Genomic DNA, 57671 nt, shown 5'->3' with positions numbered 1-57671 from the left:
AATTACCAGGAAAAACTGTTTTCAAAAAATTATCGAATCTATTACAAAAGCCTAATTAATTTAATGAATATCAATACTTGAAGAATGTTTCTTACGAGTACTGTAAAAAAATCAAAGATTTTATAACTTAAAATATGATAATTGTTTTTATTTTTTACAAAAAACAATACATTTGGCACTTAATAACAAATAAACCAATAAAATTATATGTCAATTTGGAGAGTTAAACCTATATCAGCCTTTGAGGCCGATATGAAAAAGAGTGATTTAAAGAGGGTCCTAGGAAAATGGAGTCTTACTGCCATTGGTGTTGGTGCCATTATCGGCGGTGGAATTTTTGTACTTACAGGTACTGGGGCTTATTATCATGCAGGTCCAGCATTAGCAATTTCGTTTATCATCGCAGGTATTGCTTGTGTTTTTGCGGCTCTTTGCTATTCTGAATTTGCTTCTATTTTACCTGTTGAGGGGTCTGCATATGCATACGCTTACGGTACAATTGGAGAAGTTTTTGCCTGGATTATTGGATGGGGATTAATTCTCGAATATGCAATGGGATCTATGACTGTAGCAGTTTCCTGGTCCGGCTACTTTAACAAACTGTTAAAATTATTTCATATAAAACTTCCTGATTGGCTTACTACAGATCCTGCAAGTTATACTGGAGAAGGTTTCTCTATGAATCTTCCTGCTTTCTTGATCGTTCTTTTAGTTATTTCATTGCTTATTAAAGGTACAAAAAGCGCTGCCAAAGCGAATAACGCAATTGTTATTCTTAAAGTGTCTGCTGTAATCTTTGTAATTATTGCTGGTCTTTTCTTTATTAATACAGCAAACTGGAGTCCGTTTATTCCTGAAGCAACTCAGATTATTGAAAAAGAAACTACTCACAATGCTTACGGAATTGGAGGTATCATCTCTGGAGCCGCAGCTATTTTCTTTGCTTATGTAGGTTTTGATGCCGTTTCTACACAAGCTGGAGAAGCTATTAATCCTAAAAAAGACGTTCCTTTTGCAATTATCGCTTCCTTATTAATTTGTACTACTCTATATATTCTTGTTTCTTTAGTATTAACAGGAATGATGAACTACCAAGATTTTAATCCGCTAGGAAAATACCCTGAAGCTATTAAAGCTCCTGTTGCTTATGCGTTTGATATTGCTGGACAAGGATGGGCTGGTTTCATAATTACAGTTGCTGCTACAATTGGTCTAGTTTCTGTATTAATGGTAATGATTATGGGACAATCTAGAATTTTCCTTGGAATGTCTAAAGATGGTTTAATTCCTTCTGTTTTCTCTAAAGTAAACCCAATTTCTGGAACTCCAAAAACAAACTTAATGATTCTTGGAATTATTATCGCAACTGTTGCTGCTTTTACACCAATCAACAAATTGGCTGACATGACAAGTTTTGGTACTTTGTTTGCCTTTACTATGGTTTGTATCGCTGTTTGGATTTTAAGAGTAAAACAACCTGGATTAACCAGAACATTCAAAGTTCCTGCTTTACCAGTTATTGCGGTATTAGGAATTGCAATCAATTCTTATTTAATTTTTAATTTAAGTAAAGATGCACAGTTATTATCTTTCGGATGGCTTATTCTTGGTATAATTGTATACTTTGGCTATAGCAAGAAAAGATCTAGACTTAATAATACAGATGCGGATATTGAATAATTTTCAATTCTAGTCATAAAAAAAGCTCCAAATTAAAATTTGGAGCTTTTTTTTATAAATCAAATACTGATGTTCTTTTTGAACGAATCAGATCTTTCAATCTAATCCAGAAAGCAAGGGTTAAATACATCCCAAATCCTAGACCTGCTGTAACAAAAGAAATATAGATAAAAAACAATCGAACACTTGTTACGCGCATTCCAAGTTTATCTGCTAATCTTGAAGAAACATGGAAACCATATTTTTCAAAAAAAAATTTAAGTTTTAAAATTGCCGACATCTCTATATTTTAGATTTATGACTTGAGAGTTTTTAGATTCCTGACTGCCCAGGATTACAAAAGTACAAATTATCTAATTATTTTTAAGCAATTCCAAACCAAGAGCACATTTTAAACATGCTTTACGCTCGCAATATTCATTTTTGAGCTCTAGCAATGACTGACTTACAAATGCAGATTGAGACTTTATTCCGAATGAATTAAACTTATCAATGATGGTATTTTTCTCGGAAGCAACTTCATTTATAAAATCAATTAAATCTTCGGCAATTGATTCGCCTCTAATATTAGAATAAGCAAATTGAAGCGGAATTATAGTATTGATAATCATTAAATCTATGAATGACTTAGAAAGTGTTTTAGATTTCTTTGGACTTTCTTTGTCAAATTGATAGTGATTTTGCCAATACGAACTTGCAGAAACACTCAATAGATGATATACTTCTTCAACAGATTTCAAATCAATTATTTTTGAAAATAGGTTTTGATGTTTATGATATAAGGATGCTAATTGAGAAAGCCTGATTGTTGGGAAATTATCTGGACGGAGTTTAAAAAATTGAAGAGGATCTACATAAGTTTTTTCTATTTGATATTTATGCAATAAATAGAAGTAGCGAAATTTTAAATCTTTATAATAAACATCCTCTTTCTCTGCTTCTAACAAACCTGAAGTTCCAAAAAGCAATGCTTCTAGATTTTCGACTTCAAAACTTTCTTTTCTAATCACTGAAAACGGAATTGCCTTCGATATCTGCAAAAAAGAATTTCCATTGGTATTTAAGCCAAAATTCTTCGCTAGAAGGCAAAATAAGACTGCTTCCCAATCTTGATTGGTTTCTTCCAATAATTGATAAATAAACTTGGATTTTCGCTCTAAACGCTCAAAAAATAGTCTTTCTTGCCAGTTCTTAAATATAAACTTGTCAATTTCTTTTAATTGTCTTTCGCAAGAAATCCATGTTTTTGGAGAAACTAATGCATTATAATTATCAATAGTTTCTTTAGAGACATAATCTTTAAGCACTAGAACAGATATTTCTGTATTGTTTTCTCTAAAAATGACTGTATCATTTTCCCAAACGACGTGAAGAATCACATTTTTATAAGCAGCATCCTTTTCATGATTGTGCAAATACCAGTCTGAAGATTTTAAATGAATCTCCACATTACCAGCCCATTTTTGGCCACCAATTTCAATATGGGCGTTAAAAAAATCAGGACCAGAAAGTTCTAAATAATCACCAGTTTTAATAATGGTAATTGGCTCATTATGAACAGATTTTAAATTCAAGCTATCAAACTTCTTGAATTTCCAGAGATAATGAAGGAAGTCTTCTTTCATTTTAGATTTTATAGTATAATTACAAAATCTAAAATTAAATAAATTTAATATTATTCTTACAAATTATTTGAATTATTTTAGCGAAGCATATATAATTTAGCGCAAGCTCGTGCATCTGACAATGCTTCATGGTGATTGAGCTGAATATCCATTTCGCGACAGCAATCACTTAATTTAGTTGGTTTTATCCCTTTTGCTTTGTAAATCTTTACTGTACATTCCCATTTTGTAGCGATATTCAAATCCTCATAATTTAAGCCGTGAAGCAACATAGTTTTCATCAAAACATTACGGTCAAAGCTTTCATTATGCGCTACAACAACTCTATTTTTTAGCCTCTTTTCAATCTCAGGATATATCTGAAAGAACGATTTTGCATTGACAGTGTCTTTTGGATAAATTCCGTGAACGCGAATCGTAAACGGATTGTACTCATTATTTGGTGGCTTAATTAAAGAAACATATTCGTCTACGATAATTCCGTTTTCGACTGTTACTATACCAACTGAACAGGGGTGATATCCCGTTGCAGTTTCAAAATCAATAGCAGTAAAATTCATATTCTGTTTTTAAAAGACAAATCCATAAACCTTATCGTAAAAACAATTAGGCTTATGGATTATTAATAATTTGCAAAGGCTTATTTTATTGAGCCGATGATATCATATTTAGTAATAATGTGATGGTGTCCATTTCCTAAATCTACCAAAACAGCATCGTTTTCTTTAGTAAAAAGTCGTGAAACTTCCTCAATTGGCGTTCCTAATTTTACAATCGGGAAAGGTTTCCCCATCACCTCTTTAATTGGTTTTTCGGCAACATTTTTATCAGCAACATAACTTCTAAATAAATCTGTTTCATCTACAGAGCCCACAAAACCATTGATATCAACAACTGGAATCTGCGAAATTTTGTATTTACGCATACGCTCAATTGCATGCGAAACCAATTCCTCAGTACGCACCACAATTAGTTCTTTATCGATATGATCTTTTATAACGTCTTCTGCTTTTGTTACATTTTCTTCAAGGAATCCTCGTTCACGCATCCAGTCATCATTAAACATTTTACCTACATATCTGCTTCCAGAATCGTGAAATAGTACCACAACAACATCATCCGGCTTAAAATGTTCTTTCAGCTGTAATAAGCCTTTTATACAAGCTCCTGCTGAATTTCCAACAAAAATACCTTCTTCAAGAGCAATCTTTCTAGTATAGACTGCAGCATCTTTGTCGGTTACTTTTGTAAAACCATCAATTAGAGAAAAATCAACATTTTTAGGCAAAATATCTTCTCCAATACCTTCTGTTATATAAGAGTAAATTTCGTTTTCGTCAAAAATTCCTGTTTCGTGGTATTTTTTAAAAACAGAACCATAAGTATCAATTCCCCAAATTTTGATGTTTGGGTTTTTCTCTTTTAGATATTTTCCAACTCCAGAGATTGTTCCTCCTGTTCCAACTCCTACAACAAAATGTGTTATTTTTCCATCTGTCTGTTTCCAGATTTCAGGTCCAGTCTGCTCATAATGTGCCAGAGAATTTGACATATTATCGTATTGATTTACATACCAAGAATTTGGTGTTTCTTCTGCTAAACGTTTTGAAACTGAATAATAAGAACGTGGATCTGTAGGCTCAACATCTGTAGGACAAACAACAACTTTTGCTCCAACAGCACGAAGAATATCCATTTTTTCTTTAGACTGTTTGTCTGAGATCACACAAATCAATTTGTATCCTTTTACTATTGCAACAAGTGCGAGTCCCATTCCTGTGTTTCCAGAAGTTCCTTCAATAATAGTTCCCCCAGGTTTTAGTCGACCATCTGCCTCTGCATCTTCAATCATTTTTACAGCCATTCTGTCTTTTACAGAATTACCAGGATTAAAGGTTTCGACTTTTGCCAATACTAACGCATCAATTTCAGCAACAATTTTGTTGAGTTTTACCAATGGTGTATTACCAATTGTTTCTAAAATGTTATTTGAAAAGTCCATTTTTATTTAAGTTTATTAAGTGGTTCTAAATAAAAAACTAGCCAGTTTTATTTGAAGAAATTCCAAACCAGACCAAAACGCAACACAAAATCACGATACGGATTATGAGGCGCTGCATAATAGTTGCTTTGTGAAAATAAAGCATTAAAATGTTCCGCTTTTAAATAAAAACGAGTCTGGCGTATTCTGGCATTTACAAAGAAATCGAATGTTGCAAAACCACCGATTTTTTTATCCTGCTGCACAAAAAATTCTGCAATAACAGGGTTATAATCATCTCCATAATATTTCGTCATATAATTAAACACAAGCCCTGTCTGCATAAACAATGCTTTTTTGAAGAAATGATTTGAATAATAAAATGTATTTCTAGTTACAAAATCAGGTACATTTAAAATTAAATCTGACTGATCTACTTTCTGATATAAAAGTGTATTATCTAGAGCAAAAGGTCCAAATTTAAACTCTCGGCTTGCCTTTATTTCTAAATAATTAATTGCATTTCCGTACTGCATTGGCTTAACAATCTGCTCGCTTGCTGCTTTTTCTGCATCTGTTGCCATATCCGTAAAATACAAATGATCTTTTAGCACTGTATACTGAACTTGTCCTGTTAACCAAGGAGTTGTAATCTCTGCACTTAACGAATTAATTTTTTCATTTTTAAAATCATTTGCCCAATTGTATGAAATCCAACTACTTTGGTACAAATTATAATTGTTGTTTGGCAATTTATTAATGTTGCGATATCTGAAATCAAATTTGATTTTTTCGTTCATATCATATCGCAGCTTAGCATCTAAATCTGAAAGCGATTCATTGGTAATTGATCTAGAATATAAAAATCGACCATTCCATTTATTTTTCTGATATTCATACTGAGCTCCGAAATTATTAAACTGCAAAAACAAATTGTCTGGAACTGCATTTCCATTGGCATCAATAATAACTCGGTTATACTTGTAATTTGATCTGTAATCATCTACAAAAAATATAAATTTACCTAAAAGCGAATTTTCATAAGCTGCACCAACTTTATTATAAAGCCTTTCATACTTTGTCTGATCATTAATAGTGTTTGCTACATACGAATCTCCAAATCGCTGTATGCGCGTGGTCGATCCGTCGTTTGCTGTTATGGTAGAGATTACTGTTGGCTGTTTATATTCATAATCTTTATATTCATAGTTAAACTGATGTGTTATATACAAATTGTTGCTTCCATCAGTTGGGTTAACTCTAAAAGCATGATCAAAAAACAACCTTCTTCCTTTTAAGAAAGACTCTGCATCAGTCAAATAAACCTGCAATCTTTGTCTGTTTTTATAATCTTTATTATCACTTTCAAAATCAGCATCATTTGTAATACCACCATTTTCCTCATTCATTATATCCTGATTCGTAAAATGTGCATTTATAGCATATCTTTTGTCAGTTGTAGCATAGCTGGTTGTAATTCTTAAATTTCCAGCACTAACCAATTGATTATTATAATCTCCCTCAGATCTCAGGCCTTTATAGGCAATAGAGAAATTTAGATTTTTGGAAACGTTTAATGTGATAAAAGAATCTACATTCTGTCCTTTTTTTATAGTTGTATTAAAAAACAACTCTGTAAAAGGTGTTGCAACAGAATAATATCTAATTTGATCTGCCTGCATATAAAGTGAATGTTTTCCGTTAAAACCAATTTCAGGATAAGGAGAAAAACTAGTCAAACTATATTGCAATGTATTTAATGGTTGACCAATATTTGATAACTCCTGAAGTCCGAAAAGATCTTTTCTAAGATGATTCTGTCTGTAGGCACTTTTAATCGTTAGCGAAGTATCTGCATAAATGGTATCGTGTTCTAAAGTCACTATTTTATACTGATCTATCGTCGCTATTTTTTGTTTTTTCTTTTTTACGGAATCCGTTATACTTGAATATTCCGTATTCATATCTAAATTATTTTTAGAAGCAGTTTTCTTTTCTTGCGAAAACAATAATGTTGGAACAACTAATAGATATAGAAAAATGAATATTCTCATTTGATGGCTTTATATAATATTATTTCGAAAAAATTTAGTGAAGCAAAGGTAAAAGATAAAAACATATAAATAAAAAAACATATATATAATATGAACCTAGAATTGTTTGGGTCTTTTGGAAACGAAAACCCCGTATACAAAAGTATACGGGGCTCTCAAAAAAAATCAAAATATTTATTTTTCTATTCCCAAACTGGGTATAATTTACTTTGAATCATCAACTTAATTGATGTAGATTATATTCTAAAGATTAGAATTTATCCCAGAACAATTTAGTGTTTAATAAATCTCCTCCAATATCAGCAGAAGCTTTAGTATAATTTGCTTTATTGATACTTGCTTCTACACCTGGATAAGTATATCTAACAGGTACAGTGAAAATAAGTTTGTTGATAGCTGCTTGAGGCGCTTTTAACACTGGGAAATCCAATCTTCTGTAAGATGTCCATGCTTCGTATCCTCTGTTGTAAAGAGCAAACCATGCTTGATTACCAATTTTTTCTTTATATGTTGCTCCACTTAACGGATTGTTATAATCCACTTTTGGGCTCGCAATATAAGCATCAATAGCAGTGGTATTAGTTACTCCCCAGTCTGCCATAGAAGCTCTAATACCAGCTTCGTAGTATACTTTTGCTTGAGCAGAACCACCTGGAATTAAGCTTTTCTCTGCAGCTTCTGCTAATAAGAAATTCAACTCAGCAAAATCGAAGATAGTTCCAGGGAAAGCTGGATTATTTAATGTAGATGATATTTGTGAGTAAGATGTATAAACATTTCCTGCACCATAAGTTCCTCCTACAAATGTTCTTCCTGCAGGAATAACTGGAGCTGGAGAAGTTAGGTTAGTAAAATATTTAGGCATCCTTGGGTCACCACCAGGAACAATAGCGTCCATAGCAGAAACAAAAGGCTCAGCAGGAATAAAATCAAATCTCTGGCTAGTTACTAAATCAGCATACAATGGATTTTGATTTCCTGATGTAGTTAAATAAGTTAATTTTGTATTATCATTATTATTAGCTAAAGCACCAGAAGCAAGAGCTGCCTGAACTTGAGTAGTTGCATACGCTGGATCAATATCAGACATATTAACTGCCATTCTAATTATTAATGAGTTAGCAAATTTTGCCCATTTTGCATTACTTGCAGCATTACCTGAATAAATAATATCTGCAGCACCAAAGTTAGCTACTGTACTATTCGCTTTTAAAACAGCAACATCTGCAGTTAATCTTTTAATAAGATCCTGATAGATAGTTTTTGCATCGTCATAAGCTGGTAAAGGATATTTGTTAATATCGATTGCCTGTGTGTAAGGAACGTTTCCAAATGTATCTACCAATACACTATAAGCGTAAGCTTCTAAAACATCTATAAGCGCTAATTTATTTTGCTTAATTGCTTCGTCTGCAGGAGTTGCAGGAGTTGTTGCTACAATCATAACTCTTGAATCATGAAAATCAGCTAGAACATCTCTGTACAAAACCAAAAAGTGCGTATCAGGAATTTTTCTGTTTGTAATGTTATACTGGCTTTCATCAGGATAAGTTGTCTCTGTCCATTGTTGTGCAAATAATCTAAAAACGTTATTATTCACACTAGTACTAACCATTTGATCGACTAATTTTTTCTCAGCATTTGTAAACAAATATTCCGCTTTGGTAGTTGTTGGTTTTTTCGGGTCAACATTCATATCTGTAATGTCTTGGCTGCACGAAACCATCATACCCACCACAGACATTAATAAAAGTACTTTTTTCATGATTTAAAATTTTAATGTTAGGTTACAACCAATATTTCTTGTTGTCGGAAGTGAACCTCCTGAATAACCTGATGATAAGTTACCTGAACTTATACCACTTTCTGGATCTGCATCTGGAAGATTTTTACTGATGATCCATAAGTTAGAACCTACTAAAGAAAGGCGTAAATCATTCAAACCTGCTTTAGCTATAAATTGTTTAGGGAAGCTATAAGTAATACTTACTTCTCTTAATTTTACATAACTTGCATCATAAACGAATGCTTTTTGTGGATTATTATTGTAACCATAGATACTTCCAGCTACCTCAGGACTTGGTGTTCTTGTAGTATTAGGAGTACCATCTTCATTAACTCCTGGTAAAATAACACCTCCACCATTAGCCAATGTATTTCTTACAGGGTTTCCAAGCTCGTTGTTTCCTGCTGTAGAAGTATACAAACCAGAGCTTTGTCCATAATATTGATCAAGAGAGAAAATATCTCCTCCTTTTTGAATATCAATTAAGAAACCTAGAGAAACTTGTTTGTAAGTAAATTTGTTACGGATACCACCAATCCAGTCGGGAGTAACATTACCAATTACATTATTAGTAGTTGCAGTTTGCAAATACACTCCATTTTTAGTTACTCTTTGTCCGTCTTTGTAGATATAATCTTTCCCAAGGATATCTCCATACGCATGCCCTTTTGTACCAACAATACTAACACCTCCTTGGAATGTACCAATTGTTAAAACATCCACACCTTCTGTTAAAGCTACAACTGTATTTTCATTTTTAGACCAGTTTAGGTTAATATCCCACTGAAAATCTTTTGTTCTAAAAGGGGTTGCATTGAATATTAACTCAACACCTTTATTTTCAACTGATCCCGCGTTTACGTATCTTGAAGAGTTACCAGTTGCAGTAGAATAATCTACCGCAAAAATTTGATCTGCACTTAAACTTTTATAAACAGCTACATCAAAACCTAATCTTCTGTCAAAGAATTGCATCTCTAAACCAAGTTCTTTAGATGTAGTTTTTACAGGGTGCAAATTTGGGTTATTAGCCGTGTTTGGTCTTGAATAAAGTTGGTTTGAGCCAAATGGGTTAAATTTAGTAAATACATCTTGCAATGCATAAGGATCAATACTTCCTTGTGGATTCTCAGCATAACTCGCTCTTAATTTACCAAAAGTTAACCATGGCGCATTAATATGTTTTGTAAAAACGTAACTTCCAGAAACTGAGTACGTGTTAACATCGTTATTATTTTGTGGCAACATCGAGAATGCATCATTACGTACAGTTCCTTCTAGATAAAGGAAATCTCTGAATCCTAGAGAAGCAGAAGCATAAACACTGTTCACAGCTGTATTATCCTCAGTCTCAATTGGGAATGGAGAAGGATTTACTGAATTTGATAATGAATAGATTCCAGGAATAATTAATCCTCCATCTGTAGAAGCCAATGTAGATGTACGTCTAGTTCTTAAAGCATTGTACCCAACCAAACCTGTCAATGTGAAATCTTCAGTAAGTTTTTTATTGAAGTTTAATGTAAGCTGATAGTTTTGCTCAGAAAACATACCTGTATATTTTTGGTATCCTGAACCAACAGCTAGACGGTTGATACCAAATGTACCTGCCAAAGATCCTACTGCTTTTCTCTCTTCACGCAATTCAGAATAACTATCTGTACTTATTTTTCCTGTAGCGTTTAACCAATCTGTAAATTTATAATCTAACTGACCATAACCGATAAAACGATTTCTTTCGTCTGTCTGGTAATTTTTATATCTTGTAAAATACGGGTTATCCCAATATTTAGGATTTGTATTTCCATTAGCAGGATCTGCCATGTTCCATGAAATATTTTGTCCACCAGAATTTTGGAAAACTTCTTTCTGAGATTGAATATCTACGTTAGTTCCCCACCATTGACGGAATAAACCTGCTACGTTATCACCACCGTAACCAGTAGCATTTCTACCTGTTGTAGTTTGAGCTAAATAATTTGCAAAAACACTTACAGATAATTTATCTGTCATTTTCTGATTGAATTTAATACTTGCATTATTTTTCTTCAATTCACTATTTGGCAAAATACCATTCTCTTTATAATTGTTGTAATTGATAACAAAGTTGCTTTTATCTGAACCACCTTCAAAAGAGATTGAGTTATTGAATGTTTGAGCTGTTTGAAAAAATGTAATTGGGCCATTTTTAGCAGCTACCCATGGAGATTTTTGTCCAAATTTTGAAGAATATGGAGTATAAGATTCCCAAGTATAAACAGAAAGATTCGGATCAAACGCAACACCATAAGAAGCATCATCTGTAGTACTTACCACTTGGTTACCATTTTTATCTATAACAAAAAACGCACCTGTTGGTCCAACTGGAGTACCTTTTGGATTTCCTGCAGCATCATAAGTTGGTCCATAACCTTGTCCATATTTGTTTTGGTAATCAGGGAAAGTTTTTTTATCTGCTGAACCAACTCCAAACTCACTAGATATGGTAATTCCCATACCTTTCTGAGCTTTCCCTTTTTTAGTAGTAATCATAATTACACCGTTACCAGCTTGAAACCCATATAATGCAGATGCTGCAGCACCTTTCAATATATTTAATGTTTCAATATCATCAGGGTTAATATCCATACCAGCATTACCATAATCATAAGTATTACGTGCTCCAGAAGTCTGTGCTCCATTACTTGAATTTATATTCGAGTTATTAACAGGCATACCATCAATTACAATAAGCATTTGGTTATTTCCTGTAAGGTTTTTAACACCTCTTGAAACTGCGTTTGTAGATCCTCCAAAGTTGGTGTTTCTTCTAATTTGCACCCCAGCAGATTTACCAGAAAGATCATTAATAAAGTTAGCACCTGTAGTACCACCCACTAAATCTTCTCCTTTTATTTCCTGTGTAGTATATCCAAGTGCTTTTTTCTCTCTCTTAATACCTAGAGCAGTAACAACAACACTTTCTAATTCTGTAGTATTACTAGTTAATTTTACATTTAATGCTGTAGAAGTAGCTGCAACCTCTTGCGTTTTCATTCCAATGTAAGTAAAAATCAAGACTTCGCTTGACGTTGCTTTGATAGAGAATTTTCCATCAAAATCTGTTTGCGTTCCGCTTTTAGTTCCTTTAACTAATACACTTACACCTGGAAGAGGCATTCCTGCATTATCGGAAACTATACCCGAAACAGTTCTTTCTTGCGCAAAGGTTAGTTGCGTAATCAGCGCCACCAGAAGCACTAAGAATCCATTTAACTTTAGTTTCATTTTTAAAAATTTTGAATTAGTATTCGACAAACATCTTAATATTTTCTTAAAACAACAATGCAGTAAACTGATACTATATAACTTTTTTTTAATATTATTTTAACACATGTTTATTTTGAAATATTTAATCAACGCAAAACTAGCACTATACAAAATTTTATACATAAAATACTGTAATTTTGTTAATCAATACATTAACATTTATTTAACATTTAAAGCAAGAATTACCTCAAAAAAAAGAGAAGAAAAAGCAAAATGCACCTAGGTATTATCTTACATATTGGTTAGATAAATAAAACATTCTGCATTGAAAATGTTTCATTTGACAAATTTTCAATTAATATTTCTTTATCAAATTGTAACAAATTGTAAATCAAGTCTTATAAATCTTAATTTTCGCCTTTTTTAATCAATTTTACAAAATCAACAATTAAATATTTTGCAAAAAAAATCATAAAATTCAATAGTTTCCTCCTTGTTTTACTGAAGATCGCAGACTTTTAATCAATCCGAAAAATCATGAAATTTGCATCAATTTTGGCTGTGACATGTCCATTTCAAAAAGTGCAAATATTCCCATTGTTCCTATTTGAATCTATTAATGATTTTCAGAAAAAAAAGCACCATATTTGCTTTTTTTAAAACCTAAAAAAATGCTCGAAAAAAATTTCTCAGGATTTGTTTTAGAAACTGGAACTGACGAAGCCGGAAGAGGATGTCTAGCTGGTCCAGTTACTGCCGCAGCTATAATTTTACCCGAACATTTTGAGAATAAAATCTTAAATGACAGTAAGCAATTATCAGAAAAAACAAGAGCGCTTTTAAGACCTATTCTTGAAAAAGAAGCTGTATGTTTTGCTGTTACACATTTATTCCCAGATGAAATTGATGAAATAAACATTCTAAATGCTTCAATGAAAGGAATGCAGGAATGTATTTTAAAATTGAAACATGTTCCCGAATATATTATTGTAGACGGAAACCGTTCCTTAAATGCTAAACTCGGACTTAAAAACACTTTTGGGAAACAGTTTTCTAAAGATGAAATTGCGCTTTTAAAGTCGATTCCGAACCAAAGTATTATAAAAGGTGATGGAAAATACTTAAGTATTGCTGCAGCATCCGTTTTAGCAAAAACGTATCGTGATGAATACATGGAAAAAATTCACGAAGAATTCCCAATGTATAACTGGAAACAAAATAAAGGATACCCAACAAAAGAGCATCGTGAAGCCATTAAAGAATTTGGAACTACAAAATATCACCGAATGAGTTTTAGGCTCTTGCCTGAGCAATTAGAACTCGATTTGTTTTAAAAAAAAACGACCTATTTCTAGGTCGTTTTTTTACTTTTTGCTTTTTAAAAACTCAGCAAATGTTCTTGTGTCATAATAGAAAGGCCTAACAGAAATAATTTTTCCATCTTTCAAATCAAAATGTTCTGAAATCGGAACTGACATTGTTTTACCTGATTTTTTAGATTTACAGTTTATTGTAAAATAAATGATTACTTCATTTTTAGAAGCATCGCTAAAATAAGTTGGTTCTTTTTCTATTTGAAGATCAAAAAACTCATTTGATTTTGCAAACATTTTTGTCCATTCACTAAAACCAATATAAGTTCCGCCATAAGGCAAACCAACAGCCTGATTGTAAATTGCACCATCTGCCACTACAGTAGCCAAAGCATCGAAATCTTTTGTTTTAAAAAGACTTTCGTAATATTTTGCTACCACTTTTAAATTATCAGTTTCTAGATTTTTCAAAATATCAGCTTCAGACAAAGTCGCTCCTTTATCCCAGAAACCAATAATTTTACTAACCTGGCCTTTTCCATTTAAACGTGCAAAATCACGTCCAGCCATTACAAGGTTATTTTTAGAATCAAGAACTTTCCATTCCCAGGTCACGTAATTGTCTTTTACAATTTTAGGCCCCGATGTTAACACAGCATCTGGGTTTTTCTTGTAAAATTCGTTAATTACATTATTAAAGGCCGTAATTCCTTTTATTGAAGCCGAGGGATCTTCAAAAGTACTGTCTTCTAACCAAATCGATTTGATCATCTTTAATCTGGTATCGCTGTTTTTTTCCTGCCACACTTTTTCATAAACTGCAACGGGATATAATTTATCTTTCTTTTGGGCAAAAAGACCATTAAGTACAAAAAGGAAACAGAATAAGTAGATTTTTCTCATAAGCAATCGGTAATAAAATGAAATTTAAATTTAATAGTACAAAACCAAATTTAGCATAAATAGCTAAGAGAATTACAAGAAGTCTAGAATTTGCCATCCCATCAAAATCTTAACTTTTATGGAATGGTTTTTCAGTTTTTTGAATATAAATTTAAGAAAAAAACGCTTTGTATTTAAAAAACAAACCTTGTTTCGTTGCTCAAGACCGAAATAATTATTTTAGAAAAACACATTTATTACACAAAATAAAAAACCCGTTTCAAATGGATACTTGAAACGGGTTAATTTTTATTAGCAATTGTTTTTAAACAAATTCAGCTTCGAATAGTTCGGTTAAATGTTTTATGATTTTAGATTTTATCTCTTCTTCATCTACTTTCTCTACGCCAAGTTCTACATTTAAAGAAGTAACACCTTTTCCGCGAATACCACACGGAATTATGTTGTCGAAATATCCTAAATCAACATTTGCGTTTAAGGCAAATCCATGCATGGTAACCCAACGTGAAGCGCGAACGCCCATTGCACAGATTTTACGCGCAAACGGAGTTCCTACGCCGAGCCAAACACCTGTTTCTCCTTCACTTCTACCCGACTCTAAACCATATTCTGCCAGTGTCAGAATAATTGATTCTTCTAATAGACGCAGGTATTTATGAATATCGGTAAAGAAATTTTCTAGATCTAAAATCGGATAACCTACAATCTGTCCCGGTCCGTGATACGTAATATCACCTCCACGGTTAATTTTATAAAAAGTCGCTCCTTTGGCTTCTAGCTGCTTTTCGTTTAATAATAAGTTTTCAAGATCACCGCTTTTCCCTAAAGTATAAACATGCGGATGCTCCACAAACAATAAATAATTTGGCGTTGGCAGATCAAGTTCTTCTCTTCTGTTTTTGATTTTTAAATCGACTATATCTTTAAAGATTTCTTCTTGATATTCCCAAGTCGATTTATAGTCTCTTTTGCCCAGATCCTGAAGTTGGATTTTTTTATTCATTTTAATTATTTTTCAAACTCAACATCAAAGTTCAGTTTGTCAGGATTCTCCATATAATCCGTAAAAGAGTATTGAATTGTAATTGATTTTCTATCGTCGCTAAATAAAGCACTTGGATTAGAGACTGTTTTAATCTTTTTTGGAAAATGATATTTTACAATATAACTAGACGAAGCAAACATCATTTTAGTCATATCTGCAGCTGTATCTTTTGCTTTTGCTGCTTGCAGTTTTTGCTGATCTACTACTGCTTTTCTTGTAAATTTCTTTCCGTCATAAGTATAGTTTAATTTACTATTGTTATCTCCAAAACCATTTCCAAGCGGACTAGCGTTAGCTCCGCCTTCTAATTTTTGGAATGTGCTTAAGGTCTGTAAAATATCCTGAAGTTCATTAACATTTTTAAAATCAGTTCCCAAAGTCATTAGAAACTGTTTTTTCTCTGAACTCATTTTGGTTGACACAACGAAATTTTCTAGTTTTTTAAGCTCTTTCTGAGTTTCGGGTGACAGCTTCGCAATACTGTCTTTTTTTTCTTCAAACATCTTTTTGAAAGTAAAAGTAGTATCGATATCTTTTTTAGCGTCGCCCATTTGACCTGCAATTTGATCGCCAGCCATTTCCATTAAAGCAGAACCATCCATATCAACAGAAAATTTTCCTGTTCCGTTATCATTGATGTAAATGTTTTCGGTAAAAGTGCAGCTGGTTAATGTCGCTATTAAAAAAGAAAAACTCAGTAATTTATATAATTTCATCGCAGGTATATTTTTATCAAAGATACAAAGACTATTTTTAAAAATGCATTTTATTGAAAACCTCCAATTATTGCTCAAATTCAACTTTGAAACCAAAATCGGCACTGCTTTCCTGCATATTGCCTAATGGAATTTCGGCAGTAAAGCTTTTTCTATCTTCTGCTACTACGGCATTTTTAATTGACACGGTTTTAATCTTTTTAGGAAAATGATATTCTGCTATATATTTACATTCCTTCATCATTTCTTCTATTTTTTTTGAGAATGGATCATCACTCTTTTCTTTCTTAGCTTCTTTTTTCTTTTTAGCTTTTTTATCGTCTTTAGAAGGTGTTACAGCCTTTATAAAAACCTTGCCATCATAAAAAATAGTTGAAGTTGATTTTTCTTCTGGCTTTGGAGCCGCGCTTAAAGCTCCTAACCTTTTTTTGTCTGTGGCCGCCAGCGCTTCTAAACTTTCAGCAGGTGTTGCGATAGTTTTAAAATCTGTTCCACTAGGAAAATCAAATGCCATACTGTATTCGAATTGCTTTTTTTCGTCGTTTACTTTTATGCTTACTTTAAAATCCTCGAGAAGTTCAAGTTTCTCTTTTTCTTTCTCCAGCTGCGCTAGTTTTTCTTTATCTCCATTTGGCAGTTTAGAAATACTGTCTTTTATTTTAGTAAGAACATCTTTGAAAGTAAAAGTAGTATCTAAGACTTTATTGACTTTAGCAGAATCTGCTTTTTTCATTCCTAGTTTATACATCGGTGACATATCAAAACCATAAGACAAAGTTCCAGATCCATCTTCATTCAAGACCATTTTTTCCTTAAGCGTACAGCTTGTAATACAAAATACAATAAAAAAGCAAAGTAGAATTCTTTTCATAATTTAGGTTTAAGTTATTCAAGCGAAGATACCTTCTTTTAAGAATTATTTGAGTTACATTTTAAAACAACTTTCAATTTGTTATTTTAGATTTCTTCAAAAAACTACAAATCAAACACTTGACACTGTTACGTATTTTATATTTGCTAAAAATAAATCTATTCTAACAGCTATCAATGTTGACTAAAGATGATTGAAACCCAATATATTGATGTCACAAAAAATCTAAAAACAGCATTCTAAAATCTGCATTCTTTTCTTTATCTTTGCACACTTAAAAAAATAGCACTAAAAATGGCATTATCAGAACAAGAAATCATCAGAAGAGAAAAACTTCAAAACTTACGCAATCTGGGAATCAATCCTTATCCAGCTAATCTTTTTCCTGTAAATCATACTTCGAAGCAGATAAAGGAAACTTTTGAGGAAGGTAAGAAGGTTATCGTTGCAGGACGTTTGATGAGTGTTCGTGATCAAGGTAAAGCTTGTTTTGCTGAACTACAAGACAGCGAAGGACGTATTCAATTGTATGTGAATCGTGATGTTTTGTGCGAAGGTGACGATAAAACTTTATACAACCAAGTATTCAAAAAATTAACCGATTTAGGAGATTTTATTGGTATCGAAGGTGAATTATTTACTACACAAGTTGGTGCAAAATGTATTCGTGTGACTGGTTTTACTTTCTTGAGTAAAACATTGCGTCCGTTGCCTTTACCAAAAGTTGATGAAGACGGAAAAGTACACGATGCTTTCAATGACGCTGAATTGCGCTATAGAATGCGTTATGTAGATTTAACTGTAAATCCGCAAGTAAAAGAAACTTTCCTTAAGAGAACTAAATTGTTCACTGCAATGAGAGAATATTTTAATAATGCAGGATACCTAGAAGTTGATACTCCAGTTTTACAGTCAATTCCTGGTGGAGCTTCAGCTAGACCATTTATTACACACCACAACTCGCTTGATATTCCGCTTTACATGCGTATTGCAAATGAGTTATACTTAAAAAGATTAATTGTTGGTGGATTTGAAGGTGTTTATGAGTTCTCTAGAAACTTCCGTAACGAAGGGATGGATAGAACGCATAATCCTGAATTTACTGCAATGGAAATATATGTAGCTTACAAAGACTACAACTGGATGATGGACTTTGCTGAAGGTTTACTTGAGCATTGTGCAATTGCCGTTAACGGAACTAGCGAAGTTACTTTTGGCGAGCACAAAATCAACTTTAAAGCGCCTTATGCACGCGTTACAATGACAGATTCTATCAAACATTTTACTGGTTTTGATATCTCTGGAAAAACAGAACAAGAATTGTTTGAAGCTGCACGTGGAATGGGAATCGAGGTTGATGAAACAATGGGTAAAGGAAAATTGATCGATGAGATTTTCGGAGCAAAATGTGAAGGAAATTATATTCAGCCAACTTTCATTACAGATTATCCAAAAGAAATGTCTCCACTTTGTAAAGAGCACAGAGATAATCCAGATTTGACTGAGCGTTTTGAATTAATGGTTTGCGGTAAAGAAATCGCAAATGCTTATTCTGAATTAAATGATCCAATTGATCAAAGAGAGCGTTTTGAAGACCAGATGCGTTTGGCTGCAAAAGGTGATGATGAAGCAAACGGAATTATCGACGAAGATTTCTTAAGAGCTCTTGAGTACGGTATGCCTCCAACTTCTGGAATGGGAATTGGAATGGATCGTTTGATTATGTATTTGACAAACAATGCTTCGATTCAAGAAGTTTTATTGTTCCCACAAATGCGTCCTGAGAAAAAACAAGCTCAAATCGAACTTTCTGATGAAGAAAAATTCATCATTGACTTGCTTACCAAAAATGAAAATAGAATGGATTTGACGCAGCTAAAAATTACAGCTAACTTAAGCGGTAAAAAATGGGATGCGTCTATGAAAAACTTATCTAAACACGGTTTAACTAAAGTCGTTGTTGACGGCGAGTTTAAATTTGTTGAATTGGTAGGGTAATTATTGTCCTATTTTATTATAATACAGCCCAGCAGGTTTGAATCTGCTGGGCTGTATTATTTAAATTGCCTAAACAGAAAACAACTTAACCATGCATAATCAAGAAATTTATCAATTGGATGAAGAAGAAATAGATATCATCAGACAAAGTGAAGAAGATATAAAATATGGCAGAGTCATTTCTCAAGAAGATTTAGATAGACAAGATTTGGAATGGCTCTCTTAATTTTAAGCAACAAACCCGACAGGTTTTAAAAACCTGTCGGGTTTAGCTTTAACTTTCAATTGAAATTTAAAAAGAATACTTCTCCAGTTTCTCCCCTTGAATATCCAAAACCTTTGTACTTTCTTTTGGAACATCTCCTTTTATAACTTGCTGAACAGACGGATTTGACGGATATTTTCCGCTTTTCATTTTTAGAAGATGAAATTTCCCTCCACTTTCAAAAATTAAATCATAAAATTTTTCTGTTGATGAAGTGCTTACATATATTGGAAAATCAGTTACAGTGAAACGATTAATTACACTTCCGTCATTCTTCAAAATATAACCTGAACAGCCTCCGCTTCCGCAGAAATAAGAATTAGAGAAACCAACAAAATATTCGTTTTTCTTGTCATTATTTAAATCAAAAGCTTCGTAATAAAAATAACGATCGTCTTTTGTCAATGCAGGAATGTCATTCTTTAACAGAACCAATAATTGTTTGCGGATTAATTCTATGGCTTTATCTTTTTTTGAAGTAACTTCACTCAAATCTGCAGTTCCTCCAAGTGTTTTAGACAATGTATCCTGAACAATTGTTTTTACAATATTTTTCGAATTGTCTTTATTCTGACAAGAACTCAATGCCAGAAGTACGATTAGAATTAAAATCTTATTTTTCATAATCCTATATTTTAAATTCGTTATAATTTACACCAGCAATGCCGCTTTATTTTCAATATCATTTTGCGTCAATAATGATTTTATATTATTGAAAGTCACCAAAGCAATCTGCGTTAAAGCTTCGTTGGTAAAAAATGCTTGATGCGCTGTTACCAATACATTCGGGAAACTCATTAAACGCTGAATCGCGTCATCTTGAATAATGTCTGCCGAAAGATCTCTAAAAAACAGTTTTTCTTCCTGTTCGTACACATCAATTCCTAAATAGCCAATTTTCCCTTCTTTTAAACCTTCAATAACCGATGAAGTCTCAATTAATCCACCACGGCTTGTATTGATAATCATAACACTGTCTTTCATAAAAGAAATAGAGGTAGTATTGATGACATGCTTGGTCTGTTCATTCAGCGGACAGTGAAGCGAAATAATATCACTCGATTTAAAGATTTCTTCTAAACCCACAAAAGAAACGCCGTCCTTTTTCATTTCTTCGTTTTCGACAATATCATAAGCCAAAACTTTACAGCCAAAACCTAGTGCTATTTTAGAAAATGCTTTTCCTATATTTCCAGTTCCTATAATTCCGATTGTTTTCCCGAATAAGTCAAAACCTAATAAACCGTTTAAAGAAAAATTTTGTTCGCGAACTCTATTGTAAGCTTTATGCGTTTTTCTGTTTAAAGTCAAAATCATTGCCATGGCGTGTTCGGCAACTGCCTGAGGCGAATATGCGGGAACACGGCAAACTTTTATTCCATGTTTTTTAGCAGCTTCCAAATCGACATTATTAAATCCAGCGCAACGTAAAGCAATTATTTTTACCTTTTTTTCTGCTAATTGATTAATAACCGTTTCATTTACAATGTCATTTACAAAAACACAAACAATCTCGCACTCTTCAATTAAAGCTACTGTCTGAGGATTTAACTGTGTTTCGAAAAAATTCAACCGAAAACCAAAGCCTTCGTTGTATTTATTGAAAAACGTTTTATCGTAAGGCTGAGTAGAGAAAAAGGCGATTTTGCTGTTACTTGGTTCCATAAATTTGATTTTGAATAGTTCCTTAAAATTACGGATTTTATTTTAAAGTAATTTAAGACATAAAAAAAGAGCTTATTAAGCTCCTTATTATCCTATGTCTCTGCTATTCCACCAACTTCTACTACTTTATTATCTATTAATTTAATTTCAATGCCATGTTCTGTATCTAAACCATAACGAATTGGCATTTTAATCTCATTTCCTTTTAAGATCCTTATGTACAGTAATTCTTTAATGTATTCAAAATGTTTTTCTTTGGTGTCAATATTTAGAGGCTCCTGTCCCGATTGTTTTGAATCCTCATAATATTTTGCATAAATCTTTTTATAGCGAAGAAAAGCTTCTTCTTTTATTTGAAGAATAATATCATCAATATTTTCTAAAAAACTGCTATACGTTTTCTCAAAACCATCTAATTCTTCATTTGTTGGAAGCTCTTCAATTTCTTCTCCATCTTCATCAAATTCTTCTCCTAAAAAAACTTGAATTTCATCATCATTAAAATAAGGAATTTTAAAATGTTTATCGCTAGAAATTCCTGCCCAATCAAAATCAATTTCTCTCCAAAATTTATGATTCATAATTTATACTTTTTTTACAAACTTAAGCTTAATCTATTAGTTCCAAAGTTCCTATTTAAATTCTTTATTCAAAAAAAATCTAAAAATCAATCTGTTAAATAAAACATAATTTTAAATATAAGATTAAACCTAAAGATTTTAATAAAGTCTAATCTGAAAACAATTAAAAAACTTGAATATGAAAAAATTATTTATCGCAGCTATGTTATTTGTTGGAATAGCAAGTTTTGCACAAGAGATGGATCAAAAACCGGCGCGTGAGCAAAGAGAAAGAATGACTCCAGAACAGCGTAATGAGAAACAGCTTCAAAAACTGACTACAGAATTAAATTTAGATGCTAGTCAGCAAGCGCAGGTAAAACAGCTTTTAGCAGATAGAAGCGCAAAAGCCGAAAAATTTAGAGAAGCTAGAAAAGAAAAAAAAGATAGCAACACAAAACCAACTGCTGAAGAAAAAGCGGCTTTCAAAAAACAAATGGAAGACGAAATCGCAGCAAATGATGCTAAAATGAAATCGATCTTAAAAGCAGACCAATATACAAAATGGAAAGCCCTACAAGAAGAGAAAAAAGACAAAATGAAAGATAAAATGAAAGAGCACAAAAAAGATAAAATCTAATTTGATGCATAAAAAAAGGAGGCTTAATTGCCTCTTTTTTATTTCTCAATATTCTTTAAACTTTTCTTAATAGTTTCTGTTAAATAAAAGATAAACCTCAAAACGCCATTAAACTTAATAATTCTGATGAAGTCTAATTACTATAAACCTTTTATAAAACGAATTATGAAAAAATTATTTATTGCAGCTTTATTATTTGTTGGAATAGTAAGTTTTGCGCAGGACATCAATCAGAAACCGGCACGTGATCAACGAGAAAAATTAACTCCAGAACAACGTAACGAGAAATATTTACAAAAACTAACTTCTGATTTAAGTTTAGATAAAAAACAGCAAGAACAAGTAAAACAACTTATTGCAGAAAAAAGTGCTAAAGCTGAAAAGTTCAGACAAAGCCGAAAAGATAGCAAAACACCTTTAACAGCTGAAGAAAAAGCAGCTTTCAAAAAACAAATGGTTGCAGAAAAAGCAGATAATGATGCTAAAATGAAATCTATTTTAAATGCCGATCAATACACAAAATGGACAGCTCTAAAAAAAGAACACAAAGGGCATCACAGAAAAGGTGATTTTAAAACGCCACAAGAACGTGACCAAGCACATTTGCAAAAACTGACAACAGATTTAAATTTAAATGTAGATCAGCAAAAACAAGTTAGCGAACTTTTATCTGACAGAAGCACAAAAATGGCAATGCTTAAAAAAAGTAGAAAAGATTCTGATGCAAAACCAACTGATGCAGAAAGAAAAGCCATGAAAAAACAAATGGAAGAAGATCATAAAACTTATGATGCCAAAATGAAATCTATTTTGAATGCAGATCAATATAAAAAATGGACTGCGATTCAGAAAGAGCATAAAGACAAAATGAAAGAACACAAAAAAGACAAAAAATAATTTTGGGTCAAAAAATAAAAGGAGGCTTAAAGCCTCCTTTTATTTTTCAGGGATAAGAACAGAAATATCATAACCTAAATCTTCCAACATTTTTAGACCGTCAAGTATCTGTACCTTATTCTTGCCGTCCCATCCATTTTTCAGACCATATAGAACGCATTCTTTAATATATTTTGGGCGATTTAAATTAATTATATCTTTTTCTCCGGTAAATGAATTTAATAATGGAAAGCCAGTGTTCAGAGGATAGCCTATCAAAGAATCATCCCATGTAACAAAATCTATTTGCAATGGGCTTTGTTTCCAACCATTCAAAAATACTTTTATAGATAATATTCCTGTAGACGCTTCAGAATTAATTTTTCCTAACATTTTGTATAGATAAAGATTATCTTCAATTTTTATTTTTCTCAATTCCATATGTTGAATTTTTTTACAAAAATAAAAGATTTCTTGATCAAAAATTACTCAAATATATGCCCTTTATATCACAATAAGGTAAAATAATACAAACAAAAAAGAGGCTTTTAGAGCCTCTTTTTTGTTATTAAAATGATTTCGATACTTTATCAATCGCATTGATTGTAAAATCTAGATCTTCATAAGTCAATGCATCTGTAATAAACCACGTTTCATATGCTGATGGCGCAATGTATACGCCTTCTTGCAATAATCCGTGGAAGAATTTCTTAAACGTTTCGTTATCCCCTTTTGCAGCAGTCTGGAAATCTGTAACTGGATTTGCATCAAAGTGAACAGAAATCATAGAACCTACTCTATTAATCGTAAATACAACATTATTAGCTTTTAAAACTCTGTCGATTCCTGCTTCTAAATAAGCTGTTTTTTCTTCTAAACGTGTAAAAATTTCTCTATCATTATCAAGAGCTTTCAGCATTGCATATCCCGCCGCCATCGCCAAAGGATTTCCAGACAATGTTCCTGCCTGATAAACTGGTCCAAGAGGCGCTAAATAATTCATGATTTCTTCGCGTGCAGCAAAAGCTCCAACAGGAAGTCCTCCACCAATTACTTTTCCGAAAGTGACAATATCAGCATCAATTCCGTATAATTCCTGAACTCCTCCACGTGCTAAACGGAAACCTGTCATTACTTCATCAAAAATCAATAAGATTCCGTTTGCAGTACATAAGTCTCTTAAACCTTGCAAGAAACCTTCTTTAGGCACAATACATCCCATATTTCCTGCAACTGCTTCGATAATAATCGCTGCAATTTCTCCTTTATTAGCTTCAATTAAAGTTTTTACATTCTCTAAATCATTGTACTTTGCTAATAAAGTATCTTTTGCTGTTCCTTCTGTAACTCCAGGGCTGTTTGGCGAACCAAAAGTTACAGCACCGCTTCCTGCCTGAATCAAGAATGAATCAGAATGTCCGTGGTAACAGCCTGCAAATTTGATGATTTTATCTCTTTTTGTAAATCCGCGAGCCAGACGAATTGCACTCATACAAGCTTCTGTACCTGAATTTACAAAACGTATTTTATCAATATTTGGAACCATAGAAACAGCCAAAGCTGCAATTTCTGTTTCCAATTCTGTTGGCATTCCAAATGAAGTTCCCAGTTTTGCTTTTTCGATTACAGCATCAACAACTGGCTGATAAGCATGACCTAAAACCATTGGCCCCCAAGAGTTGATATAATCTATTAATTTATTTCCGTCTTCATCATATAAATATGCACCTTTAGCACTTTTTACAAAAATCGGAGTTCCGCCAACCGCTTTAAACGCTCTTACTGGTGAATTTACTCCTCCCGGAATTACTTTTTCTGCTTCAGCAAAAAGCTGACTACTTCTTTTATATAACATTCTTATTTTTGATATTTAAATTGTAGAGTTCATATTTATCGGCTTAAGCCTCATATAAACTCATTAAAATATTTTTCCTCAATTTATTCTTTTTGCAGACCTTGCGTATCCATGATGCGAATCAAACTCTTCTTTTAAAGCCCACCTATTTTTACATTTATCACATACATATGTTTCTTCTTTAATACTATAACAACCAGCATCTCCCTCCTGAATTTTCTCTACAAAAGTTAAAGACTTTAGAGAACACGTTAATCCAGAATATTTTTCACATTCTTTTGGATTCCCACATTGTACAGAATTGTCATAAAAATAAACTTCTGCAATTTCAAAATATTCAACAGGAAAGTAATTTTGAGTCTCAAATGGAGCATATTCATTTGATACAACTTCGTTTACTTGTAACCATTTTTGAACATTTTTGTATTCAATCATTTTCCATAAACCGCCACATTTGGAGCATTTATAGATTAAAATTTTCAATTTTCCTTCTCTCAAGAAATAGGAATCTAATTCTGTTAAATATTCCTTTTCACAAGTAAGTTCCAAATTAGATCTCTCAAAATTTCCGCAATATTTATAGATCACTATTATTTCAAATTTTAGAGTTCAGTACCAAAAGGCATTTGAATAGATTAATTACCTCACTTTCAACCTCTGCCCGATCGAAATCGCATTATCGGTTAGATTATTCTTCTTTTTTAAATCTTCAACCAATAAATTAAATTTCTTTGAAATTGAATATAGCGTATCTCCTTTTTGAACCTCATACAAATTCGGATCGTATTGATTCATATTGATCTTTGGATCAGAAGCAACATCATAAGATGTTTTTTTTGGCGGAGCCGAAGTATTTATTGGCACATAATTTCTTCCTGTAACCTGACAATCGTATTGATGCAAATTATATCTTTCAATATAACTGATCAATTTATCGGGATATTTAGGATCTGTTGCGTAACCGCAAGCTCTAAGTCCTTTTGCCCAAGCTTTGTAATCGTCTTTTTCGTAAGTGAATAAGGAAGCATATCGTTTTTTTCCAACCAAAAACAAAGCATGATCTCTATACGATTCTGATGCCTGAGGATATTTTCTAAAACATTCCTGAGCCGAGTCATCGTCATGACGAACACTTTCTCCTAACCAATCATTATGACATTTTATTCCAAAATGATTATTAGCATCTACAGCCAAATCTCCTCTTCCCGCACCAGATTCTAAAATTCCTTGAGCCAAAATAATACTCGCCGGAATTCCGTAAGTCTTCATGTTTCCCATTGCAATTTCTTTGTACTGCAACACATAATTATTAATAAGATCACTGGTAACAACTGTTTTAGATGTAGATTGAATAACCTCAGTCGTATTATTTGTAGAAGGGTAATTTTTACCGATTGGTTTAGTAGGAGTACTTCTTTTTGCAGCTGCCGTTCGAGTTTGAACCGCTGCCGCTTTTTTAGTCGTCGCGATGGCAGGCTTACTAGAAGAGCAGCTTGCTAAAGCTAATATTACGAGAAGTAATACAATTTTTTTAATCATTGGTTTTGAGTATTGGTAATTTCTTCTGCTTCAGCTTTATATTCATTCCGTCAATTCCCTGCAATCCGCCTGTGTGAATGAGTAAAATTTTTGAATGTGCAGGAAAATAATTTTTGTTTATTAAATCTATAACGCCAAAAACCATCTTTCCTGTATAAATTGGATCTAAGGGCACTTTTGTTTCTTCAAAAAAAGCATTAATAAATTCAATTAATTCTAAATTTATCTTGCCATAACCTCCAAAATGATAGTCAGAAATTAAATTCCAGTTATCTTTTTTTGCAAAAATACGAATTTCATCGTTTAAAAAGTCACCTTTTAACGCTGGAAACCCCAAAATTTTCTGATTTTGTAACGAATTATTAATTAATCCCGAAATAGTTCCTCCCGTTCCAACAGCACAGCAAACGTAATTAAAAACCGAATCTTCATCTGTCAAAATCTCTTCACAGCCTTTTACCGCGAGTTCGTTTGTTCCGCCCTCAGGAACGAGATAAAAATCGCCAAATTTATCTTGCAACTTTTCTATAAAAGATTCTTCGTTTTTTAAACGATACTCTTCTCTCGAAACAAACTCAAACTGCATTCCGTTTTCTTGAGCAAATTTCAAGGTTGGATTTTCCTCTATTTTGTCCAAAAGCTCCTCTCCGCGAATGATTCCGATAGTTTTAAAACCTTGTTCTTTACCCGCATAAGCCACGGCCGCAATATGATTGGAAAATGCTCCACCAAAAGTCAGTAACGTCTTTTTATTTTCGGCTTTAGCTTGAAGTAAATTGTATTTCAGTTTTCTGAATTTATTTCCTGAAACAAAAGGATGAATGAGATCTTCACGCTTAATTGTCAAAGAAATATCATTGGGAAAATCGATATTAATATGTTGATTGAAAACTGGATTCATTATTTAAAGTTGAAAGTCGAAAGTCAAAAGTGACAATTTATATCTTTTTTTATGCTTAAAGCTTATTGTTTTTCATGTAATTCAGAAACTGAAAAAATGATCTTTTTTTGAGATAACTCAAATTGGTTTCGTTTGTATAAGCTTCCCTTTCAAAACTGATATTTCGATATGCTAAATCTTTGTTTTTGTATTGGATGAAACGAATTGAAAATTCTAAAATATACCAAATAAAAAATGGCAGAATCAGCATTTCAAGCTGTTGCCTCAAATGTATTTTTTCATGATTAACAAAAACTCCATTTGCTTTATCAAAATCATATTTAACCAAAACAAACGGAAAAACAGCCATTCCTCGATAACCTTTCGGAATTAAATATTTAGCAACAATCAGAAACATTGGCTGTAAAATTTATAAATTTGTAGCTATAAAATTGTTCGATTTCAATAAAATCATAATCAAATATTTTTATTTTTGATTATTAATTATTCGAAAGGAACGCGAAGCATATTTATGAAAGAGCAAAGTAATGAAAATAAATTAATCGAAGGTGAAGATTTTTACTATACGCCTGAAGGTTACAAATGCTTTACTGAAAAACATCATTTAAAACGTGGTTATTGCTGCAAAAGTGGCTGCCGACATTGTCCGTACGGATTTGATAAAAGAACAGGAGAAATAAGAAGAAAAACGAATTAGATAATTTAAATAAATTCCAATTTTTAAATTCCAAATTCCAATCTAAAATTTAAAATCAACAATCTAAAATATTAATATGGATATCCATTCAAGAAAATTCAGGATTAAGATCCACAAGTCCTATCATAGGTCGGATATCCGTTATCCCTAGTTTTTTTTAATTAGAAAATGTGGCAATTTGAAAATGGGATAATTAAAATAAATTCCAATTTCGTCGGCTGATATTTCGCTCCGCTGGAGCTTTTATATTGGGTGATTATTGTTTCCTATAAATATTACGCCTTTCCAAGGCTTTAATTCAAGGATAGGCAAATTTATATTCAAAAGCTCCGAGAGGAGCGACATATTTATAGAAATAGTGTAACCATTTGCCACATATAAGCCCCAGCGGGGCGACATAATTTTATAAAAAACAAAAAATTAATCTGTTGTTAATCTAACCGCAATATCTTAGCGTCTTAGATCCTCAGCACCTTAGAATCTTAAAAAAATGACTTTCAAAGAACAAATACAACAAGGAATACCAAATATATTACCTCCTAAACAAGCATACGATCCAGCAATTAATCATGCTCCAAAACGAAAAGAAATTCTTTCGGCAGATGAAAAAAAGCTGGCTTTGAAAAATGCCTTGCGTTATTTCGATCCAAAACATCACGCCGAATTAATTCCTGAATTTTCAGAAGAATTAGAAAAATATGGCCGTATTTATATGTATCGTCTTCGTCCAGATTACAAAATGTACGCAAGACCAATTGACGAATACCCAGGAAAATCATTACAGGCAAAAGCGATTATGCACATGATTCAGAACAATTTGGATTATGCTGTGGCGCAGCACCCTCATGAATTGATTACTTATGGCGGAAACGGCGCTGTTTTCCAAAACTGGGCACAATATTTATTGACGATGCAATATTTGTCTGAAATGACAGATGAGCAGACTTTAACGATGTATTCTGGACATCCGATGGGATTATTCCCTTCGCATAAAGAAGCGCCAAGAGTTGTGGTAACAAACGGAATGGTGATTCCTAATTATTCAAAACCTGATGATTGGGAAAAAATGAACGCTTTAGGAGTTTCACAATACGGGCAAATGACAGCAGGAAGTTATATGTATATTGGCCCGCAGGGAATTGTACATGGAACAACTATTACGGTTTTAAATGGTTTCAGAAAAATAAAACAAAATCCAGAAGGAAGTTTATTTGTAACTTCTGGTCTTGGAGGAATGTCAGGCGCACAGCCAAAAGCAGGAAATATAGCTGGTTGTATTACAGTTTGTGCTGAGGTAAATCCGAAGATTACTAAAATTCGTCACGAGCAAGGTTGGATTAATGAAGTTGTGACTTCTACAGACGAATTGGTTGCCAGAGTCGCTTTGGCGAAAGCCAATAAAGAAACTGTTTCTATCGCATATTTAGGAAATGTGGTTGATGTGTGGGAACGTTTCGATCAGGAAAATATTAAAATTGATTTAGGTTCAGACCAAACTTCACTTCATAATCCGTGGGCTGGAGGTTATTATCCAGTTGGAATTTCGTTTGAAGAAGCAAATGATTTGATGGCTAATAATCCAGAATTATTCAAAGAAAAAGTTCAGGAAACTTTGCGCCGACATGCTGCAGCAATTAATAAGCATACCGCAAAAGGTACTTACTTTTTCGATTACGGAAATGCCTTTTTACTAGAAGCTTCTCGCGCAGGAGCAGATGTAATGGCCGAAAATAATATCGATTTTAAATATCCAAGTTATGTTCAGGATATTATGGGACCAATGTGTTTCGATTACGGATTTGGGCCTTTTAGATGGGTTTGTACCTCAGGAAAACCAGAAGATTTGCTAAAAACTGATGCTATTGCTTGCGAAGTTTTAGAGAAAATGGCCGAAACTGCTCCAAATGAAATTCAGCAACAAATGCAGGATAATATCAAATGGATTAAAGGTGCGCAAGAAAATAAACTGGTCGTAGGTTCTCAAGCTCGAATTCTTTATGCCGATGCTGAAGGCAGAATTAAAATTGCTGAAGCATTTAATCAAGCAATTGCAAAAGGCGAAATTGGTGCGGTTGTTTTAGGACGCGATCACCACGATGTTTCTGGGACCGATTCTCCTTACAGAGAAACTTCAAATATCTATGATGGCTCTCGTTTTACTGCCGATATGGCGATCCATAATGTGATTGGAGACAGCTTTAGAGGAGCAACTTGGGTTTCTATCCATAATGGTGGTGGCGTTGGTTGGGGAGAGGTTATAAATGGCGGATTTGGTATGGTTCTTGATGGTTCTACTGAGGCTTCAAAACGCTTAGCTTCAATGCTTTTCTGGGATGTTAACAACGGAATTTCAAGAAGAAGTTGGGCAAGAAATGAAGGTGCTGTTTTTGCTATAAAAAGAGCAATGGAAGTTGAGCCATTATTAAAAGTAACTTTACCTAATCTAGTCGATGAAAGTTTGCTTTAAAATAACGTAATGTCATCCTGAACGAAGTCGAAGGCTTATAGAAATGAAAGGGATTCGACTACGCTCAGCCTTGCAGATTTAAAAAAGAACATTAATTTTTAGATATATGAAAACACTTAAGTTAATTCCGTTTTTGCTACTGCTGATACTTACTTCTTGCAGTACCGTGACCGTTTATTCTGATTATGACAAAACTGTCGATTTTACGCCTTATAAAACGTACGCCTACTTTAAGCCAGGAATTGACAAGGTTGAAATATCAGATTTAGATAAAAGAAGAATCTTACGCGCTATTGATGATCAAATGCAAGCTAAAGGTTTTACTAAAAGTGAAAATCCAGACTTGCTAGTAAACATTTTTACAAAATCGAGAGAGCAAGTAGATGTAAACCAATTCACCGCTGGCTGGGGTTATGGCTGGGGCTGGGGTTGGAATCCTTATATGATGTACGGAGGTCAAACTACAGTTTCTACTTCTACTGAAGGCACTTTGTATATTGATTTAATCGATGCTAAAAAGAAAGAAATGATCTGGCAAGGTGAAGGTGTTGGAACTTTGACAAGAAACATCGATAAAAAAGATGAAAAAATTGCTGAGTTTGTAGGCAAAATTTTAGCTCAATATCCGCCAGTTAAAAAATAGTTTTCGGTCACAGTTGGCAGTTTTCAGTTTTTGTAAAACTTTAAATAGTTGCGAACTTTTCAGAAATAATTAATACATTTGCTATTCGATCAGTAAAGAAAATGACAAACTTTAACAACATTATTATCGCTATTATTAGCATTATTGCAATTCAGCAATAATGGCGAGGTGCTATATAAGTTTGTAAAATATAATTTATAAGAACCTCCCAATTGGGAGGTTTTTTATTTTAAGAAAGTTCAGGAATATTTTTTTTGCCACAGATTTCACAGATTCACACAGATTAAAAATCATTATAATCCTTTTAATCTGTGGCAAAAAAATAAAAAAACAAAACAACATGAGTTTATTTGAAGAAGTACTTAATGCCCAAAAGCATCTTGAGAATGTCGTTGCTGCAACGCCTTTAACGCAAAATTTAAATCTTTCAGACGAATTTGAATCGACTATTTTATTAAAAAGAGAAGATTTACAAATTGTTCGTTCGTACAAAATTAGAGGCGCTTACAATAAGATTTCTTCGTTAAGCGAAAAAGAAAAAGCAAACGGAACTGTATGTGCCAGTGCAGGGAATCATGCTCAAGGAGTTGCCTATTCTTGCAATCTTTTAAAGATTCATGGTAAAATTTATATGCCTAAAACTACTCCAAAACAGAAAGTAAAACAGGTTCAACTATTCGGAAAATCGTTTGTTGAAATTGTTTTAACTGGAGATACTTTTGATGATGCTTATGCTTCGGCAACTGCTGATGCCATCAAAAATCATAAAACATTTATTCATCCTTTTGACGATGAGAAAGTAATCGCTGGACAAGGAACTGTTGGTTTAGAAATCCTAGAAAGCTTTAAAGAACCTATCGATTATGTTTTTGTTCCAATCGGCGGCGGCGGACTTGCTTCTGGTTTATCTGAAGTTTTTAAACATTTAAGTCCTCATACCAAAATCATTGGTGTAGAACCAAAAGGTGCGCCTTCAATGAAAACTTCCATCGAAGAAAATAAAAATACACCACTAAAAACTATAGACAAATTTGTAGATGGTGCTGCCGTAAAACAAGTTGGTGACAAAACTTTTGAAATCTGCCGATATAATTTAGAAGATATTATTCTGGTTCCAGAAGGAAAAGTCTGCACTACAATTTTAAGATTGTACAATGAAGAAGCCATGGTGGTTGAACCCGCTGGTGCTTTAACAATTGCTGCTTTGGATTTTTATAAAGATAAAATTAAAGGCAAAAATGTGGTTTGCATTGTAAGCGGAAGCAATAATGATATAGAAAGAACAGCCGAAATAAAAGAACGTTCTTTACTTTATGAAGGCTTAATGCATTATTTTATGATTCAATTTCCGCAACGTCCAGGAGCTTTAAAAGAATTTGTAAATAATATTTTAGGTCCAGATGATGACATCACGTATTTCCAATTTGCTAAGAAAAACAGTCGCGAAGTAGGTTCTGTTGTGGTTGGTTTAGAATTGAAAAACAAAAATGATATTATGCCAATCAAATTGAAAATGACCGAAAATGGCTTTGAGTTTCAATATCTGAACGACAATCAGGATTTGTTTACGCAATTGATTGGATAAAGAAAAAAACAAAGGCTGTCAGATGGGATGACAGCCTTTTCACATTCAATACAAATTACTAATTGAATTGTGTGGATTGTAATTATTGCTTCAAGATTTTTTTCGAATAAGAACCTTTGCTATCGTTAACTTTTACAATGTAAACGCCTTTTGGCAATCGAGAAATTTCTACTTCAGCTTGATTTCCTTTTACAAATTTTACGTTTTTCTTTAAAACTGGCTGCCCAGTAATATTGAAAACCTGTACTTCTGCATCTCCTTCATGATTAGTATCAATTTTTAAAGAATCATCTGCTTCATTTACAAAAATGGTCATGTCATTTGAGCTTGTATTTTCAACTACAGGTGTTTGCGTGGCTAAAGCACTTTTTGCTGCAGAAGATTCAACCTGCACCAACTGCCATTGCTGATTTAAACCTCCTGTATAAGCCCAAACTTGAATATTGGCACCATTTGCTGTAGAAACATTTTCAACATCAAGCGATTTACCGCTATTTACATTTATAATTTTGTAATATCCCGTACCAAGACTAGTAACTGTCCACTTAAATTCATTTGAAGATGAGAATGTTTTCTGCTGTACTTTCAGTCCGTCAGCTGTTCCGTTATTTTCAACAGCCAAATACATTCCTGTCGATTTTACAATGATATAATAATTCCCGCTTCCATCAGAAACAAATTTCCATCTTTGGTTGCTTCCTCCTCCGTTTGTAATGTCATACTGCTGAATTCTGCTTCCGCTTGTAGTCGAATTATCTGCAACATCTAAACCTTTATTACTGTTTCTCGAAATAATATTGTAATATCCAGGAAATCCAGTTGAACCAGCCGTTACGGTAATGGCACTTGTTGCAGTTTTTGCTCCATCAACAGTAGTAGCAGTAATTGTAGCATTTCCTGCAGCAATTGCCGAAACCAATCCGTTTGAGTTTACTGTTGCAACAGATGTATTGCTTGAACTCCAATTTACTGCAGTATTGGTAGCATTGCTAGGAGAAACTGTCGCTGTCAATTGCTGTGACTGACCTGCGGTAAGCGTTGCTGAAGTTGGGCTTACGCTAACTCCTGTAACTGCAACTGGATTTGATGCTCCCCACGTAAAAGTAACTGCAGAAGATGCTGGAACTGCATAATTAAATGCTGATGATCCAGAAACTACTTTTATTGTATTTGATGATCCGCCTGAGTTATAAATTACAAGTGCAGTTGAACCATCAGGGTTCTTAAATGCAACTGAAGAAATACTTCCGCTTGTGCTTGAAGAATTAATTCTTACTGCGCCCAGTTTCACATATTTAGAGATCTGACCAATAATATAATACGCTACATTTTTAGTATAACTTGTACTATTATTAACCGTGATAGCGCCTAAACACGTACTGCATCCTCCAGGAGTGCGAGGGCCTAAACTTGAATTGTTTGCTGCATTCCATTCTAAAACTGTTTTAGACCAGTTATTTGTACTACCGATAACAACGTTTTGCATGTGCCAGCCAAAATCTCCGCTAAAGCTTCCGCCCGAACCCGTATATTGTTCTGTAAAATAAACATTTTTATTGGTTTGAGTTTTTACCGTTGACATAGCTGATATATTTCCTAAATACAAGTGAAATGCTGCTCCATCAACATACGAGCTATTATTTAAAACATCAATCGGATATGCTGTATTGTCGCAATTGTGGTCAAAAGCAATAATTTTAATGTTTCCGTATCCCGCAGCTGCCATTTGAGGCCCAAGCTGTTGGTTGATGAAATTCTTTTGTTCTGTAGAATTCATCAGCATACTTGGTTCATTGTTTGGATTTTCTGGTTCATTTTGCGGTGTAATTCCCCAAATATTAATACCTTGTGCTTTCATTGCATCAAAATATTTTACGAAGTATTTTGCATAAGCAGCATAATACTGCGTTTGCAAACTTCCTCCAACCCAAGATCCGTTTGTTTTCATCCAACGAGGTGCAGACCAAGGCGTTGCTAAGATTTTGATGTTAGGATTAATCTGTTGGATCTTTTTAATGATTGGAACTAAATAAGTTAAATCAGGTCCGTTCAAACTAAAATTGTTCATGTTGGTGTCTCCTGAAGTTTCGTTATAACTGTAAGAAGAACTGCTTAAATCTGAAGCTCCAATACTGATACGAACTACACTTGCATTTAATCCTGTTGTCGGATTGTATAAATCATTCAACAATTGGTTTTGCTGCGTTGCTGCCATTCCAGAAATAACTTCACAGCTTCCTTCGGTAAGAGTATAACCGAATCCGTCCATAGTTTGATAGGTCGTTCCTGCATTTACTGTTACAGTTGAAGGGTTAGTTCCCGAATTGGTTCCGAAACTAACAGTTGCTTGCTGCTGTAATAATTTAGTTTGATCTCCTGTAGTGATCCACGGAGTTACCGTCTGAGCATTTAAGCTGTTCATGAATAAAAGCGTACTGCAACATAATAGTTTCAACGCTTTACTTACCCGAATTGTAGGTGTTTGAGTAGTTTTGTGCATTCTTTTGTGGTTTTGGCTTGATAATTAGCTTTTTCTTATTTATTCAGTTTTATTTTATTAAAACATCACAATATTATGAGTATTTTTACAACATTCTCATTTTTTTAACTTTACAAATACACATCAAATTAAAAAAACAGATATAACAAAAACTCATCTTATTGTTTTTCAAAACACTGAAAAACAATATTTTAAAAAATTAAAAATCATAAAAAACTTACCTATTAAAATCGAAATAACTCATCATAAAATAAAAAATCTATACAATTCCTTACAAAATGTGAATTTGCCTAGCAATTAAAGGGCATATGACAATTATCAGGAAGGTAAAAGAAAGATATATTGTATTTTTGCAGCTTACTTAAAATACAATAAAATGACTGCTTTAAAAGATATTTCGACAATAGAAGACATTCAGCAAATGGTTAACAGCTTTTATGCTAATGTTAAAAAGGACGATTTAATTGGGCCGATATTTAATGATAAATTACAAGATCGTTGGGAACCTCATCTTCAAAAAATGTATAATTTTTGGCAGACAATATTATTTGATGTGAGAGCTTACTCTGGAACACCTTTTCCTCCACATAAACAATTACCGGTAGACAAAACACACTTTGACCGCTGGATTGCCATTTTTAATTCCACGATCGATTCCCAATTTGCTGGGCCAATAACAGAAGAAGCCAAAATGCGTGCTACCAATATGGCTTTTATGTTTAGCCATAAAATTGAGTATTTCAGAAATGCAGAAAATGAAATGAGAAATACAATAAAAAAATCTTAAAGAATTTCTTTCAATTAAAAAGCAGAACTTTATATTTGATAAAATGAATTAAACCCAAATCTATATTCTTTTATTTATGAAAAAAGTAATTTTCTTTATTGCAATCTGTTTCTCATTTTTAAACCAATTATCAGCACAATCTCAAACTTCAGCTTCTAATCTATATAAAGGAACTATTGACGGAAAAACTCCTATAACAGTTTACATTAAAACAGAAGATAATCCTTGTACAGCCGATTTAATGTATACTTCTATGTATTGTCAGAATAAATCGAAAAACTGGATTCAGCTTAATGTTACTCAAAACAGAAAAAAAGAAAATGAATTTGTGTTAGTTGAACAAGGATTTAGTGGTGTTTTGATTTTACAAAAATTAGGAGATACTTTCACTGGTATATGGATTAGTCCAGACACTAAAAAGCAGTTAAAAGTTGATCTCAAAGAAGCTTCGATGACTAAAAAAGAACTTGAAAACTTCGAAAAAACAATGGAGAAAGTGAATTATGAAAATAATGACTGCTAAAATTCCATTTATTTACAGCTTTGCAAAATCTATAAAAATGCAATAAAAGTCAATTTCAAATAAAAATTTTGTGATGGATGATAAAAAATCGAGCCATAAATTCGTAATTTTACATTTTAATCTACAACGTTTTCGAAATGAATCCAAACATTGAAACCAATCCGTTATTAGAGCGATTGCCTAAACATTTACAGCAATTTATTAAACCTCAAGATTATAGCGATTACACTCCTATCAATCAGGCGGTTTGGCGATATGTAATGCGCAAAAATGTAGATTATCTTTCTAAAGTTGCTCACGATTCTTATCTAGAAGGTTTACGTAAAACTGGTATCGAAATCGATTCGATTCCGAGCATGTACGGCATGAATCGAATCCTTAGCGAAATTGGCTGGGCAGCAGTTGCCGTTGACGGATTTATTCCGCCAAATGCTTTTATGGAATTTCAGGCTTACAATGTTCTAGTTATTGCGTCTGATATTAGACAATTGGAACATATTGAATATACTCCTGCTCCAGATATTATTCACGAAGGTGCTGGCCACGCTCCTATTATTGCAAATCCTGAATATGCGGAATATTTAAGACGTTTTGGCGAAATTGGATGTAAAGCGATTTCTTCTCACAAAGATTATCAAATGTATGAAGCCATTCGTCTGCTTTCTATTTTAAAAGAAGCCGAAGATACTCCGCAAGAAAAAATCGACGAAGCTGAAAAAGCAGTTGCCGATTTGCAGAATGATATGGGCGAATTGTCTGAAATGGCGCAAATTAGAAATCTACATTGGTGGACTGTTGAATATGGCTTGATTGGAACTGTTGAAAATCCGAAAATATATGGTGCCGGATTACTTTCTTCGATTGGCGAAAGCGCCCACTGTATGACCGATAATGTAAAGAAAATTCCTTATGATATTTCAGCTACGAATCAGAATTTTGATATTACGCAGTTACAGCCACAGCTCTATGTAACTCCTAATTTTTCTTATTTAAGTTTAGTTCTGGAAGAATTTGCCAATAAAATGGCTCTGCGAACTGGAGGTCTTTCTGGAATTAAAAAACTGATTCAATCAAATGCTTTGGGAACTATTGAATTAAGTACAGGTTTACAGATTTCAGGAGTTTTCACGAATGTTATTGAAGAAGAAGGAAAACCTGTCTACATTCAAACTACAGGAAAAACAGCTTTGGCTTACCGCGAAAAAGAATTAGTCGGTCACGGAACATTAACTCATCCACATGGATTTGGAAGTCCGATTGGGAAGCTGAAAGGTTTCAATTTAGCGATTGAAGATATGAGTCCGAAAGATTTACAAGCTTATAGTATTGTAGAGAACGAAACCGTAAAACTTGAATTTGAAGGCAATATTATTGTTGAAGGTGAAATTATTACGGGTTCTAGAAATCTTCACGGAGAAATTATTTTAATCAGTTTTAGAAATTGCACCGTAACTCATGGAGAAACTATTTTGTTTCAACCTGAATGGGGTAACTATGATATGGCAATTGGCAAAAAAGTGATTTCTGCTTTCTCTGGCCCAGCCGATGTAAATAGTTTTGACTTGATCAATATTGTTCCTTCAACTAAAACGATCAAAGCAAAACATACTGAAAAGCGTGATGAATTGGAACATTTATATGCAACTGTTCGCGAAATCAGAACTAATAAATCTTCTAAAACAGAACTTCAAGCTGTTTTTGAAAAGCTTAAAAATAACCATTCAAACGATTGGTTATTGTCAGTTGAAATTGCTGAGCTTTTGAAGGATTCAGACGAGAAACAGCTTTTACAGGAAGTTTTGGTTTATTTAGATCAATTGAAAGAAAAACGTCCTGAAATTGCACATTTAATTTCTGGAGGATTGGATTTGATTTTTGATAATTTGCCACAAAGGCACTAAGACGCGAAGTTTTTTTTACTAAGTAAAACGTACCGTTTGTCATTTCGACGAAGGAGACCCGAGCGATAGCGAACAGGCGAAGCAAATCTCCGCAAGTAACTCCGCAACGAAAAACCAATCTTTGTCGAGCTTCTCGTGGAGATTTCTCCTTCGTCGAAATGACAAAATTGTGGAAAGTCTGTTTGTGAAAACTATCCAAGAATTTGGTGCTAAATCATTTTAATCCTTTAATCTGTGGCAAAAAAACTTTGCTACTATGTTCCTTTGCCTCTTTGAACCTCATCTTACAATTTCAAATCCTGAGTCAATTCTGTTTCAGATTCAATAGTTTTTCCGTTGTACTGTAGTTTCCAACCCATTGAATTGGTCATGATTAAAATCTTAGACAATTCACTTATAAGTCTATTTTGGGCGTTGGTTTTTAGAGTAGAATTTTCGATTTTCTTAGCCAAATTAGCTTTTACAGATTTATTGATTTTATTGTAATCATCGCCTGTAAACGGATTCAGTTTGCTTTGTTCAACATCATAAAACTGAATATCTGGATTTATAGTAATTTCTTCTTTCGGAATATTTAAAATCGTAATGGTTTTGTTTTTTTCATCAATATCATATTTCATTTGATGCAAATCGTAAGCTACAGTCACATTTGCATTGACCACAATAAGTGCTTTTTTCTCAAAAGAAATCATGTCCATCAAATACTTCTGCTGATTTTTATAGGTAATGACTTCTGAAAAATGCCCTTCGGTAACAACTAATTTCCCAACGTTAAGAATCTGCTGCTGAATTAAATTGGTATTGTACTGAATATCTGAGTCGTCGTCTTTCTTAAACTGGCAATATTTAAATCCCAGAACAATTATTAAAACGATAACTCCAACACCTATAATTCTTTTGATCAAGTTTTGCATTCCTCTAAAATATTTTAGACCAATTTACTCCTTTTTTTAGTTTTTTTTGCCACGAATTCACGAATTTTCGCTAATTCCTTTGGGTTTAAAATATGGAAGAATTTCACAAATCAAATTCGAAAAATTCGGCCTAGCTAATCAACAGATTAAAAATAATTTGTGAATTGCTTCGCCTGTTCGCTATCGCTCGAGTCGTGGCTAATCGACCCCGGCAAATAAATTTAAAATGGATATCCAATTGCAATATTCAAAATTAGATTGTCTTTTCTCCAAGAACTGCTTCCAAAATTAATATCATCAATCACCCAACGTTGTCCATCTGGTAAAGCAGGATTTCTAAGTGGAATGGCTAAATCGGTTCTTAAAATCAAGAAGGATAAATCGAAACGTAAACCTGCTCCTGCTCCAACAGCTATCTCTTTCATAAAATCTTTTGAGATTTCTGCTCCCGGTTTGTTCGGATCAGCGTGTAACAACCAAATATTACCAGCATCAAGAAAAACTGCGCCTCTTACAATACTGAAAAGTTTTGCACGATATTCGGTGTTAAATTCCAGCTTTAAATCGGCTGATTGATCGGGTGTATAATTATCGCTTGTATTTGGCGGAATAACATAACTTCCCGGCCCTAAAGTTCGTGCTCTAAAAGCTCTAATACTATTGGTTCCTCCTACCACAAATTGTTTGGATGCTGGAAGCGTATTCGAATTTCCATAGGCAAATCCTGCCCCAACAATCAATCTGCTGGCTAATTCACTTTCCTTTCCCAATTTTAAATAATGCCTGAAATCGGATCTGATTTTGACATATTGGCTAAATGGGACGTCAAATATTTTTATCGTATCATTTTTCTTAATATTGGCTCCAGTAAGCGCCCCTGTTAAATTTCCAGCCAAATCCAATTCACCATTAAAATAGATTGTATTCTTTTTACGCTTCTGCATGGTATTGGTATAGGTATAATTGTAAGTTGGTCCAAAAACCAGCTGCTTTTCAATTACTTTTCCTAATGCTGGATCAGTTTTAATGTCTTCCATATATTCTGGCGTTACATGGTTCGGACTTACATAAGTCACATCTATTACATTCAATTGATGTTCTTTACGAATGTTTTCTTTCCACATGTAACCAAAAGAAGTATTAAAAGAATTCAAAGCATACAGTTGCGTTCTTTTTTGATACTCGTAACGCAAAGTTGCTTTGGTTCTTGGCACATACTCGCTATTTCCTTCAATATGAAAAGGCGTTATAAATCTTGGCCAAGTTAAACTAACTTCACCTCCAAGTTTATAAATATTTTTTCCTTTATTAGTTCCTCCCAACTGAAAATCGGCGCCACCAAAAACAGAAGCCGTAAACAATTCAGCTCCCTTTAAAAAATTACGATTGTTCCAGTTTAAATTTAATTCTGTACCGGTATAACTCGCAGAATTAGTTTTTCCAATCACTTCAACACGAATAAACTTTTTAGGTAAAAGTGTCAGGAAATAATATGAATCTAAAGCATTCGGAATAGAATCTGATGGTTTAAATTCGTTCTTTACAAAACTGAAAGTTCCCAGATTTACAAATCGGTTTAAAGTTAGGTTATGATCTTTTCGATTGTAAACATCTCCTTTTTTGAAATAAATCGTTCGATCGTAAATCCTTGGCTTGAAAGTATCTGTCGTGTCAATTATAGTGAGATCTTTGTATTGCGTGATATTTCTTTTTCTGTAAACCGCACTATCATTCGTTAGAGAATAATTAGGATATACAAAGATTTTATCTATTTTATACGATGTCAAAGCTTTTATAGGCGTATCGTCTTTTATAACCAATCTTATTCGCACTTCATGATCGCCTTTACTGCTGTCTACTTTTGCCAGAATATAATCTGGATTAAAATAGAAATAACCTTTTTCTTTTAACCTGGCATCGATCCTTTCTCTTTCCGCTTTTATCACATCCAAATCGTACGGATTTCCAACTTTCAGGAGACTTCTTTTATGGCTTTTCGCTATAATTTTTGACATTTTTAAAGAATCATCTGGAAATGTAACGCTTTTTATAATGTATTGTTTCCTAGGCGTAACCGTATATTCGGCCGTCACTCTTTTATTTCGAACAGTCGAATCGGCACTTACACGGGTTTTAAAATATCCTCTGTTTTCTGTAAAATTTCGTAAAACTGAAGCATTATAATCCAAATCAACTTTACTGAAAAGTACTGGCGGTTCTCCAACTTTATTACGAAGCCAATATCTTGTTCCTTTGTCTTTTTTAGGTTGTCCGGCCAAATTGTATATCAAAAGTTTAGGCCTCAATCCAAAAATCTGTTTGTTTGGTTTTGGTCGCAATAAACCTTCCAATTCTGTTTCCAGTGCTTTTCGATCTTTCTTTTTCATAATCGAATCTTTTATCGTAACAGAACCGCCTGTATAAAGCAACTCTCCATCAGGAAGGTATTTCGTATTACTGCATCCTAAAACAAAAAACAAGGAAAGCAGCACGATATACTTTAAATATATAATTCTATGATTATGTCTTTTGCTCATTTCCTTCAATAGTTTTTTCGTCTTCGTTCTCTTGCAGTTTTTCTTTTTCTTTCTCTTCTTTCTTTTTTTGCTTCTCTTTTTCTTTACGGACTTTCTCTTCTTTAATCAATTGTTTTTCTGCTTCGGTACGATGAAAAAGTTCTCTGAATTTGTTGTAACTCATCGTAATAACAAAAGCAACTCCTGTCTCGATAACTTGCCCTTCAACTGCAACCTGATATTGATTTTTGCGATAAGCGCGAACCATATAACGACCGTCTTTTGTTAATTGATAATCTAATGCTACATCTCCCGCAATATTGGTGCTATCCTCATTGGCACGCTCTTGTCCTTCAACACCAAAACTGCTTCCAACAGTAATTTTCAATCGATCATCTAACAGTTTTTTAGAAACTTCAACATTTAGATCGGTTCTGTTCTGCATGGTTCCTGTTGTATAATCTTCTGTCGATTCTAAATCAAAATTGACCTCAAATCCTTCAATTAGATCTCCCGCCAGATTATTTAATTGTTGCGAAAGTATTTTACTCACACTCTGTCTCGCAAAAGATTCTGCATTTATACCGCCACTTTCACTCGCAAACGGATTTTCACCCACAAATCGGTTCAATAATAAAAGTGCAAAAACTTGTTTGTTGAGTTCTGCCGGATCTTGCTCTAATTGTTTCAGTTTTGCCCGTGTCATATCTACAACATTTGAAGCAACATTATAATTCCCTTCTGGAAGCACAATTCCAAATGAGATTTCTGGCTTCATCAGTTCTCCATTCATTTTCAGTAAAGTCTGAAAAGGAAGTTTTTGCTTGTAGGTGTTTTGTACGGCTTGAGTTTCTCCTTTTATCTGATTTCCTAATAAATCAATTGGTGCTGTGTTCACCTTATAAATGGCTGTAATATTTAATGTTGCCATTGTAGGTTCGCCGTTCCAAGTGATAAAACTTCCTTTTTGAATATCAAATTTTCTTTTGATTCCGTTAAAATTCATTTCATAAGCACCATCCGAAAACTCATATTTCCCCGTCAAAGTTGTTTTTCCTGATTGATCGATTCCGCCGACCAATTCTGCTTCTCCTTTCAAATTCAAATAATCGCCATTAGATTTGTCAATCAGCAAAGTTAATTCTGCTTCTTTATTGATCGAAATGGCCACATTAACATCCATTCCTTTCAATTCTGATTGATTCAGTTTGTTCTGCAAATCAACCGTTTGTTTCAAATACATATTGTCTTCATCAACAAACTCTACAATTCCCTCACGATCGGCAATTGAAGGATCTGACTGCGGCATTACAACTGTAAATTTGGTTTCTTTATTGATCTTAATGGTTCCGTCAATAACTGGACTATCCAAATTTCCTTTTATATTCAGTTTTGTGTCTAAGAATAAATCTCCGTAAAATAAATCGTTGTCTTTTTCTTTAGAATGAATCGCTCTAAAATCGTCTGCTTCAACCAACAGATTGAAATTATATTTGACAAAATCTGGAGATTGAATAGTTCCATTTACAAACAGTTCGTTATCGTTTTCATCAAAAAGAGAGAATTTATCAAATGCAATGGTCCCATCATTAAAAGTAATTTTTTCGTTTTTGGTTTTAAAATACGAATTCAATTGTGTCACTCTAAAACCAGCATCATTAAAAATCAATTCTCCATTAACTTTTGGAGCTGAAGTATTTCCTGTCAGTTTGAAATTTCCTGATGAAAAACCTTGCCCTTCAGTAATATTTCCCATGCTGAAACCTTGGATACTTTTGATATAAAGTTTATTAATCACTACATCAAAATCAAAATTTCCAGTATCTAACAAATAATCTCCCGTTAGTTTTAAGTCATTCCCTTCATCACTCAAAGCCACATTCGCAGCAAGCGTATTGGCTGTTTTGTTATCTACTTTTATTTCTAAATCACCAACTTTTGATCCTTTAAAAGTAAAATCATCAATTTTTAAATCTGAAGTAAAAGTTGGGTTTGTCATTACATTTTCAACCAATGCATTTCCGTTTATCAAACCTTGCATCAATAATTCATCTTTTTTAACCATGTTCATAATGGTTTCGATTTTGAAGTTGACAAAATCGACTTGCAACGGCGCATTGTCTTGTGTTCCTTGAGATTGAATTTTTAATTCATTTCCGTTATTACTCAAATTGAATTTATTGATATAAAGTCGTTTTTCTCCAAACTCAATCGCATTTTCAGGATCAACATTCCACTTATCATAATTTAAAATAAAGCTGTCTGGATTCAGTTTTAAAACATTCTTAGAATCTTCTGCTTTAAATTCGCCCGCAATAAAATATTGCTGTTTCTGTTTTGCATCTTGAACTTCAAGCGCATAAGTCAGAATATTATTCTGTACATTTCCTGACAAACTTGTAAACGGAATTTTTAAAGAACCACTTTCAATTGTTGCAACAGAAACTAAATATTCCAGCGCATTTTCTTTGGCTTCAATATTGATTTTTCCATCCGAAATAGTATTTCCTCCATAAACAATTCTCGGTATCGTTCCTTTTACCGTCAAGGAATCAGTTTGATTATTATAATTCCCTTTTATTGTAAAAGGCTCTAATCCCGTTAATTTTGGCAACAATTTAAAAAGTACAGGATCATTATCGACTTTAAGCATAAAAGCCAATCTTTGCTCATCTGATTCTGCATTGACTTTAGGATTTTTAAGATCAATATATTTTGACAATGATTTTTGAAGTGAGTTTGCCAAAGTCGTCAATTTGTATTTTCCGGTCACTTCGGCCTTTAAAAATTGAGACGAAATTTTAATCGAATTACTGTCTTTATCTGCAAAAGCCAAAACTTGAATCGAATCTAAAACAATCGGTTCCGCATCTTGCAAAACTTGAATGTTTGAAAGAAATACTTTTCCGTTTAAGAAATCAGGATTGCTATTGGCTATATCTGCATCAACATTTCCGCGAAGCTTCATTGGGCCAGCATGAAGATTTAGTTTTTCTAAATCGGCAATATCCAGATTCAACTTTAGTTTTACTGTCGGATATTTATCTTTTGTGTCGCCAGAAGCTATTAAATCGAAATTTAGATTCGGATCTTTCATGCCTGATTTCACAGCAAAAGAACCATTTTCTATATTTCCTTTTAAAGCTAAATCTTTATAAGTGTATCGATTAAAAACCGCTTTCTGTACCAAACCATCAATAGCTGCATTTGCGGTTTTTGGATCTAAACCAGTTCCTTTAACTTTCGCTTTAAGCGTAATTTTTCCGATAGAATCGTTTTTAATTAAACGTCCTAAATCGAATTCCTGCAAAGAAACGTCTGCGTCGTATTTTTCTTTTTTCTTAATACGCTGATCAAATAAAGCATCCACTTTTGCATTTCCATAACTGCTTGTTAAAGCCATATTGGTTTTAAAACTCTGAACAGAGCCCTTAAATTTCCCTTGCAAACTTAATTGAGATGGCAGCTGAATATTCTTCGGAATTGTTCCCGCCGGCACAAACATATTAATGTCTTTTGCCGTGCTCGAAATCTTTTTAATATTCAAATCGTAATACGCTTTTTGAGCGTCAGGCAATCCTGCAATTTTACCCGAAAGGGAAACTTTTGTAGAACCAATTCCGCTCATTTCAAACTTCGAAATATTCAAATCTTTTACCTTTCCGCTCATACGACTATCCACATACAAAATCGCGTTCGGATTACTTTTAAACGGATTTGTATTTTGAAGATCGGGAACAAACAAAAGAATGTCCTTGAAACCAATTTTAGATTGTTTAAAATTGGCATCAATACCTAGATTTCCTAAATCTTTCTGAAGTGATTCAAGCGATTTATATTCAGCTTTAATTTTATCCTGAACAAGAGTTTGCGGTGTCTTTAGATATAAATTTTCTAGCGAAGCATTTTTAGGTCCGTAAAAGAAATCGGTTTTGAAAGATTGAATCTGCAAACCGCTTTTTTCGTTTATGGTAAGTGTTTTTATATTTCCTGAAATCGTATCATTTCCATAATATAGTTTCTCGGCTTTAAAATTGAATTTATTAAAATCCAAATGCGCATAATCAATTCCTTTTGTTTTAGGTTTTGATTGCATATCATCAAACTTGAAAGCAATATTTTCCAGATTGGTTTTATTGAGTTTAACCTTCCAGCCTGCTTGTTTTATAGCTGTTGTATCTAAATCTGGAGTTTGAATTTGTTTGTCTTTTGCTCCTAATCGTAGATTTCCGCTAAGATTTTTTACTTCGAAAGTATTAAAATCTAAAAGCTGTTTATTCAAGTCGATTTCATTTACCGCCAAATTTAAATTCCCTAAACGAATGCTTGAATTGAGTTTAGAATCTTTGTTATCGTATAAAATATCGATTTTAGATAAAGTGATTTTATTCAATGCCAATTTAAAATCCGGCCGTTTCGAGACTGTATCAACTGTTTTAACTGAAACTTCAGCAATTTTCTCAACAACATCTTGATCTAAAACTACTTTTAAACCAATCAAATTAATGTTCGGAATATTAAAATCCATTTTATCAAGATCGAACTTTTTAAATTTGGTATCAAAATGCGTCAAGTTCACTTTGATATCATTCTTCGAAAAATCGTCTTTAAAATTGAATTTAACCTGATCGAGATTTACTTTTACAACTGAAATTTTAAACGGCTTAGCATTGGGATCTTCTACTTTTGGTTCTTTTGATTCGAATGCTTTTATGATATAATCAAAATTGAAAACACCATTTTTATCTCTAGAAATATTGGCTTTTACATTTTCCAATGAAACAGAATTGATTTCGAGTTCACTGCTCACCAATTTAAAAAGGTCAACATCAACCTCTAATCGTTTACCAGCCAGCAAAGTATCTTTTTTTTGATCTTCAAAATAAAAACCTTCCAGAACTACATCTTTAGGAAATTTAATTAGAATTTTATCTAAAGTAACTTTGGTTTTAATCTTACCTTCAAGATAAGTAATCGCTTTGTCTTTGACGAAATTCTGAACCGAAGGAACTCGAATTAAGATTATTAAAAGCAATAGTAACGTAATCACAGAAACCACGCACCACATTAGGATACGAAGTGTTTTTTTAAGAAAATAAACAGGTTTCTTATTCATACGTCAATAAAATCGGTTTAGATTAAAATTGCTTCTGAAAAAAGCAGGGTTGCACATTTTACAAAAATGTAAAATTTAAACCTTAACAATTTACATAATTATGAGGAATTATTCTAAAATTTTACTGGTAAATGATTTGTGAAGACCAATAAAAAAGCCAAACAAAGAATTATTTGGCTTTAAGATTTCCTAAACGGCTAGATATATTTTCTAATAAGAATATGTACTTATAGAGGATAATGCTTTATTATTAATTACAGTGGGGAAATTATTATCATCATAAGTATATGTTATCTCATTGGTGTAACTAGAATTGCTTGCTAAAGCCACAGTATAACTTGTCACATTATTAACCGATGAACTAACTTGCGGCTGCTCCTCAAAGATTTTATTAAACCCTAAAACATTTCGCATTGGGCTATTTTTATTATCGTACTTATACGTTATTACAGATGATGAAGTTTCATATTTTATGATATTTCCATCCTTTAATGTATAGATATTCTTTGCCGAAATGACTTCTTCTGCCCCAGTTGAAATAGTAATTCTAGTAACTACAAATGAAACAACATCATTAGATACATAGGTATAAGAATACTTGTCATAATAGTCTCGTCCTGTAAGTTTTCGCAAATAAGTTGTCAGTTTTCCATCAGTATAATTATACTCGTTTGTCAAATCTGAGCTCTCTTTCTTTGTAATTAAATCTCCTGTATAAGTATATTTTACAACATAATTGCCAGAATGAGTACTACTGACAATTTTATTTCCATCAAAAACGAAATCAATAGTCACAGGAGCACTAACACTAGAAATAATTTGTTTTTTTGGCACTCTACTTGTCTCAGTATTCTGAGAACTGTTGTCTTCGCTTGAACAAGATGTAAAAATCAATAGCGAAATGCAAAATAAGGCAGTAATTTTTCTCATCATATTTAAAGATATTTATTACAAATAAACATAATTTTATGATCAAAACATAACAATTTGCTTATTTTTTGTTTTGATTATCCTTCAAATAAAACTAAGAAAAAACATTATTTCATGCACTAAAACACAATATGAGGCCATTTTTTCTCAACATTTTTTATTTTCATTTGAAGATTAGCCAAGAATTTTTGATGTTGTTCTGATTGTGGATTAAAACTCCTATGACGCAAACTTTTCTGGATTTCGTCTACTTCTTTCATCACAGGAGCACTTTCTTCTGAAACATAATTTTCACTGAAAAGCTTCCAGATATAATCTATCGCAATCTGATTAGGATGCAACATATCTTCATTATAAAAACGATAATCACGAAGTTCATCCATCATGATTTCGTACGAAGGGAAATAGCTATGAGTTAGGAGTTTTGAATTAGGAGTTTTTAAAACTTGATGCAGTGCTGTAAACAAATGTGACTTACTCAATTGATTTTCTACAAAGCCATCTTTTATATGGCGAACTGGAGAAATAGTGAAAGTGAAATTTATATTGGGATTTAAAGTCTGAATAATATCAATTGTATTTTGAATGCTTTTTTGAATTACTTCTGCCGATAATAATTCTTTCGAAAATTGTTTTTGAGGCACTTTATGGCAGTTGGCTACAATTTCGTCTTTTTCAATATTTTTGTAAATCCATGAAGTTCCAAAAGTGATGATAATATGAGTAGCTTCTTTTATCTGTTTGTGAGTTTCTGTTACAGCTTTATTGAGCGTTTCTAGTAATTCTTGTCTATTGGCATTACTCAAATCCGAATGCACTTCAAAACTATGCCAACGCTCATTATGAAAGAAAACATCTTTTTCCTCGTACAATTCCTGTTCACAAACTCTTCGGAATAAATTTTCAATTGAAACTGGGTTAAAGATAATTCCAAACGGATTCGTTTCATTCTGAAATTTAAAATAGTCGAATTTTTCCGCCATATTTTCAGCAAAACAAGAACCAATAGAAAGTATTTTCGAACTATAATCGATCGGATTATTACTTTTGGAAATTGGAATTTGAGTTCTGAATTGCATAGCTTATTATTTAGACCCGAATTTCACTATTTTTCACCAATAAAAAAACCAAAAACAGAAGTATTTGGTTTTTACTGATTTAATTTTTTTGAAAATTAATAAACATATACATTGACTTCTTTTATCTCTTCGGTGTAATCATACGTCGTTTTTTTGGTTGGATATCCCTTTTTATCATATTCATATTCCATTTTTAACCAGTGAGGCTCAAAAATTTTATTTGATAATGGGCCTTGAATATTGTTAACATAATATCGCTTCATATTATTATTTGAAGATAGACTTGTTTCATAATCTAAACTAAACTGGTTGAGCAATAAATTTAAGCCCATAATATTTTTAAAGGCATTTTTACTTGTATCGTATTCATATTTAACAATACTAATAACATCATAATCATCTCCCGAATTATATTCTGATTTTACTATATTTCCATCAACAATAGTAATTACTTCTTTTTCAGTTTTTTTTGATTCTTTCTCTGCGTCACTATATAAGTTGTAAGTTTCTATATTTATAGAACCATCGTCGTTATAATGATAAACGTATTTTGTTGCTTTATCGCTCACAAGTTTAGTAGCAGTTTTCAGTTTATCATTTTCATATGTAAATAAAGTTTCAGAGTCTTTTGTTTCTATTCCTTTGTAAAAACTATATACCGTTTCTTTCATTATATGATTACCATCATATTCATAATCTCTTTTACCATTTTTATTTGTTATACACACAATTTTATTTCCATCATATATAAAATTAGTATCATAATTTTCTGAAGGAGAATTGGGATATATTGTTTTTAAGGTTTTAGGTAAAATTGTGTTTTCAGAAGGACTCAATTCTTCATTTGAGCAAGAATTAAAAACAGATAAAACAATCAACAAACAATACAATAACTTCTTTTGCATGATATTATTCTTTAAAGATTTTCAAGCAAAAAGAAGGATTTCTGTAAAAATAAATTTGCGCTAAAAGTTTTAATTATGACAATATAGGATATAGTTTAAAAAGTAAGTAATTTCTTCTATTTTTTTACAGTAAAATTGTATTAAATCTAAAGACATAATAATTATGAAAGAATTAAAAATTCTATTAACCAGTTTAGTATTAGTATTCTCATCTTGCCATTCTGATGAAAATACTATTAATCCAAAATCAATTTTACCCGAAGATGAAACTGCATTAATCTGCACATTTGACCTAAGAGAAAATCCAAATAATTTAACTTTAAAACCTAACGCAGCAATTATAGCTTGGCCTCGATGGCAGACTGGCCAAACTGTTAAAATTAAATTTTTAGACGGGGATGCAACAGTCCAAGAAAAAGTAAAAAGAATTGCTAGTGAATGGACTGAATATGCCAACCTAAAATTTGAATACGTTGCGGTAAATGAATATGCTGATATTAGAATCGGATTTAATGTTGGCAGTTACGGGGCATGGTCTATTTTAGGAATGAAATCTGCGTATGGCAATACAGATGAGCAATCTATGCGATTAGGACCGCTTACTGCTGCTAATGAAGCTTCTGTAAGAAGAACCGTTTTGCACGAATTTGGACATGCATTGGGTCTCATTCATGAAAATGCCAGTCCTGTGGCAACCATAAAATGGGATCTACCTAAAGTGTACAAATACTATAATGAGTTAAACGGCTGGTCTAAAGAAGAAGTTGATGAATTTGTTATAAAAAGTCCTGAGTCTACAAACTATACTCAATATGATCCTCTTTCTATAATGCATTATTACGTCCCAGCATCTCTTACTACAGATGGTAAAGGAGTAAATGAAATGAGTGAATTATCTCAAACTGACCAAATATCAATAAACAAATGGTATCCTTTTCCAATAAGATCTATAATAGAATCTGGAGAAAGAATTGATGCTATTCCTTGGATGAAATCTATAAAATCTCCTAATGGAAGATACTCACTAGGATTCTCCCGAGGATGTCTTTATATTATAGACCTCACAAATGAAACATTTATATGGCAAGTTGGAGACAGTACATTCAGTCGTTTTAGTTCATGCTATTTAGAATTAAATGGAAATATCACAATACAAGGCCAACGTTCTTTAACTGGCGGAATTAAACATACAACTTGGAGCAGTGATACTTCAGAATTTCCAGGAGCAAGTTTACATCTACAAGATGACGGAGATCTTCAACTTATTTACAATGGAGCTGTGAAGTGGTCTTCTAAAAATGGGAAAATGTAAAAACTAATGAAACAAAAAATCCCCAACTAGCATTAGCCAATTGGGGATTTTTTTTATTATTAGAAATTAATATGCAACTTCTATTTTGAAAGAATTTTTTGAGTCTCCAGAAAAGAATTCTGTAACGTAATTGCTGCTATTGTATTTATTAGTAGTTTCTACAGTTGCTGTTTTAGTAACTGCACCTTTAGAATCATAAGTCACAGTAACATTTTTTACTGTATTATTTGCAGAATAAAAGTCAAAATCACTATCTAAATCTAATAGTGCCTTTATACCTGTAATGTTGATAAAAGGACTTTTCATGTTATCAAAAGTGCTTGTTATTTTTTCTGCCAATGCACCATCGAAAAGTTCAGTAGATACCATGTTTCCGTTCGCGAAAGTATAAAGTGTAGTGGTATCGTACTTAATTTCTTGTTTATTGATGATTTGAGATTGGTTAACATTAACTGTTCCGTTTGCATTATATACAAAAGTTAATTTCTCTTGAATGCTTTTATTAGCTTCCCATGTTGAAATTTTAGAAACTAATTTTGTGCCTTCATAAGCATATACATCTGTAGATTGTAAAACACTAGAAGCATACTTTTCAACTTTAGTGATAAGGTCTCCTGTGTATGTATATACAGATCTAGATGCATCTGAACCAGCAAGATCTTTCAATTTGTTTCCGTCATACGTTAAAGTATAAGTATAACTCCCTGATTGTCCATTAATAACTTCTGTTTCAGTAATTTTTTTTGGTAATAATACAGCATTGGTAGATTCTGATGAATCATCACTAGAACATGAAGAAATTAGCACCATTGATAAAGCGCTGAAAAGGCATAAAATTTTTTTCATTTTGACTTGGTTAAATTTGTTTTTGTTATTCTTGACAAACCTAATAAAACCAAAAATCAAAACCTTACGGAATCCCACATTAAGAACAACAATAAGGGCTTAAAAAAAACTAAACCACTATTAACCAACACTATAAAACTCATTTTTTTTTTAAAATAAAAAATATCCCCAAATAGTATATACCTTTTGGGGACATTTTCAATTGTTTTGGCTTTTATAAAAAATATACTTTTATGGCTAGTAAGTATAATCAAATACTTCTTTCACAGTTCCATCTTGATTATAAGATGTTTGCTTAACAGGATAACCTCCAGCATTATAATCATATTTAGCATTGTAATCTACAGTATTAGTAAATGGCTGAGAATCTATAACTACTGATTGAGTATCTTTTTCAATGTTATATAAAGAAGAATAAATCTTTTGTCCCAATGAAGGTGTTATTGCTTGATCTAATAATAAATTAAAGCCTAAGATGTTTTTAAATGCATTATTTTTAGCATCATAATCGTAAACATGCGTGCCAACAAAAGTACCGCTTATAGTAACAAATTTTGTTAAATTTCCATTTGCAATAGTTAGCAACCAGCTTTCTGGCGATAATGATTCTACTCCATTCGCATCGATAGTATATGCTTCTTTTTTAATAGTACCGTCATTATTATAAGTGTAAACTTGCTTGAAAGCTCTTCCATAAGAGATTCCACTTACACTTTGTAATTTACCATTTGCATAAACATACGACGCTTCTATAACTTTTCCTAATTGACCATTACTCATAACATAATCAACTTTTTTTGTTATTTGATTACCTGTATAAGTAAATTCAGATTTTGCTCCTGCATTACTAACAGTTACAATTTTATTCCCATTATAAGTAAATGTACTTAAGGTATTTTTTGAAAGGTCTTTCAAATTAGTAAACTGAATAGTTTTTGGTAACACTATGTTATTACTATTGTTGCTATCATCATCTTTTGAACAAGATGTCAATGTTAAAGCTAAAACGCCAAAAAGGCATAGAATTTTTTTCATTATAAAAGATTAATAGGTTAATAATTTTCAAATCTATAGATAGAAAAATGATAGCATTACCTGTAAAAATTTATTAAATGATAGAATAGGGTACATTTTAAAATAAAAAAGCCAAATACCGAAGCATTTGGCTTTTTATAAATTAAAATCACTTGATTTTAATAGGTGTATTTAATTTCATTAATAGTAAATTGAAACCTAGAATATTTTTTAGAGGATTCTTTTTAGTATCATAATCAAAAAGTAATGGTTTTGTCGAAGAACTAGACTTTTCTTCGACTTTGATTATATTTCCATCTTTATAAGTTAAAGTTCCCTCTGCGCTTTTAGTTTCTGTTTTCTTTATATTATCAAACATATAATAATCTTATAATTATCAAAAAAGTTAAATATCCACTGCCAAAACTTCTGCATTCCCCTTTTTTACTTGATAAGTTTTATAATTGAAAAAGAGTTGATTTAATTTTGTAGAATCAAACTATAAAAATTACATTTTTAATAACAAAAAGCACCTCTACAAACTAAAACAATTCCTTACTTTTGCTTCTTCCATTTTTTTAAATCACTTATGAAATTATTATATACTTACATTATCAGACACAAAATGCTCTTATTTTTTGCTTTGATAATGGCTACGATCAACATTTGTTTCAGTTTGTCAGACTCTGTAATTACAGGAAAATTAATGCAGGACTGCGGTGTCGGAATTGCAAAATATAAAGGAAACGAAATCGGTTTTATAAAATCTTTAGCTTTCTGGCTTGGTCTTTCGCTTGGTGCTGCCATGATTTCCAGAATTACCAAAAACTTTCAAGATTATTTTACCAACGTTGTAATTCAAAGAACCGGTGCACAAATGTATACGGACGGAATCAAGAAATCTCTCGATCTTCCTTATGCAGAATTTGAAGATCAGCGAAGCGGTGAAACTTTGAGCAAATTGACAAAAGTTAGAATCGATTCAGAAAAACTGATTACGCTTTCTATCTCTTTAATTTTCCAAACTATTATCGGTTTCATTTTCGTAATCGTCTATGTTGCCAGAATCGATTTCAGAATTTCTATTATCTTCTTAATTACAGCACCAATTATTGCTCTGGTAAGTTTATATCTAGGAAAGAAAATTAAAATTGTTTCTCGAAAAATTGTGAATCAAACCAATGCATTGGCAGGTTCTACAACCGAGAGTTTGCGAAATATTGAATTAGTAAAAAGTCTTGGTCTAACGTATCAGGAAGAAAAACGTTTAAACTTAAATACGTTTAAGATTCTTCAATTAGAATTACAGAAAATCCGATTCATAAGAAGTTTAAGTTTTATTCAAGGAACAACGGTTCATTTCTTGAGAACTTGTGTTGTTTTTGCTTTGTATTATTTCTTATTTGGAGGAAAAATTATCGTTGGAGATCTGTTGACAATGGTCTTTTTCACTTTCTTTATTTTTGGACCTTTACAGGAATTAGGAAACTTTATCATCGCTCTAAATGAAACAAAAGTTTCAATGGAGAATTTCAAAACCTTGTTGAATGCTCCAAAAGAATTCCGCCCAAAAACTCCAAAACATATTGGTGCAATTCAAAAATTGCTTTTCGAAAATGTTAGCTTTCAGCATAAAACTGCCAAGTTTAAAGCTGTTGAAAATATTAATTTCGAAATCAAACAAGGCCAGACTGTTGCCTTTGTTGGTCCGTCTGGATCTGGAAAAACAACTTTAGTAAAATTATTGGTTGGATTATATACTCCTGCAGAAGGTCAGGTTTTGTATAATGACATTGATTCAACCGAAATTGATTTATTAGATTTAAGAAAACAGCTTGGTTTTGTAACACAAGATGCACAATTATTCTCTGGAACAATTCGCGAGAACTTATTATTCGTTAAACCCAATGCAACAGACGAAGAACTATATGATGCATTGAAACGTGCAAGCTGTGATAAACTTCTTAAACGTGCAGAAGACGGTTTAAACACCACAATTGGTGAAGGTGGAATCAAAGTTTCAGGTGGAGAAAAACAACGTCTATCTATCGCGAGAGCTATTTTGAGAAATCCGAATTTATTGATTTTTGACGAAGCGACTTCTGCTTTGGATTCTATTACTGAAGAAGAAATTAATGCAACAATCCGAAATATATCAGATAAAAACAGAATTACAGTTTTAATTGCGCACCGTTTATCCACTGTAATGCATGCTGATAGAATCTTTGTTCTAGAACAAGGTAAAATTATCGAGCAAGGTAAACATGATGATTTGATTGTTGAGAAGGGATTGTATTACGCTATGTGGCGCCAGCAGATTGGCGAAAGAAAATAGTTTTTTAAAAGGTTCTGAGGTGCTAAGTTGCTAAGATTCTAAGTTTTTTTGAATAGCGTCCAGCTTTAGCTAGATGAATATAATAAATTAAAGTTGAAGGGCTTTAGCCAAACTACCACGTTTGGCTAAAGCCCTTTCTAATTTCTAATTTTCCCATCCAGCTAAAGCTGGACGCTATTGAATCTATATTAAACACAAAACCCGACAGGTTTTAAAAACCTGTCGGGTTGTTATAAATTATAAAAACTTAGTTCCTTAGTATCTCAGAACCTTAGAATCTTTATTTAACAAAATCTACCGCTTTAGCTAGAGCCTCAGCAATTCCATCAACATTTTTACCTCCTGCAGTTGCGAAGAAAGGCTGTCCTCCTCCTCCTCCTTGGATGTATTTACCTAATTCGCGAACAACTTGTCCAGCGTTTAAGTTTTTCTCTGCTACAATTTCTTTAGAGATATAACAAGTTAACATTGGTTTTCCTTCGTGAGCTGTAGCGAAAACAACGAATAAGTTGTTATAAGAACCACCCAATTCGTAAGCCAAGTCTTTTGCTCCCTCTGGATTTAAATCTACTTGTTTTGCTAAAAACTGAACACCATTGATTTCTTGCAATTCTTTAGCCAAATCAGCTTTCATATTTTTAGCTTTATCTTTTAATAAAGCTTCCAATTGTTTTTTCAATTGAGCGTTTTCATCTTGTAAAGCCAAGATAGATTTCACTGGATCTTGAGCATTTTTAAGCGCTTCTTTAATTTCAGCTAAAGAAACAGCTTGAGACTCAAAATATTCTTTTGCTGCTTCACTTGTGATTGCTTCAATCCTTCTGATTCCAGCTGCAACAGCTCCTTCAGAAACAATTTTAAAGTGCCAAATATCAGATGTATTTGCAACGTGCGTTCCTCCGCATAATTCGACAGAATCTCCAAATTTAATGGTACGAACTAGATCTCCGTATTTCTCTCCAAATAATGCAATTGCGCCATCTTCAAGTGCCTGTTCTTTCGGAATTGCTCTTTTTTCGATTAATGGCAAACTTTCACGAATCCTTGCATTTACGAAGTTTTCTACTTCTACTAATTCTTCATCAGTTACTTTAGCGAAGTGAGAAAAGTCAAAACGTAATGAAGCATTTCTTACCATCGAACCTTTTTGCTCAATGTGAGTTCCTAAAATCTTACGTAAAGCTTGGTGCAACAAGTGCGTAGCCGAGTGATTTGACGAAGTTTTAGCTCTTTGGTTTGCATCAACAACCGCATTAAAAGTACCTGTAAGGTTTTCTGGTAACGATTTTGCCAAATGAATCGTTTGATTATTCTCTTTTTTAGTATCAATAATATAAACGATGTCCCCGTTTTGAGCTTCTAAATATCCTTTATCTCCCGTTTGTCCTCCGCTTTCTCCATAAAAAGGAGTTGCATTGAAAACCAATTGGAAAATCTCACCATCTTTTGCACTTTCAACTCTGCGGTATTTCGTGATTTTAACTTGTTGTGATAATCTGTCATATCCAACAAATTCCTGAATATCATCTTCTACAAGCACATTCCAGTCACCAGCAGTTACTTTAGATGCTGCACGAGATCTTTCTTTTTGTAATTGCAATTGTTCTTGGAATCCTTCTTCGTCCAATTTCAATCCTCTTTCAGAAAGGATCAAAGCTGTTAAGTCAATCGGGAATCCGTAAGTATCATACAATTCAAATGCTTTTTTACCATCAACAGTATCTCCGCTGTTGTTTAAAATTACAGCATCTAAAAGAATTAATCCTTGATCTAATGTTTTCAAGAATGAGTTTTCTTCCTCACGAATTACATTAGAACAAAGTGCTTTCTGCGTTCTTATTTCTGGGAAAGAATCTCCCATCTGTTCGCTTAAAGTTTCAACCAATTTATAGATAAATGGCTCTTTCGTATTTAAGAAAGTAAATCCGTAACGAATTGCACGACGCAGAATTCTACGAATTACATATCCCGCACCCGTATTAGAAGGCAACTGACCGTCAGCAATAGCAAAAGCTACCGCACGAACGTGATCTGCCACTACACGAATAGCGATATTCATTTTATTTTGTTCTTCACTAA

General features: G+C 32.8%; 45 protein-coding genes (1 of these 45 only partly in view). 15 read left to right on the top strand and 30 right to left on the bottom strand.

Going from position 1 to position 57671, the window contains the following annotated elements; genetic code table 11:
- The first annotated feature begins 207 nt into the window (after positions 1 to 207).
- Positions 208 to 1680, top strand: a complete 1473-nt coding sequence (locus DMA14_RS01765; protein WP_111422651.1) for an APC family permease — start codon at positions 208 to 210, stop codon at positions 1678 to 1680.
- Between the two features lie 52 nt (positions 1681 to 1732).
- Here the strand turns inward: DMA14_RS01765 and DMA14_RS01760 are convergent, their stop codons facing one another.
- The 7 genes from DMA14_RS01760 to DMA14_RS01730 form a co-directional block, all read right to left on the bottom strand.
- Positions 1733 to 1960, bottom strand: coding sequence for a PspC domain-containing protein (locus DMA14_RS01760; protein ID WP_111422650.1), 228 nt, complete (start codon positions 1958 to 1960; stop codon positions 1733 to 1735).
- A 73-nt stretch (positions 1961 to 2033) separates the two neighbouring features.
- Positions 2034 to 3305 (bottom strand): DUF2851 family protein, encoded by a 1272-nt coding sequence (locus DMA14_RS01755; protein WP_111422648.1) that lies wholly within the window; start codon positions 3303 to 3305, stop codon positions 2034 to 2036.
- A 77-nt stretch (positions 3306 to 3382) separates the two neighbouring features.
- Positions 3383 to 3865 carry a 3'-5' exonuclease gene (locus DMA14_RS01750; RefSeq protein ID WP_111422646.1) on the bottom strand — a complete coding sequence of 161 codons (483 nt, stop codon included), beginning with the start codon at positions 3863 to 3865 and terminating at the stop codon, positions 3383 to 3385.
- A gap of 80 nt (positions 3866 to 3945) precedes the next feature.
- On the bottom strand, positions 3946 to 5307 hold the full coding sequence (locus DMA14_RS01745; RefSeq protein ID WP_111422644.1) for a pyridoxal-phosphate dependent enzyme: 1362 nt from the start codon (positions 5305 to 5307) through the stop codon (positions 3946 to 3948).
- Between the two features lie 47 nt (positions 5308 to 5354).
- Complete coding sequence (locus DMA14_RS01740; protein WP_111422643.1) at positions 5355 to 7340, bottom strand: putative porin; 1986 nt, start codon at positions 7338 to 7340, stop codon at positions 5355 to 5357.
- Positions 7341 to 7590: 250 nt separating this feature from the next.
- Positions 7591 to 9105 (bottom strand): SusD/RagB family nutrient-binding outer membrane lipoprotein, encoded by a 1515-nt coding sequence (locus DMA14_RS01735; protein WP_238989907.1) that lies wholly within the window; start codon positions 9103 to 9105, stop codon positions 7591 to 7593.
- Between the two features lie 3 nt (positions 9106 to 9108).
- Positions 9109 to 12393, bottom strand: coding sequence for a SusC/RagA family TonB-linked outer membrane protein (locus tag DMA14_RS01730; protein ID WP_111422640.1), 3285 nt, complete (start codon positions 12391 to 12393; stop codon positions 9109 to 9111).
- Positions 12394 to 13046: 653 nt separating this feature from the next.
- Between DMA14_RS01730 and DMA14_RS01725 the strand changes: the two genes are divergently transcribed.
- The gene (locus DMA14_RS01725) at positions 13047 to 13709 is read left to right on the top strand and encodes a ribonuclease HII (protein ID WP_111422638.1); all 663 of its coding nucleotides are present in this window, start codon (positions 13047 to 13049) and stop codon (positions 13707 to 13709) included.
- A gap of 30 nt (positions 13710 to 13739) precedes the next feature.
- Here the strand turns inward: DMA14_RS01725 and DMA14_RS01720 are convergent, their stop codons facing one another.
- The 4 genes from DMA14_RS01720 to DMA14_RS01705 form a co-directional block, all read right to left on the bottom strand.
- Entirely contained in the window at positions 13740 to 14591 is an 852-nt protein-coding gene (locus DMA14_RS01720) for a nuclear transport factor 2 family protein (RefSeq protein WP_111422636.1), read from the bottom strand.
- 304 nt (positions 14592 to 14895) lie between these two features.
- Complete coding sequence (lipB, locus tag DMA14_RS01715; RefSeq protein ID WP_111422635.1) at positions 14896 to 15594, bottom strand: lipoyl(octanoyl) transferase LipB; 699 nt, start codon at positions 15592 to 15594, stop codon at positions 14896 to 14898.
- Between the two features lie 5 nt (positions 15595 to 15599).
- The gene (locus DMA14_RS01710; protein WP_111422633.1) at positions 15600 to 16352 is read right to left on the bottom strand and encodes a hypothetical protein; all 753 of its coding nucleotides are present in this window, start codon (positions 16350 to 16352) and stop codon (positions 15600 to 15602) included.
- Positions 16353 to 16419: 67 nt separating this feature from the next.
- Entirely contained in the window at positions 16420 to 17223 is an 804-nt protein-coding gene (locus tag DMA14_RS01705; RefSeq protein ID WP_157957643.1) for a hypothetical protein, read from the bottom strand.
- Positions 17224 to 17517: 294 nt separating this feature from the next.
- Between DMA14_RS01705 and lysS the strand changes: the two genes are divergently transcribed.
- Positions 17518 to 19221: a lysine--tRNA ligase gene (lysS, locus tag DMA14_RS01700; RefSeq protein ID WP_111422630.1), complete on the top strand. Its 1704-nt coding sequence runs from the start codon at positions 17518 to 17520 to the stop codon at positions 19219 to 19221.
- Between the two features lie 91 nt (positions 19222 to 19312).
- Positions 19313 to 19447, top strand: coding sequence for a hypothetical protein (locus tag DMA14_RS23045; protein WP_262510311.1), 135 nt, complete (start codon positions 19313 to 19315; stop codon positions 19445 to 19447).
- A gap of 66 nt (positions 19448 to 19513) precedes the next feature.
- Here DMA14_RS23045 and DMA14_RS01695 read toward each other — a convergent pair whose 3' ends face one another.
- The 3 genes from DMA14_RS01695 to DMA14_RS01685 all read right to left on the bottom strand — a co-directional run bounded on the left by DMA14_RS01695 (position 19514) and on the right by DMA14_RS01685 (position 21732).
- Positions 19514 to 20110 (bottom strand): hypothetical protein, encoded by a 597-nt coding sequence (locus tag DMA14_RS01695; RefSeq protein WP_111422629.1) that lies wholly within the window; start codon positions 20108 to 20110, stop codon positions 19514 to 19516.
- Between the two features lie 27 nt (positions 20111 to 20137).
- Positions 20138 to 21151 carry a 2-hydroxyacid dehydrogenase gene (locus tag DMA14_RS01690; protein WP_111422627.1) on the bottom strand — a complete coding sequence of 338 codons (1014 nt, stop codon included), beginning with the start codon at positions 21149 to 21151 and terminating at the stop codon, positions 20138 to 20140.
- 92 nt (positions 21152 to 21243) lie between these two features.
- Positions 21244 to 21732 carry a DUF6985 domain-containing protein gene (locus tag DMA14_RS01685; RefSeq protein ID WP_111422626.1) on the bottom strand — a complete coding sequence of 163 codons (489 nt, stop codon included), beginning with the start codon at positions 21730 to 21732 and terminating at the stop codon, positions 21244 to 21246.
- A gap of 178 nt (positions 21733 to 21910) precedes the next feature.
- On the opposite strand from DMA14_RS01685, the gene DMA14_RS01680 reads away from it, so the two are divergent.
- Together DMA14_RS01680 and DMA14_RS22960 are read left to right on the top strand one after the other, a co-directional pair.
- Complete coding sequence (locus tag DMA14_RS01680; protein WP_111422624.1) at positions 21911 to 22351, top strand: hypothetical protein; 441 nt, start codon at positions 21911 to 21913, stop codon at positions 22349 to 22351.
- A gap of 165 nt (positions 22352 to 22516) precedes the next feature.
- Positions 22517 to 23248 carry a DUF4890 domain-containing protein gene (locus tag DMA14_RS22960; protein ID WP_238989906.1) on the top strand — a complete coding sequence of 244 codons (732 nt, stop codon included), beginning with the start codon at positions 22517 to 22519 and terminating at the stop codon, positions 23246 to 23248.
- A gap of 39 nt (positions 23249 to 23287) precedes the next feature.
- Here DMA14_RS22960 and DMA14_RS01670 read toward each other — a convergent pair whose 3' ends face one another.
- From DMA14_RS01670 to DMA14_RS01645, 6 genes are all read right to left on the bottom strand, one after another.
- A complete protein-coding gene (locus DMA14_RS01670) occupies positions 23288 to 23668 on the bottom strand; it encodes a hypothetical protein (RefSeq protein ID WP_111422622.1) in 381 nt (126 codons plus the stop codon).
- A gap of 127 nt (positions 23669 to 23795) precedes the next feature.
- Positions 23796 to 25082 carry a glutamate-1-semialdehyde 2,1-aminomutase gene (hemL, locus tag DMA14_RS01665; protein WP_111422621.1) on the bottom strand — a complete coding sequence of 429 codons (1287 nt, stop codon included), beginning with the start codon at positions 25080 to 25082 and terminating at the stop codon, positions 23796 to 23798.
- Positions 25083 to 25160: 78 nt separating this feature from the next.
- Entirely contained in the window at positions 25161 to 25670 is a 510-nt protein-coding gene (locus DMA14_RS01660; protein ID WP_111422619.1) for a hypothetical protein, read from the bottom strand.
- A 51-nt stretch (positions 25671 to 25721) separates the two neighbouring features.
- Entirely contained in the window at positions 25722 to 26621 is a 900-nt protein-coding gene (locus DMA14_RS01655; protein ID WP_111422618.1) for a glucosaminidase domain-containing protein, read from the bottom strand.
- Positions 26614 to 27522 carry a 1-aminocyclopropane-1-carboxylate deaminase/D-cysteine desulfhydrase gene (locus DMA14_RS01650; protein ID WP_111422616.1) on the bottom strand — a complete coding sequence of 303 codons (909 nt, stop codon included), beginning with the start codon at positions 27520 to 27522 and terminating at the stop codon, positions 26614 to 26616. Before DMA14_RS01650 ends, DMA14_RS01655 begins: the two co-directional genes overlap by 8 nt.
- 55 nt (positions 27523 to 27577) lie before the next feature.
- The gene (locus DMA14_RS01645; RefSeq protein ID WP_111422614.1) at positions 27578 to 27919 is read right to left on the bottom strand and encodes a hypothetical protein; all 342 of its coding nucleotides are present in this window, start codon (positions 27917 to 27919) and stop codon (positions 27578 to 27580) included.
- Between the two features lie 114 nt (positions 27920 to 28033).
- Here DMA14_RS01645 and DMA14_RS01640 point away from each other — a divergent pair, with 114 nt between their 5' ends.
- The 4 genes from DMA14_RS01640 (at position 28034) to ilvA (ending at position 32914) form a co-directional block, all read left to right on the top strand.
- Positions 28034 to 28219 carry a DUF5522 domain-containing protein gene (locus DMA14_RS01640; protein ID WP_111377387.1) on the top strand — a complete coding sequence of 62 codons (186 nt, stop codon included), beginning with the start codon at positions 28034 to 28036 and terminating at the stop codon, positions 28217 to 28219.
- A gap of 490 nt (positions 28220 to 28709) precedes the next feature.
- Entirely contained in the window at positions 28710 to 30686 is a 1977-nt protein-coding gene (locus DMA14_RS01635) for a urocanate hydratase (RefSeq protein WP_111422613.1), read from the top strand.
- 106 nt (positions 30687 to 30792) lie between these two features.
- Positions 30793 to 31329: a DUF4136 domain-containing protein gene (locus tag DMA14_RS01630; RefSeq protein ID WP_111422611.1), complete on the top strand. Its 537-nt coding sequence runs from the start codon at positions 30793 to 30795 to the stop codon at positions 31327 to 31329.
- A gap of 340 nt (positions 31330 to 31669) precedes the next feature.
- The gene (gene ilvA, locus DMA14_RS01625; protein ID WP_111422609.1) at positions 31670 to 32914 is read left to right on the top strand and encodes a threonine ammonia-lyase IlvA; all 1245 of its coding nucleotides are present in this window, start codon (positions 31670 to 31672) and stop codon (positions 32912 to 32914) included.
- An 82-nt stretch (positions 32915 to 32996) separates the two neighbouring features.
- Here the strand turns inward: ilvA and DMA14_RS01620 are convergent, their stop codons facing one another.
- Complete coding sequence (locus tag DMA14_RS01620; protein WP_111422608.1) at positions 32997 to 35414, bottom strand: RICIN domain-containing protein; 2418 nt, start codon at positions 35412 to 35414, stop codon at positions 32997 to 32999.
- 376 nt (positions 35415 to 35790) lie between these two features.
- Here DMA14_RS01620 and DMA14_RS01615 point away from each other — a divergent pair, with 376 nt between their 5' ends.
- The 3 genes from DMA14_RS01615 to DMA14_RS01605 all read left to right on the top strand — a co-directional run bounded on the left by DMA14_RS01615 (position 35791) and on the right by DMA14_RS01605 (position 38625).
- Entirely contained in the window at positions 35791 to 36201 is a 411-nt protein-coding gene (locus tag DMA14_RS01615) for a group III truncated hemoglobin (protein WP_111422606.1), read from the top strand.
- Positions 36202 to 36277: 76 nt separating this feature from the next.
- The gene (locus DMA14_RS01610) at positions 36278 to 36724 is read left to right on the top strand and encodes a hypothetical protein (RefSeq protein WP_111422605.1); all 447 of its coding nucleotides are present in this window, start codon (positions 36278 to 36280) and stop codon (positions 36722 to 36724) included.
- Positions 36725 to 36861: 137 nt separating this feature from the next.
- Positions 36862 to 38625 carry an aromatic amino acid hydroxylase gene (locus tag DMA14_RS01605; RefSeq protein WP_111422603.1) on the top strand — a complete coding sequence of 588 codons (1764 nt, stop codon included), beginning with the start codon at positions 36862 to 36864 and terminating at the stop codon, positions 38623 to 38625.
- A gap of 284 nt (positions 38626 to 38909) precedes the next feature.
- Here DMA14_RS01605 and DMA14_RS01600 read toward each other — a convergent pair whose 3' ends face one another.
- From DMA14_RS01600 to DMA14_RS01575, 6 genes are all read right to left on the bottom strand, one after another.
- Complete coding sequence (locus DMA14_RS01600; protein WP_111422602.1) at positions 38910 to 39539, bottom strand: DUF4230 domain-containing protein; 630 nt, start codon at positions 39537 to 39539, stop codon at positions 38910 to 38912.
- A 221-nt stretch (positions 39540 to 39760) separates the two neighbouring features.
- Complete coding sequence (gene tamL, locus DMA14_RS01595) at positions 39761 to 42076, bottom strand: translocation and assembly module lipoprotein TamL (protein WP_111422600.1); 2316 nt, start codon at positions 42074 to 42076, stop codon at positions 39761 to 39763.
- The gene (locus DMA14_RS01590; RefSeq protein WP_111422598.1) at positions 42060 to 47171 is read right to left on the bottom strand and encodes a translocation/assembly module TamB domain-containing protein; all 5112 of its coding nucleotides are present in this window, start codon (positions 47169 to 47171) and stop codon (positions 42060 to 42062) included. Before DMA14_RS01590 ends, tamL begins: the two co-directional genes overlap by 17 nt.
- Positions 47172 to 47381: 210 nt before the next feature.
- Positions 47382 to 48104 carry a hypothetical protein gene (locus DMA14_RS01585; RefSeq protein ID WP_157957642.1) on the bottom strand — a complete coding sequence of 241 codons (723 nt, stop codon included), beginning with the start codon at positions 48102 to 48104 and terminating at the stop codon, positions 47382 to 47384.
- A gap of 116 nt (positions 48105 to 48220) precedes the next feature.
- Entirely contained in the window at positions 48221 to 49180 is a 960-nt protein-coding gene (locus DMA14_RS01580) for a GSCFA domain-containing protein (RefSeq protein ID WP_111422594.1), read from the bottom strand.
- A 95-nt stretch (positions 49181 to 49275) separates the two neighbouring features.
- Positions 49276 to 50085: a hypothetical protein gene (locus DMA14_RS01575; protein ID WP_111422592.1), complete on the bottom strand. Its 810-nt coding sequence runs from the start codon at positions 50083 to 50085 to the stop codon at positions 49276 to 49278.
- 163 nt (positions 50086 to 50248) lie between these two features.
- Between DMA14_RS01575 and DMA14_RS01570 the strand changes: the two genes are divergently transcribed.
- Entirely contained in the window at positions 50249 to 51397 is a 1149-nt protein-coding gene (locus DMA14_RS01570) for a matrixin family metalloprotease (protein ID WP_111422591.1), read from the top strand.
- Between the two features lie 66 nt (positions 51398 to 51463).
- Here DMA14_RS01570 and DMA14_RS01565 read toward each other — a convergent pair whose 3' ends face one another.
- Positions 51464 to 52243: a hypothetical protein gene (locus DMA14_RS01565; RefSeq protein WP_111422589.1), complete on the bottom strand. Its 780-nt coding sequence runs from the start codon at positions 52241 to 52243 to the stop codon at positions 51464 to 51466.
- A 237-nt stretch (positions 52244 to 52480) separates the two neighbouring features.
- Complete coding sequence (locus tag DMA14_RS01560; RefSeq protein ID WP_111422587.1) at positions 52481 to 53278, bottom strand: hypothetical protein; 798 nt, start codon at positions 53276 to 53278, stop codon at positions 52481 to 52483.
- A gap of 568 nt (positions 53279 to 53846) precedes the next feature.
- Between DMA14_RS01560 and DMA14_RS01550 the strand changes: the two genes are divergently transcribed.
- Positions 53847 to 55592: an ABC transporter ATP-binding protein gene (locus DMA14_RS01550; protein WP_111422584.1), complete on the top strand. Its 1746-nt coding sequence runs from the start codon at positions 53847 to 53849 to the stop codon at positions 55590 to 55592.
- 280 nt (positions 55593 to 55872) lie between these two features.
- Here the strand turns inward: DMA14_RS01550 and alaS are convergent, their stop codons facing one another.
- Positions 55873 to 57671 carry the 3' portion of an alanine--tRNA ligase gene (alaS, locus tag DMA14_RS01545; RefSeq protein WP_111422582.1) on the bottom strand. 841 nt of this gene lie beyond the right edge of the window, so the window shows 1799 of its 2640 coding nt (coding positions 842–2640); its start codon lies beyond the right edge, outside the window; its stop codon occupies positions 55873 to 55875.

The sequence above is a fragment of the Flavobacterium sharifuzzamanii genome, assembly GCF_003254585.1.
Classification (GTDB): domain Bacteria; phylum Bacteroidota; class Bacteroidia; order Flavobacteriales; family Flavobacteriaceae; genus Flavobacterium; species Flavobacterium sharifuzzamanii.
This window is presented reverse-complemented; position numbering and strand designations above follow the sequence as displayed.

Coding starts and splice junctions, on each gene's coding strand:
- DMA14_RS01765 (WP_111422651.1), top strand. CDS start 208: ATGTCAATTTGGAGAGTTAAACCTATATCAGCCTTTGAGGCCGATATG.
- DMA14_RS01760 (WP_111422650.1), bottom strand. CDS start 1,960: ATGTCGGCAATTTTAAAACTTAAATTTTTTTTTGAAAAATATGGTTTC.
- DMA14_RS01755 (WP_111422648.1), bottom strand. CDS start 3,305: ATGAAAGAAGACTTCCTTCATTATCTCTGGAAATTCAAGAAGTTTGAT.
- DMA14_RS01750 (WP_111422646.1), bottom strand. CDS start 3,865: ATGAATTTTACTGCTATTGATTTTGAAACTGCAACGGGATATCACCCC.
- DMA14_RS01745 (WP_111422644.1), bottom strand. CDS start 5,307: ATGGACTTTTCAAATAACATTTTAGAAACAATTGGTAATACACCATTG.
- DMA14_RS01740 (WP_111422643.1), bottom strand. CDS start 7,340: ATGAGAATATTCATTTTTCTATATCTATTAGTTGTTCCAACATTATTG.
- DMA14_RS01735 (WP_238989907.1), bottom strand. CDS start 9,105: ATGAAAAAAGTACTTTTATTAATGTCTGTGGTGGGTATGATGGTTTCG.
- DMA14_RS01730 (WP_111422640.1), bottom strand. CDS start 12,393: ATGAAACTAAAGTTAAATGGATTCTTAGTGCTTCTGGTGGCGCTGATT.
- DMA14_RS01725 (WP_111422638.1), top strand. CDS start 13,047: ATGCTCGAAAAAAATTTCTCAGGATTTGTTTTAGAAACTGGAACTGAC.
- DMA14_RS01720 (WP_111422636.1), bottom strand. CDS start 14,591: ATGAGAAAAATCTACTTATTCTGTTTCCTTTTTGTACTTAATGGTCTT.
- lipB (WP_111422635.1), bottom strand. CDS start 15,594: ATGAATAAAAAAATCCAACTTCAGGATCTGGGCAAAAGAGACTATAAA.
- DMA14_RS01710 (WP_111422633.1), bottom strand. CDS start 16,352: ATGAAATTATATAAATTACTGAGTTTTTCTTTTTTAATAGCGACATTA.
- DMA14_RS01705 (WP_157957643.1), bottom strand. CDS start 17,223: ATGAAAAGAATTCTACTTTGCTTTTTTATTGTATTTTGTATTACAAGC.
- lysS (WP_111422630.1), top strand. CDS start 17,518: ATGGCATTATCAGAACAAGAAATCATCAGAAGAGAAAAACTTCAAAAC.
- DMA14_RS23045 (WP_262510311.1), top strand. CDS start 19,313: ATGCATAATCAAGAAATTTATCAATTGGATGAAGAAGAAATAGATATC.
- DMA14_RS01695 (WP_111422629.1), bottom strand. CDS start 20,110: ATGAAAAATAAGATTTTAATTCTAATCGTACTTCTGGCATTGAGTTCT.
- DMA14_RS01690 (WP_111422627.1), bottom strand. CDS start 21,151: ATGGAACCAAGTAACAGCAAAATCGCCTTTTTCTCTACTCAGCCTTAC.
- DMA14_RS01685 (WP_111422626.1), bottom strand. CDS start 21,732: ATGAATCATAAATTTTGGAGAGAAATTGATTTTGATTGGGCAGGAATT.
- DMA14_RS01680 (WP_111422624.1), top strand. CDS start 21,911: ATGAAAAAATTATTTATCGCAGCTATGTTATTTGTTGGAATAGCAAGT.
- DMA14_RS22960 (WP_238989906.1), top strand. CDS start 22,517: ATGAAAAAATTATTTATTGCAGCTTTATTATTTGTTGGAATAGTAAGT.
- DMA14_RS01670 (WP_111422622.1), bottom strand. CDS start 23,668: ATGGAATTGAGAAAAATAAAAATTGAAGATAATCTTTATCTATACAAA.
- hemL (WP_111422621.1), bottom strand. CDS start 25,082: ATGTTATATAAAAGAAGTAGTCAGCTTTTTGCTGAAGCAGAAAAAGTA.
- DMA14_RS01655 (WP_111422618.1), bottom strand. CDS start 26,621: ATGATTAAAAAAATTGTATTACTTCTCGTAATATTAGCTTTAGCAAGC.
- DMA14_RS01650 (WP_111422616.1), bottom strand. CDS start 27,522: ATGAATCCAGTTTTCAATCAACATATTAATATCGATTTTCCCAATGAT.
- DMA14_RS01645 (WP_111422614.1), bottom strand. CDS start 27,919: ATGTTTCTGATTGTTGCTAAATATTTAATTCCGAAAGGTTATCGAGGA.
- DMA14_RS01640 (WP_111377387.1), top strand. CDS start 28,034: ATGAAAGAGCAAAGTAATGAAAATAAATTAATCGAAGGTGAAGATTTT.
- DMA14_RS01635 (WP_111422613.1), top strand. CDS start 28,710: ATGACTTTCAAAGAACAAATACAACAAGGAATACCAAATATATTACCT.
- DMA14_RS01630 (WP_111422611.1), top strand. CDS start 30,793: ATGAAAACACTTAAGTTAATTCCGTTTTTGCTACTGCTGATACTTACT.
- ilvA (WP_111422609.1), top strand. CDS start 31,670: ATGAGTTTATTTGAAGAAGTACTTAATGCCCAAAAGCATCTTGAGAAT.
- DMA14_RS01620 (WP_111422608.1), bottom strand. CDS start 35,414: ATGCACAAAACTACTCAAACACCTACAATTCGGGTAAGTAAAGCGTTG.
- DMA14_RS01615 (WP_111422606.1), top strand. CDS start 35,791: ATGACTGCTTTAAAAGATATTTCGACAATAGAAGACATTCAGCAAATG.
- DMA14_RS01610 (WP_111422605.1), top strand. CDS start 36,278: ATGAAAAAAGTAATTTTCTTTATTGCAATCTGTTTCTCATTTTTAAAC.
- DMA14_RS01605 (WP_111422603.1), top strand. CDS start 36,862: ATGAATCCAAACATTGAAACCAATCCGTTATTAGAGCGATTGCCTAAA.
- DMA14_RS01600 (WP_111422602.1), bottom strand. CDS start 39,539: ATGCAAAACTTGATCAAAAGAATTATAGGTGTTGGAGTTATCGTTTTA.
- tamL (WP_111422600.1), bottom strand. CDS start 42,076: ATGAGCAAAAGACATAATCATAGAATTATATATTTAAAGTATATCGTG.
- DMA14_RS01590 (WP_111422598.1), bottom strand. CDS start 47,171: ATGAATAAGAAACCTGTTTATTTTCTTAAAAAAACACTTCGTATCCTA.
- DMA14_RS01585 (WP_157957642.1), bottom strand. CDS start 48,104: ATGATGAGAAAAATTACTGCCTTATTTTGCATTTCGCTATTGATTTTT.
- DMA14_RS01580 (WP_111422594.1), bottom strand. CDS start 49,180: ATGCAATTCAGAACTCAAATTCCAATTTCCAAAAGTAATAATCCGATC.
- DMA14_RS01575 (WP_111422592.1), bottom strand. CDS start 50,085: ATGCAAAAGAAGTTATTGTATTGTTTGTTGATTGTTTTATCTGTTTTT.
- DMA14_RS01570 (WP_111422591.1), top strand. CDS start 50,249: ATGAAAGAATTAAAAATTCTATTAACCAGTTTAGTATTAGTATTCTCA.
- DMA14_RS01565 (WP_111422589.1), bottom strand. CDS start 52,243: ATGAAAAAAATTTTATGCCTTTTCAGCGCTTTATCAATGGTGCTAATT.
- DMA14_RS01560 (WP_111422587.1), bottom strand. CDS start 53,278: ATGAAAAAAATTCTATGCCTTTTTGGCGTTTTAGCTTTAACATTGACA.
- DMA14_RS01550 (WP_111422584.1), top strand. CDS start 53,847: ATGAAATTATTATATACTTACATTATCAGACACAAAATGCTCTTATTT.